The organism is Pseudomonas sp. BT-42-2 (assembly GCF_025847435.2).
Classification (GTDB): Bacteria; Pseudomonadota; Gammaproteobacteria; order Pseudomonadales; family Pseudomonadaceae; genus Aquipseudomonas; species Aquipseudomonas urmiensis.
Window position 1 is genome coordinate 1 of the sequence record NZ_JAOYTM010000004.1, and the last position, 57,671, is coordinate 57,671.

31 protein-coding genes and 1 pseudogene (1 of these 32 running past the window's edge) are annotated in these 57,671 nt (G+C 61.4%); 7 read left to right on the forward strand and 25 right to left on the reverse strand.

The annotated features are described in order from the left end of the window. The 3 genes and pseudogenes from OIU19_RS02500 to OIU19_RS02510 all read right to left on the reverse strand — a co-directional run. Positions 1–3,043, reverse strand: a pseudogene (locus OIU19_RS02500) (hypothetical protein); the annotation flags it as partial. A gap of 4 nt (positions 3,044–3,047) precedes the next feature. Continuing rightward, positions 3,048–8,030, reverse strand: a complete 4,983-nt coding sequence (locus OIU19_RS02505; protein ID WP_264233114.1) for a neuraminidase-like domain-containing protein — start codon at positions 8,028–8,030, stop codon at positions 3,048–3,050. 485 nt (positions 8,031–8,515) lie between these two features. Further along, positions 8,516–8,683, reverse strand: coding sequence for a hypothetical protein (locus tag OIU19_RS02510; protein WP_264233115.1), 168 nt, complete (start codon positions 8,681–8,683; stop codon positions 8,516–8,518). Positions 8,684–8,821: 138 nt separating this feature from the next. On the opposite strand from OIU19_RS02510, the gene OIU19_RS02515 reads away from it, so the two are divergent. From OIU19_RS02515 to glgB, 3 genes are all read left to right on the forward strand, one after another. Next, positions 8,822–10,840: an alpha-1,4-glucan--maltose-1-phosphate maltosyltransferase gene (locus tag OIU19_RS02515; RefSeq protein WP_264233116.1), complete on the forward strand. Its 2,019-nt coding sequence runs from the start codon at positions 8,822–8,824 to the stop codon at positions 10,838–10,840. A gap of 163 nt (positions 10,841–11,003) precedes the next feature. Next, a complete protein-coding gene (treS, locus tag OIU19_RS02520) occupies positions 11,004–14,315 on the forward strand; it encodes a maltose alpha-D-glucosyltransferase (protein WP_264233117.1) in 3,312 nt (1,103 codons plus the stop codon). Further along, complete coding sequence (glgB, locus tag OIU19_RS02525) at positions 14,316–16,526, forward strand: 1,4-alpha-glucan branching protein GlgB (protein WP_264233118.1); 2,211 nt, start codon at positions 14,316–14,318, stop codon at positions 16,524–16,526. Positions 16,527–16,706: 180 nt separating this feature from the next. Here the strand turns inward: glgB and OIU19_RS02530 are convergent, their stop codons facing one another. The 17 genes from OIU19_RS02530 to tssF form a co-directional block, all read right to left on the reverse strand. Continuing rightward, the gene (locus tag OIU19_RS02530; RefSeq protein WP_264233119.1) at positions 16,707–17,783 is read right to left on the reverse strand and encodes an autotransporter outer membrane beta-barrel domain-containing protein; all 1,077 of its coding nucleotides are present in this window, start codon (positions 17,781–17,783) and stop codon (positions 16,707–16,709) included. Between the two features lie 317 nt (positions 17,784–18,100). After that, on the reverse strand, positions 18,101–18,895 hold the full coding sequence (locus OIU19_RS02535; protein WP_264233120.1) for an endonuclease/exonuclease/phosphatase family protein: 795 nt from the start codon (positions 18,893–18,895) through the stop codon (positions 18,101–18,103). Between the two features lie 135 nt (positions 18,896–19,030). Beyond that, complete coding sequence (gene glgX / locus OIU19_RS02540) at positions 19,031–21,184, reverse strand: glycogen debranching protein GlgX (protein ID WP_264233121.1); 2,154 nt, start codon at positions 21,182–21,184, stop codon at positions 19,031–19,033. A gap of 84 nt (positions 21,185–21,268) precedes the next feature. Then, a complete protein-coding gene (locus OIU19_RS02545) occupies positions 21,269–21,556 on the reverse strand; it encodes a DUF2934 domain-containing protein (RefSeq protein ID WP_264233122.1) in 288 nt (95 codons plus the stop codon). Between the two features lie 14 nt (positions 21,557–21,570). Further along, positions 21,571–24,345, reverse strand: a complete 2,775-nt coding sequence (locus OIU19_RS02550; RefSeq protein WP_264233123.1) for a malto-oligosyltrehalose synthase — start codon at positions 24,343–24,345, stop codon at positions 21,571–21,573. Next, positions 24,342–26,411, reverse strand: a complete 2,070-nt coding sequence (gene malQ / locus OIU19_RS02555; protein WP_264233124.1) for a 4-alpha-glucanotransferase — start codon at positions 26,409–26,411, stop codon at positions 24,342–24,344. Before malQ ends, OIU19_RS02550 begins: the two co-directional genes overlap by 4 nt. Continuing rightward, on the reverse strand, positions 26,408–28,150 hold the full coding sequence (gene treZ, locus OIU19_RS02560; RefSeq protein WP_264233125.1) for a malto-oligosyltrehalose trehalohydrolase: 1,743 nt from the start codon (positions 28,148–28,150) through the stop codon (positions 26,408–26,410). The genes malQ and treZ overlap by 4 nt, the downstream gene beginning before the upstream one ends. A gap of 14 nt (positions 28,151–28,164) precedes the next feature. Next, positions 28,165–29,724, reverse strand: coding sequence for a glycogen synthase GlgA (glgA, locus tag OIU19_RS02565; RefSeq protein WP_186554827.1), 1,560 nt, complete (start codon positions 29,722–29,724; stop codon positions 28,165–28,167). A gap of 689 nt (positions 29,725–30,413) precedes the next feature. Then, positions 30,414–30,668, reverse strand: a complete 255-nt coding sequence (locus tag OIU19_RS02570; RefSeq protein ID WP_264233126.1) for a hypothetical protein — start codon at positions 30,666–30,668, stop codon at positions 30,414–30,416. Between the two features lie 175 nt (positions 30,669–30,843). Next, positions 30,844–31,389, reverse strand: a complete 546-nt coding sequence (locus tag OIU19_RS02575) for a DUF4304 domain-containing protein (protein ID WP_264233127.1) — start codon at positions 31,387–31,389, stop codon at positions 30,844–30,846. Between the two features lie 662 nt (positions 31,390–32,051). Beyond that, positions 32,052–32,567 (reverse strand): Imm15 family immunity protein, encoded by a 516-nt coding sequence (locus tag OIU19_RS02580; RefSeq protein ID WP_264233128.1) that lies wholly within the window; start codon positions 32,565–32,567, stop codon positions 32,052–32,054. Between the two features lie 292 nt (positions 32,568–32,859). Next, a complete protein-coding gene (locus tag OIU19_RS02585; RefSeq protein ID WP_264233129.1) occupies positions 32,860–33,477 on the reverse strand; it encodes a hypothetical protein in 618 nt (205 codons plus the stop codon). A gap of 14 nt (positions 33,478–33,491) precedes the next feature. Next, a complete protein-coding gene (locus tag OIU19_RS02590; RefSeq protein ID WP_264233130.1) occupies positions 33,492–38,174 on the reverse strand; it encodes an RHS repeat-associated core domain-containing protein in 4,683 nt (1,560 codons plus the stop codon). Continuing rightward, on the reverse strand, positions 38,164–40,914 hold the full coding sequence (locus OIU19_RS02595; protein WP_264233131.1) for a type VI secretion system Vgr family protein: 2,751 nt from the start codon (positions 40,912–40,914) through the stop codon (positions 38,164–38,166). The genes OIU19_RS02590 and OIU19_RS02595 overlap by 11 nt, the downstream gene beginning before the upstream one ends. A 166-nt stretch (positions 40,915–41,080) precedes the next feature. Then, positions 41,081–41,344, reverse strand: a complete 264-nt coding sequence (locus OIU19_RS02600) for a PAAR domain-containing protein (RefSeq protein ID WP_186557246.1) — start codon at positions 41,342–41,344, stop codon at positions 41,081–41,083. Positions 41,345–41,373: 29 nt separating this feature from the next. Further along, positions 41,374–42,180, reverse strand: a complete 807-nt coding sequence (icmH, locus tag OIU19_RS02605) for a type IVB secretion system protein IcmH/DotU (RefSeq protein WP_186557245.1) — start codon at positions 42,178–42,180, stop codon at positions 41,374–41,376. Positions 42,181–42,194: 14 nt separating this feature from the next. After that, positions 42,195–43,967, reverse strand: coding sequence for a type VI secretion system baseplate subunit TssF (gene tssF, locus OIU19_RS02610; protein WP_264233132.1), 1,773 nt, complete (start codon positions 43,965–43,967; stop codon positions 42,195–42,197). Between the two features lie 319 nt (positions 43,968–44,286). Between tssF and tssM the strand changes: the two genes are divergently transcribed. After that, complete coding sequence (gene tssM, locus OIU19_RS02615) at positions 44,287–47,952, forward strand: type VI secretion system membrane subunit TssM (protein ID WP_264233133.1); 3,666 nt, start codon at positions 44,287–44,289, stop codon at positions 47,950–47,952. Positions 47,953–47,958: 6 nt separating this feature from the next. Here the strand turns inward: tssM and OIU19_RS02620 are convergent, their stop codons facing one another. The 5 genes from OIU19_RS02620 to OIU19_RS02640 all read right to left on the reverse strand — a co-directional run bounded on the left by OIU19_RS02620 (position 47,959) and on the right by OIU19_RS02640 (position 52,990). After that, complete coding sequence (locus OIU19_RS02620) at positions 47,959–48,798, reverse strand: alpha/beta hydrolase (protein WP_264233134.1); 840 nt, start codon at positions 48,796–48,798, stop codon at positions 47,959–47,961. An 11-nt stretch (positions 48,799–48,809) separates the two neighbouring features. Beyond that, complete coding sequence (locus tag OIU19_RS02625; RefSeq protein ID WP_264233135.1) at positions 48,810–51,173, reverse strand: TonB-dependent siderophore receptor; 2,364 nt, start codon at positions 51,171–51,173, stop codon at positions 48,810–48,812. Positions 51,174–51,239: 66 nt separating this feature from the next. Beyond that, complete coding sequence (locus OIU19_RS02630; protein WP_264233136.1) at positions 51,240–52,166, reverse strand: DUF4880 domain-containing protein; 927 nt, start codon at positions 52,164–52,166, stop codon at positions 51,240–51,242. Beyond that, positions 52,163–52,681 carry a sigma-70 family RNA polymerase sigma factor gene (locus OIU19_RS02635; protein ID WP_264233137.1) on the reverse strand — a complete coding sequence of 173 codons (519 nt, stop codon included), beginning with the start codon at positions 52,679–52,681 and terminating at the stop codon, positions 52,163–52,165. Before OIU19_RS02635 ends, OIU19_RS02630 begins: the two co-directional genes overlap by 4 nt. 141 nt (positions 52,682–52,822) lie before the next feature. Beyond that, complete coding sequence (locus OIU19_RS02640) at positions 52,823–52,990, reverse strand: DUF6026 family protein (RefSeq protein ID WP_264233138.1); 168 nt, start codon at positions 52,988–52,990, stop codon at positions 52,823–52,825. Between the two features lie 199 nt (positions 52,991–53,189). Between OIU19_RS02640 and gnd the strand changes: the two genes are divergently transcribed. The 3 genes from gnd to OIU19_RS02655 all read left to right on the forward strand — a co-directional run. Next, the gene (gnd, locus tag OIU19_RS02645) at positions 53,190–54,173 is read left to right on the forward strand and encodes a phosphogluconate dehydrogenase (NAD(+)-dependent, decarboxylating) (RefSeq protein WP_264233139.1); all 984 of its coding nucleotides are present in this window, start codon (positions 53,190–53,192) and stop codon (positions 54,171–54,173) included. Continuing rightward, positions 54,170–55,672 carry a glucose-6-phosphate dehydrogenase gene (gene zwf / locus OIU19_RS02650; RefSeq protein WP_264233140.1) on the forward strand — a complete coding sequence of 501 codons (1,503 nt, stop codon included), beginning with the start codon at positions 54,170–54,172 and terminating at the stop codon, positions 55,670–55,672. Before gnd ends, zwf begins: the two co-directional genes overlap by 4 nt. A gap of 494 nt (positions 55,673–56,166) precedes the next feature. After that, positions 56,167–57,671: the 5' portion of a glycoside hydrolase family 15 protein gene (locus tag OIU19_RS02655; protein ID WP_264233141.1), read on the forward strand. It continues 292 nt past the right edge of the window; the window shows 1,505 of its 1,797 coding nt (coding positions 1–1,505); its start codon is at positions 56,167–56,169; its stop codon lies off the right edge, out of view.

Sequence of the window (57,671 nt, forward strand, 5' to 3'; positions counted from 1 at the left end):
GAGCCTCCTGAGCCGCACGCTCAGCCTCGGCCACAGCGTCATCCATATCCTCCAACGTTGTAGCCTGTTCGGCTTTTTCCCTGGCGGCCTTGGCTTTTTTGGCTGCGGTCTGGGCTTCGGTGAGTGCCGCAGTGGCTTTGCTCAACTCGGCGGCGGCTTCGGGGGCTTTGAACACGTCGGCGCTGGCGTCGCTTTGTGCCTGTGCGCTCGACGCTTTGGCGTCTTGCTCGGCTTTTCGGGCCTTGGCCAACTTTTCGGCAGCCTTGCGGGCAGCTGCCGCTTTATCCGCTGCGTCTTTAGCCTCCTGAGCCGCACGCTCAGCCTCGGCCACAGCGTCATCCATATCCTCCAACGTTGTAGCCTGTTCGGCTTTTTCCCTGGCGGCCTTGGCTTTTTTGGCTGCGGTCTGGGCTTCGGTGACTGCCGCAGTGGCTTTGCTCAGCTCGGCGGCGGCTTCTGGGGCTTTGAGCACGTCGGCGCTGGCGTCGATTTTTGCCTGTGCGCTCGACGCGTTGGCTTTTTGCTCGGCTTTTCGAGCCTTGTCCAAACTCCTGTCGGTTTTGCGCTCCACTTCCGTTTTGTTGAATTCGTTTAGTTCTTGCTTGACGGCGTCACAGAAAGCAACATCACCTTGGACGGCGGAGATAATAAGTTTTAAGGTAATATCCTCCAATACGAATTTTCCATGTTCGTTGTATAACCCAGGGTTACAGGCAGCGTCAGTCGGGAAGGTGAGTGTATAACTTGCAATCAATCCTGTGCCTTCAAAGACGTTATAACGTGATTTGTCGGTAAACGTTGGCAGCAGGTCATAGTGCAGTGCAGGTCGGGAGGCTACTGAAATGGCCATGTACTGGTCGACACGCAAATTGGTTTTTATGGCGTCATGTCCCTCCCGCTTACCGGCGTAGAGAAGCGCCAATGCTTCGACGTTTGGCTCCAGCAAGACTGTGCTCGAGGTCTGTCGTAGCATCGCCGACACGGTGTGTAGGCCGATGGCCATTCTGTTGAACTTGGTGAATTCAACATCAAAATCTTCAATGCGTCGCAGATAGTGCCCGGGGAAGTGAGCGTCAAAATGATGAGGGGCTAGTTCGAAATAAATTGTGCCCTTCTCAATGTTTTCTTTGAGTTGAGCCTGGCTCCAGCCCTTTATCTTTCTCAGTGAGACATTCGCGTGGACAATCAGCGGCCGATGACAATCGCGCACGGCAGCCACGTCCATCAGCATCAGGTCGCGCATCAGTGCCTCGCCGGCGAGCATGCCCCGCCAGTTGTCTAGCCAAGCGCCAGGTTTGATCCAAGTGGTCTTGAAATCACCAAGTTCATACTGCAGGCAAGCCTCGGCCATCAGGCACAACGAGAGCGTGGCATCGTAAGCGCTGTTGTAGATCTGCGACAGGCGCTCGATCAGCCAGAGGTAGGTGGTGCGGCTGGGGAATACCGAGGTCATCACCTCGTACTCGGCCTGGTGGGCCTGGCGGGTGGCATTGGTTTCTTGCAGGGCGATGCGGGCGGCTTTGATATGCACCTCCCGTTCGCGCAGTTGATTGTCGAACATCGTGAGTTCGTGGGTGGCCTGATCAACTTCGTACTGCCACTCTTTACGACGCAGTTGGAACGCTAAGTTTTTATCCACGGTATTACTGATGGTCTCGAGTGTTTCAGCGGTTGCTTCGAGCAGATTGGCCAGTGACTCAAAGGTCTCGTTTGGATGGTAGCCTCCATTGGACATGCCAAAAATCGTCGGGATCGCAGCCGCCCCAGAGGCGATTGCATAAGACGGTAATGACACCATGCGTGTTAACCATGATGCTCCCGCTAAACTTATGATCGACTCTTCGAGCCCTTCTACGACACTGTCATCCATCAATTGTCGGTAGTGGCGCAGGCGGTGTTGAACCATTGCTCGGCTTGTCACCACAGTCTCACGCTCGCGCTTGGCCAACTCCAGCGCCTGTTCTTGAAGTTGGTAAGGGAAGTCCAGCAACTTAATCAGGTTGTGCTTGCTGAGCAGCTCAAGCTGCTGGGTCGCTTCGGTCTGGTAGTAGCCCAGCAGGGTCTGCCCCATGCCAATCAGTTGCTGTACCGCCTCCCCGGCGCATTTGCGCACTTCCTCATAACGGCGAGGCGGCACCACCCGGGCTATCCTCGCCTTGCTGCTTTGGTCCTGGTCTGCGTTGCCATGGCCCAAGGCGAGCTGATCGATGACGTCGGGGTCGAGCATGATCGAGGCGGGCTTGCCATCCAGGGTCAGGCCGTGGCGCAGGTTGAACAGGCGATTGCGCAGCAGATTGCGTAGCTCGACCAATTTGTTGTTGAGCGGCGGTGTAAAGGCGCTTGAACGGGCATCGTCCAGCGACGGTGGCTGGGCGGGGGCGCTCGACAGGTTTTCCGGCAGCACACCGATCAGGCGCAGGGCCTTGTCGTAGCACAGCGCCGCCTCGACCAGTGAATCGAGGGTGAGCAGGCGGTACTGGTCGTCACCCTGGCGTTGCCAGTTGCCCACCACGAACAGGTGCAGAGCCTTCTGGTAGCGTTCAGGCTCGGCGTAGGCCAGCAGGTCGGGGTCGTTCGATTGGGCGGCGACAGCATAGCCGACGTCGTCGAGCAGTGCTTGGGTGAGCCAGTACTTCGGTGGGCGATCGCCCTCGGGCACCCAGGTACGGTACGGGTCGAACAGGTAGCGGGTACAGCAGCGCCAGGCCTGGCTGTATTCGCGGTTCTGGCGTTGCAGCCAGGCAAGCAGGAACGGAACGTGGAAGAACAGTTCCCAGAAGTACAGACCGTTGGCACTACGGAAGTCGACGGTGGTACCCGAGCTGCCGGGTTCCAGAGGCGGCTCAGGTAGATGCTGGGCTTTCCACGACAGGGCCTGTTCAACCGACTGGGTGGCCAAGGCTACCAGCTGTTTGCCGAACAAGGTGTTGAGGCGCAAGCTGTCGACTTTAAGTTTGTCCTTTTCATCCGCTTTCGCATTAGCCTCAGTCAGGTCGAGGTAAAGTGCCTGCTGGTCGTTACGCCGGATGAACACGCTAGGCACAGCATCATCTTCTTTGCTGACCAGGGCGTAGACCTCTTCGACAGGCGAGCGGCTCTTCGTCTATCTCTTCATCGAAGACTTCAAGCTTGACCGTGTACTCAGTGATGTCCCGGTTGATCGGGTATTGGCAGAGCATCTGGGACAGGTCATTTTTCAGCAGCTCGTCCTCGAAGACCATGATGTGCGTGGGGTCGAGGTAGAGCAGTATTCTGAGGCAGCTTTCAGGGTGGAAGTGGCGTAGCCGAACAGCAGCTTTTAATAGGTCATCTGGCAAAGTACTGTCTGCCTGCTTGATTTCTTCGGCTTCTTTGTCGATAAAGGCGGTGATGGCGTCGGCCGCCTTGCTGTGAATTGATTTTCGAGCCATGGCGATCGCTTCGCCGTAGGCCAGGCGGCTTTGGTCATTGGTGCCCTCGGTTATCCCGAGCTGTGAGTTGTATTCAGATAGCGTGGTGTAGCGGGTTTTCAATAGCGCTTTTTTTAACGCGTTGAAGAGGGGCAGGTTTGCGCTGGCGAGCGTTTTTAGTTGGCTCAGAACTGGAGTATCGAGTTGTTGTGAGTCTTTGTTGGGTAAGGTCCAGGTTGGATGGGATGCATTGAGGGGCGTGATGGTTAGTCTGGATGATATTTGCGTTAGTTGCGTTTCATTTCCTGTGTTAAATGTGAGGTGGGCATACGTGACGTCTTTGTAGTCCAAACCCTCTGTCATCTCGACTTCATTGATGGACCAGTGTATATGGCTTTTCTTTGTAATGCTTTGAGCGTCCTCTATAGAGAGGATGGCTCTAAATTCTTGTTGCCCAAGATGTTCTCCAAGGTTAATGGTGAGTAGTTCATAGAAATGCATGTAGAACTCGTCTAAAATTTCTCCGAGGAGGATTGCTATTTTTTTAACTGGGTCAGTTTTTCTTGATAGGCGGGTTGCTTTTATGATGCATTCGCGCTGTTTTGTGTTTCCCTCTATTTTGGCGAGTTGGAGTAAAAGAGTTGCGATATTGCCATGGGTCTTATCGTTAAGTGTAAATGGCTCTGAGGTGTGGAGTATAATAGGTAGCCAGGTATTCTGCATCTTTGCCGTCATTTCGATGCGCTTCTGGTTGGGGGGAAATTGCGCTGAAAAATCTATTTCCCCTATAGGTGCAATATTGTATTTATTCGCCAACTTGCTCTCTGGTGCAGTTCTACTCCACGTGTGCTGCTTCTTGGTATCTGTCTTCGGTTTCAGATCAATTAATGGGCCTGTGTACGGATGCTGAACCGTCCGTGGGTCATGGAACAGTGTCAACCAATTAGTCGCCAAATTCTTTTGAATGGTTTTTTCGTCGTTGCCTATGTCGAGTGACCTGTTTTCCAGTAACAATAGGTCCTTCATTACAATGAAAGAGGCGGCATTTTCTTTAGCGTTTGGGGAGGCGTCGAACAATAAAACGGTTAGCCATGGGTCATCCAGGCGATCACCTTCAATATTCACCATTACCATCAGGCCAGGTTTGAAATCTTTAGTTTTCAGGTAATCATTGGGTTTCGGTGTCTCATTGGGTTTCGGTGTGTCTTCGGCCTGCGTGTCATCGCCGGCGATTAAGGTGAATGTTCCATTGCCATCTTTCCCATCCAGGCATATCAATTCATTGGCAGGGGTCCACATACCGTCGGTCTGCTGGTAGCTGAAATAAACCCGTAGCGCGTAGTAGGGGCTAGGTTTACTGTCTTCGCCCATGATCGCGGTGGCGTCGCGTTCCACCCAAACGGCATAGCGACGCCCTGCGATAACGACCGGACGGACCAGATCGATATGCTCACGCGAGTCGTTCTCAAGCAGTTTTTGCTCTGCGGCGTTATCGATAAAAAACTGTTTCTCTTTCGCGTCTTCTTCATCAGCCTTTCCCTGTCCTTTTACGTAAACCAGCGTTTTGGGCAGTGGTGTCACCGCCATCTGCCCGCTGACCGTCAAGGTGATCTTTTCCCACTCGCTCCACGCCAGCATGCTGGGCGCGCGCTGCTTGTCGAGTTGTTTCATATCCAGCGTGCGCCAGTAATACTCGGTAGGCTCCACGTTGGTCTTGCCGATGAAATGGTAGGTATCGGTCAACGGTGAAGTACCGTCGGCATACACCGAAATCGGCTGGATATTGCTGACTGTCTCAAAGCTGCTGAGGTAACCCAGCATCGCTATCTGCACGTCATCCGCCGTGCATTTGCCTTGGGCGAGTGCAGTTTCCAGATCCTTGAACGCGGTGGTCTTGCGCTGGCGACGGGTGGGGTCGATGAAGTTTTGCGGCTCGTTATGCGCGTCCTTGCGCAGCTTCCAGCGTTCGTAGCTGCTGCTGAAGGTTTCCCACTCGTCACGCTCCTCTTCGCTGATCTCGGTGTTGCGGTAGCCGTTTTCCAGGTTCGAGTGAATCTGATGCAGGTAGCGCTGCAGGCTGGCGGTGGCCGAGAGCGTACGGGTGGTTAGTGGTTCATGGGACACCTGAAGGTCGATCAGCAGGTAGTCGGCCAGGGTCTGCGGGCTGCTGATCCAGCCACGCGCGGCTTCCTTGGGCACCCAGTTGACGATCATCCATTGCATCAGCGCGTCGCGCCAGGCCAGGCTCAGTTGTGCGTCGAGCGCTTTGCGCTGTTTGTTGGAGCAGCCTTTGCGCAGGGCGACGGCTGCTTGCTCGAAGGGCGCGTACTCCTTGGCCTTGGGAAGTGTGCCCAGTTCGAGCAGGGTGTCTACCGCCAGGCGGTGCTTGTTCGCCTGTTCCAGCAGGCGCAGTAGCCGATCGAGTTCACTCAACGTCGAGGGCGGCGCGATGCCTGCCAGGGCGCTGAGCGCGCCGCTGGGTTGGTCGAGCAGCCGTTCGAGTTCGCTCCAGGCCTGGTCGACCCGGGAGCCTTCAAGTGGGCCGTTGGTCTGCGTGTCGAACTCGGCCAGGTAGTGCAAGACATGGGGCTCGCCATAGCCCTGTGCCAGGCTGGCCAGCAGCGCCTTGTAGCGACTGAGTTGATAGACGGTGGTGAGGTCGAGGGGGCGCCAGGTGTTCTTCTTCTTGCCCTCCAGGTTGAACCAGCCAGGGTTCAGCGAGACTTGCTGGAGCAGGGCGGCGCTGAGCTTGAACAGCTTCACCACCTCGCTCAGGCGCTGCAGCGTGGACCACTGAAGATAGTCGCTGGCCGTGAAGCAGCTGAGTGGTGTGGCGCCTTGGGCACTTTGCTGGGCAATGGCTTCGATCCTGTCAGCAAGCGCCTTGGCGTCGACCTTGGCCCAACGCAGCAGGGGTTCCACCAGATTGTCGGCGTCAAGGCCAAGCGCAGTGCGCAGTGCCAGGTGCAAGGCGTCGGGGCTCTGAGCAAGGCCGGGTTTGAATGCAGTTTCCCATGCCCTCGAAGTGTACGGGGCTTGTCGACTCAGGACCCTGGCTAATCGCTGGGTATCCAGCCCCTGCTGCTGTACCCACTCCATGGCATGGGCCACGCCGGCGATCACGTCGACGATGTCTGCCTTACCGGCTTCCCCCAGCAGGCTCGGTTTGCCGGCCAGTTGCTGATGGTAGACGGGTTGCTCCTCCATCAATAGCTCGAGCAGGCACAGCCCTTGCTGGGTCGAGGTGCCGAACAGGCGTGCCAGGGCAACGATCCGGTAGCAGGCCGAAACCACCGCCAATGACCGCGTTGGCTTGGCCAGCCCTTGGGCGCTGGTGACCCAGCGGAGGATGACGCGCAAAAAGGCGTTGTCCACGTTCAGTGCCAGGCAGAGCTGTTTTACGGTCAGCCCGTCGCTAGCACTGGTGGCCAGGGGATCGAACTCGCTGTCGTCGAGGCACAATACGGGGGCTGCGGGATTGGCATCGTCACCGTTGGCTGGAGCAAACAACTGGTCGTAGAACGACACCTGGCGGTCAGTGGCGTAGGGCGAGATCGCATCGAGGAATGCGGCATATTGCCAAGGGGTGACCCGGTATTTGTGTTGTAGATGACGGAACATACCCAGGGCGCGCAGGGTGTTTTCGGTCAGGTGGTAGGCGGTCTGCTGGCCCTCGGCACGCAGCGCAGCCATGACCAGGCCATCGCACTCCGCGGCGTTCAGGCCCAGGGCACGCTGCACGCGCAGGATGCGTTGCATGCGGTCCAGGTGCGCGTCCGTGAGGCCGGTGATGACCACGGTCTTCTTCGTCGACGGCTGCGCTGGCTGCGATTCGGTGAGCGATAGTGGCGTCGCGCCATTGTTGATGAATGCCGCGCCATGCACCGCGCTCGATGCCACGGCTGCCGAGCTGACATGGGCGCTGCGGTTCACTGCGGTTTTACCCTCACCGACAGCGTTGACGGCCAACAGCTGGCGCAGCTCGCGACGCGTAAGCCCCAGAGCCTTGGCCATTTTCCGTGTGGTATCGACGGACGTCAGTGCGAGGCTGTCCTGGCCATTTTTGCTCAGCAGCACTGCCTGCAGTTGGGGGGCGAAGCCGTTGCTCAGGGTGGTGGCGGAGCGCTGGGCAGCCTGCGTGAGGTTGTCGAAGGTGAAGCTGGGGTAGGTTGCATGGGCGCTGCTCAACACATCCCAGAGCGGCATGTGTTTGGCTGCCAGCGTGGCCTTGATCGATTCCCAGGCAGCGTGGTAGGGCACGTTGGCGTTATACAGCCCCTTGGCTACCATCGCCTGCAGCGTTTGCTTGGCCGTCAAGGCCTCTTTGGCACGGCTCTCTAGCAGGCCGAGGGCCAGGCGAACCTTGGGCAGGATTTTGCGGCTGTTCTTGTCGTCGAGCGTCAACGCCAGCAGGTCGGGGCGCCGCTTGAGCAGGGTGATCGGCGCGCTGATCTTCGCCCGCACCTCGAATGCCTGGATCAACTCCTTGAGATGCACCAGATAGGCCAGCCGGCTATTGTTGGCCATCAGCGCCCCGGGTGCGCAGCGGGTCTGCTCGTCCGGGAACAGACGCATGTAGGTGGCGGCATCATTTTTTTCGGCGGGGAGGGTGCCAGCGGCTGGTGAGGTGAGTTCGTTCATCGCCTGAATCCTTTGCAAACGAATAGGGGCAGGGGGGGCAGGCACAGTCCCTGCTGTGTGCATGAGGGGATGAGCAGACGCTACGCCTGGGAGGGAACTGGCGCACCTGGCAGAATTACTAGGTGCTGTGAGCTAGGTTTTACTGCTTGAGGAGCAGGGCTTACGGGTAAGCGTTGGCTTTTTCGCGGGCAAGCCCACTCCCACAGGGGCCTGCGCTGGTTTTGCGGTTGTGGTGAGCCTGTGGGAGTGGGGCTGTCTGGCGGGGCGAGGATTGGGCTAGCGGTGTGAGGTACCAGGCGGTTTACTCACGGCGGCGCTCAAGGCAGTGACCAAGGTATCGATCGTGGTGCGGGGGGGGACGCTTGTTCTCGTTCCGCGCGGGTGAGCAACTCATCCATGCTGGGTTCTCCTGTTGTTGTTCGAGAGAACCCATCATCGGAACCTGGCGCGATTGCCGCTACTGGCAGAATTATCAGGCCGTTGGTCTATCCTTTGGCTTTCACCGGCGGCTCCTGGCTCGGCGGGTCACCCACGGTTGGCGGCACGGTCGGCTTGATCGGCAGCTCGTCCGGCTCCTGTTCGGGCACCGGCGGCGGCAAGCTGGGGTCGTCGATGTTCGGATCGGGAGTTTCCGGTGGAATGGGAATGTTCATCGCCTGTCCTCGCTGAGGTGTTCAGAGGGTGTAGAGGCTTTGATCCGGGCCTGCGCCATTCGCTCAATTTTTTTGAACCCCTCCCGCGTCCGACGGCTCTGAACCCTTACCGCCATCGCCAACAGGGAGCACAGTCCGATGTCTCGCAGCGAGCCCTTCGAAAGCGTACCCATGGCCAACGACCACCCCGAACAGGCCATCAGCCTGTCGCAGGCGCTGCTGGCGCCACGTTTGGTGATCGAAAACACAAGCCCGGTGCTCGACGGTGGCACCTTCGCCGCCAAGGCCATCAGCGGCCAGCCGGTGCAAGTCAGCAGCAAGGTCTACAGCGACGGCCACGACCAGTTGATGGTGGTGCTGCACTGGCGCGAGGCCAACAGTCGACACTGGCACGGCGTGCCGATGCAGGCGGCGGGTAACGACCTGTGGCTGGCCGAGTTCACGCCTGTCCAGCTTGGCTTGCACCTGTTCAGTATCGAGGCCTGGATCGATCCGTTCGCCACCTATTGCCATGACCTTGAAAAGAAGTACCACGCCGGGGTCGAGGTCAAACTAGAGCTGGAGGAGGGCAGGTTATTGCTGGGCAAGGGCGCAGAGCGCAGCGAGGGGCTGCTACGCGAAGCGATCGTGGCGCTGCAATCGCGCTTGTCTGAGCTGCCGGCGGACGAGCAGGTCGCCCTGCTGCTGGACGCCGAGACCGCGCGGCTGATGATCGAGGCCGAACACCGCAGCTACCTGACCCGCAGCGCCGAGTTTCCCCTCGATGTCGATCGACCGGCAGCGCAGTTCGCCAGTTGGTACGAGCTGTTCCCGCGTTCGATCACTGATGACCCTGAGCGCCATGGCACCTTCAATGATGTCCACCAGCGCCTGCCGATGATCCGCGACATGGGCTTTGACGTGTTGTATTTCCCGCCCATCCATCCAATTGGCAAGAAGCACCGCAAGGGCCGCAATAATGCCCTGCAAGCCGAACCCAGCGATCCCGGCAGCCCTTACGCCATTGGTAGCCCCGAGGGCGGCCACGATGCCATTCACCCTGAGCTGGGCACCCGCGAGGACTTCCGCCGGCTGGTGGCGGCTGCCGCTGAGCATGGCCTGGAGATCGCCCTTGACTTCGCCATCCAGTGCTCGCAAGACCACCCCTGGCTGATCGAGCACCCCGGCTGGTTCAGCTGGCGTCCCGATGGCAGCATCCGCTATGCAGAGAATCCACCGAAAAAGTACCAGGACATCGTCAACGTCGACTTCTATGCCGCCGAGGCGGTGCCCTCGCTGTGGCTGGCGCTGCGTGACGTGGTGGTCGGCTGGGTCGAGGAGGGCGTGAAGACCTTCCGCGTCGACAACCCGCACACCAAACCGCTGCCGTTCTGGCAATGGCTGATCGCCAATGTGCGCAGCCAGCACCCGGAGGTGATCTTCCTCGCCGAGGCCTTTACCAAGCCTGCGATGATGGCGCGGCTGGGCAAGGTCGGCTACGCGCAGAGCTACACCTATTTCACCTGGCGCAATACCAAGCAGGAGTTGCGCGAGTATTTCGAGGAGCTCAACCAGCCGCCGTGGAGCCAGTGCTACCGGCCGAACTTCTTCGTCAATACCCCGGATATCAACCCATTCTTCCTGCAGAGCTCCGGGCGTGCCGGGTTTCTCATTCGCGCAGCGCTGGCGACCATGGGTTCGGGCCTGTGGGGCATGTATTCAGGCTTTGAGCTGTGCGAAGCCGCGGCGATTCCGGGCAAGGAGGAGTACCTCGATTCGGAGAAGTACGAAATCCGCCCGCGTGATTTCACCGCCCCCGGCAACATCGTCGCCGAGATCGCCCAGCTCAATCGCATTCGCCGGCAGAACCGGGCCTTGCAGACCCATCTGGGGGTGGCGTTCTTCAACTGTTGGAACGACAACATCCTGTATTTCGCCAAACGCACGCCGGAGCGGGACAACTTCATTCTGGTGGCCATCAGCCTCGATCCGCACAACGTGCAGGAGGCGAGCTTCGAGTTGCCGCTGTGGGAGCTGGGGTTGGACGACGATGCCGACACCCTGGGGGAAGATTTGATGAATGGGCATCGCTGGACCTGGCATGGCAAGACCCAGTGGATGCGGATTGATCCTGGTTATCAGCCGTTTGGTATCTGGCGGATCGAGAAAGCCGAGTGACCTTGAGGTTGTGGGGCTGCTTTGCAGCCCATCGCAGGCAAGCCATCGCCTACAAGCACCGCGCGAACCTGTAGGCGCTGGCTTGCCTGCGATGGGGTGCGAAGCAGCCCCAATCCAGCCAACCCCATCTCACGAAATAATCTAGGACAGCAAGGAGTCGCACATGGCCAAGCGTTCCCGCCCAGCAGCCTTCATCGACGATCCGCTCTGGTACAAGGACGCGGTGATCTATCAACTGCACATCAAGTCGTTCTTCGATTCCAACAACGACGGCATCGGTGATTTCGCAGGTTTGATCAGCAAGCTCGACTACATCGCCGAACTGGGTGTCAACACCCTCTGGCTGTTGCCGTTCTACCCCTCGCCACGGCGCGACGATGGCTATGACATCGCCGAGTACAAAGCCGTGCACCCCGACTACGGCAGCATGGCCGACGCCAAGCGCTTCATCGCCGAGGCGCACAAGCGTGGACTGCGAGTGATCACGGAGCTGGTGATCAACCACACCTCCGACCAGCACCCCTGGTTCCAAAAGGCTCGCCACGCCAAGCGCGGCAGCAAGGCGCGGGATTTCTACGTGTGGTCGGACGACGACCAGAAATACGACGGCACGCGGATCATCTTCCTCGACACCGAGAAATCCAACTGGACCTGGGACCCGGTCGCCGGCCAGTACTTCTGGCACCGCTTCTATTCGCACCAGCCGGATCTGAACTTCGACAACCCGCAGGTAATGAAGGCGGTGATCGATGTCATGCGCTATTGGCTCGACATCGGCGTCGACGGCCTGCGCCTGGACGCCATTCCGTACCTGATCGAGCGCGACGGCACCAATAACGAAAACCTGCCCGAGACCCATGGGGTGCTCAAGGCCATTCGCGCCGAGATCGACGCCAACTACCCCGACCGCATGCTGCTGGCCGAGGCCAACCAGTGGCCTGAAGACACCCGGCCGTATTTTGGCGAGGGCGATGGCGACGAGTGCCACATGGCCTTTCACTTCCCGCTGATGCCGCGCATGTACATGGCGCTGGCCATGGAAGACCGCTTCCCGATCACCGACATCCTGCGCCAGACCCCGGAGATCCCCGCCAACTGCCAGTGGGCGATCTTTTTGCGCAACCACGATGAGCTGACCCTGGAGATGGTCACCGACCGCGAGCGCGACTACCTGTGGAACTACTACGCCGAAGACCGCCGCGCGCGGATCAACCTCGGCATCCGCCGGCGCCTGGCGCCGCTGCTGCAGCGCGACCGGCGGCGCATCGAGCTGCTGACCAGCCTGCTGCTGTCGATGCCTGGCACGCCAACCTTGTACTACGGCGATGAGCTGGGCATGGGCGACAACATCTATCTGGGCGATCGCGATGGTGTGCGCACGCCGATGCAGTGGTCACCTGATCGCAACGGTGGCTTCTCCCGCGCCGACCCGCAGCGCCTGGTGCTGCCGCCGATCATGGACCCGCTGTACGGTTACCAGACGGTCAACGTCGAAGCCCAGTCGCACGACCCGCATTCGCTGCTCAACTGGAACCGCCGCCTGCTGGCGGTGCGCAACCAGCAGAAGGCCTTTGGCCGTGGTACGTTGAAGATGCTCACGCCGAGCAACCGGCGCATCCTCGCCTATATTCGCGAGTACACCGACGCCAATGGCAACAGCGAAATCATCCTGTGTGTCGCCAACGTTTCCCGCGCAGCCCAGGCCGCAGAGCTTGAGCTGTCGCAGTACGCCGACAAGGTGCCGGTGGAGATGCTCGGCGGCAGCGCTTTCCCGCCGATTGGCCAACTGCCGTTCCTGCTGACCCTGGCGCCGTATGGCTTCTACTGGTTCTTGCTGGCCAGCCGCGATCGCATGCCCAGCTGGCACGTCGAGCCCACCGAGGGCCTGCCGGAGCTGACCACGCTGGTGCTGCGCAAACGCATGGAAGAGCTGCTCGAAGCGCCTTCGATCGACACCCTGCAAGGCGCGATCCTGCCGCAGTACCTGCCCAAGCGGCGCTGGTTCGCCGGCAAGGAAGGGCCGCTCGATCAAGTACGCCTGAGTTACGGCGTGCGCCTGGCCACGGCGACCACGCCGGTGCTGCTCAGCGAGCTGGAAGTGATTAGCGATGGCGTGGCCAATTACTATCAGCTGCCGTTCGGCTTCCTCCCCGAGGAGCAGATCAACACCGCGCTGCCGCAGCAACTGGCATTGTCGCGGGTGCGCCGTGGCCGCCAGGTCGGGTTGATCACCGATGCGTTCGTGCTGGAGCCGTTCATTCGTGCGGTGCTGCGCAACTGCCAGGACGGCACCCGGCTGCCCAGCAGTGCTGGCGAGCTGCGTTTTGAGAGCACCGACTTGCTGGCGCCGCTTGAGCTCAACGAGGACAGCGAAGTGCGCTATCTGAGCGCCGAGCAGTCCAACAGTTCGGTGGTGATCGCTGATCGGGTGGTGCTCAAGCTGATCCGGCGGGTCAACCCCGGCATTCACCCGGAGCTGGAGATGAGCGCCTACCTGACCGCTGGCGGCTTTGCCAATATCTCGCCGCTGCTGGCCTGGGTCAGCCGGGTCGACGCGCACGATCAGCCGAACCTGCTGATGATCGCCCAGGGCTACCTGAGCAACCAGGGCGATGCCTGGGCCTGGACCCAGAACACCCTGGAGCGGGCGATCCGCGATGAGATGGAGCCCGATAGCGTCGAAGCCGAAGCGCACACCAACGCCTTGGCTGAGCTGAACGGCTTTGCCACCTTGCTCGGCCAGCGCCTGGGTGAAATGCACCTGCTGCTCGCCGCCGCTACTGACGATGCAGCGTTCAAACCCCGCGCCAGTACCAGCGAGGACAGCGTGCGCTGGAGCCAGCAGATCAGCGCCGAACTCAGCCATGCGCTGGACCTGCTGGTGCAGCACCGCGACAGCCTCGATCGCGACAGCCAGGCCTTGGTCGACGATTTGCAGCAGCAACGCGATGGCCTGGCCAAGCACATCGACAACCTCGCCCAGCAGGCCCAAGGGGGCTTGTTGATGCGGGTGCATGGCGACTTGCACCTGGGCCAGGTACTGGTGGTGCAGGGCGATGCCTACCTGATCGACTTCGAAGGCGAACCGGCGCGCCCGCTAGACGAGCGGCGGGCCAAACACAGCCCGTACAAAGATGTCAGCGGCGTGTTGCGATCCTTCGACTATGCTGCTGCGATGATCCTGCGCAGCGCCTCGGCGGTAGACCTCTCCGACGCCGCTCGCCAGGCTCGTCAGCGGGTCGCAAGGCAGTACCTGCACCAGTCGCGCCATGCCTTCGTTCAAGCCTACGGCCTGGCCACCGCCGCCATGCCCCACGCCTGGGAACAGGCCGAGGGCGAGCGCGCCGCATTGGAACTGTTCTGCCTGGAAAAAGCTGCCTACGAGATTACCTATGAAGCCGAGAATCGGCCGACGTGGCTGGCCGTGCCTTTGCATGGCCTGCATGGACTGATCAGCACTTGGGGAGAGTCATGAATGAACGCAACCACGCGTGAAAACGGCGGACTTCGGCAACGGGACATCGACGCCCTGGCCCGCGCCGAGCACGCCGATCCATTTGCCGTGCTCGGCCCGCACCCGGACGGTGCGGGCGGCGTGTTCGTACGCGCCTTTTTGCCCAATGCCTTGAATGCCAAGGTGCTGGCGCGTGACGACGGCCGCGTGCTGGCCGACATGCACCAGGGCAGCCTGCCGGGCTTGTTCACGGCCCATCTCGATCAGGCCCAGCCTTATCAGCTGCAGGTGGCTTGGGCCGGTGGCGAGCAAGTCACCGAAGACCCCTACAGCTTTGGCCCGCAATTGGGCGAGATGGACATGTACCTGTTCGCCGAGGGCAACCACCGCGACCTGTCCGGGCGCTTTGGCGCGCAGCCGACCCAGGTCGACGGCATCGACGGCGTGCTGTTCTCGGTATGGGCGCCGAATGCCAAGCGGGTCTCGGTGGTCGGCGATTTCAACAACTGGGACGGCCGCCGCCACCCCATGCGCCTGCGCCACAACGCCGGGGTGTGGGAGCTGTTCGTGCCGCGCCTGGGCGTGGGCGAGGCCTACAAGTACGAAGTACTCGGCCGCGAGGGTGTGCTGCCACTCAAGGCCGACCCGCTGGCGCGGGCCACCGAACTGCCGCCGAGCACCGCCTCGAAAGTGGCAGGGCCGCTTGCCCATGAGTGGCGCGATCAGCAGTGGATGGAGCAGCGCGCCCAACGTCATGCCTACAACGCGCCGCTGTCGATCTACGAGCTGCACGTCGGCTCCTGGCGCTGCGAGCTGGACGATGGCGGTGAAGTGGCGCGCTTCTACAACTGGCGTGAGCTGGCCGAGCGCCTGGTGCCCTACGTGCAGGAGCTGGGCTTCACCCATATCGAAATGCTGCCGATCATGGAGCATCCGTTTGGTGGCTCCTGGGGCTATCAGCCGCTGTCGCTGTTTGCGCCAACCTCGCGCTATGGCAGCGCCGAAGACTTCGCCGCTTTCATCGATGCCTGCCACCAGGGGGGGATCGGCGTGATCCTCGATTGGGTGCCGGCGCATTTCCCTACCGATGAACATGGCCTGGCGCGATTCGACGGCACCGCGCTGTACGAATACGACAACCCCCTGGAAGGCTTCCACCAGGACTGGAACACGCTGATCTACAACCTGGGTCGCAATGAGGTGCGCGGCTTCATGCTGGCCTCGGCGCTGCACTGGCTCAAGCACTTCCACATCGATGGTTTGCGCGTCGATGCAGTGGCCTCGATGCTCTACCGCGACTATTCACGCAAGGCCGGCGAGTGGGTGCCCAATCGCCATGGCGGGCGGGAAAACCTCGAAGCCATCGATTTCCTGCGCCACCTCAATGGCATCGTCAGCCACGAAGCCCCCGGCGCGCTGATCATCGCTGAAGAGTCGACCGCCTGGCCTGGGGTCAGCCAACCGACCCAGCAGGGCGGCCTGGGCTTTGCCTACAAGTGGAACATGGGCTGGATGCACGACACCCTGCATTACATCCAGAACGATCCGGTGCACCGCGCCCATCATCACAACGAGATGAGCTTCGGCCTGATCTACGCCTATTCCGAGCATTTCATCCTGCCCATCTCCCATGATGAAGTGGTGCACGGCAAGCATTCGCTGATCGACAAGATGCCCGGCGATCGCTGGCAGAAGTTCGCCAACCTACGCGCCTACCTGACCTTCATGTGGACTCACCCCGGCAAGAAGTTGCTGTTCATGGGCTGCGAGTTTGGCCAGTGGCGCGAGTGGAACCATGATCATCAGCTCGATTGGTACTTGCTGCAGTACTCCGAGCACAAAGGCGTGCAGCAGTTGGTCAGCGACCTGAACCGGCTGTATCGCCAGTTGCCGGCGCTGCATGAACAAGACTGCCAGCCCCAGGGCTTCCAGTGGTTGATTGGCGACGATGCGCACAACAGCGTGTTCGCCTGGTTGCGCTGGAGCAGCACCGGCGAGCCGCTGCTGGTGGTGGCCAACTTCACCCCGGTGCCGCGCGAGGGCTATCGGATTGGCGTGCCGTTTGGCGAGCGCTGGGAAGAGTTGCTCAACAGTGATGCGCAGATGTATGCCGGATCCAACGTGGGCAACCTCGGGGCGGTGGCCAGTGAGGCCATGCCCAGCCACGGCCAGCCATTGTCGTTGGCCCTGAACCTGCCGCCGCTTGGCGTCCTGGTCATGAAGCCAGCCTAACCGTGGGAGCGGGCTTGCCCCGCGATAGCATCAGCAGCCTCAATTGGGGGGGCTGATCTGGCGCTATCGCGGGGCAAGCCCGCTCCCACGAGGCGGTGTAGCACATGGTCGTCGGCTTTGAGCCTGCGCCGCTTGGTAACGACACCCACAACCACCCACTCCCACAGGGTGGTGTGGCGGCTACCAGCGCATCTTCACCCCAAGACTGCCAATCAAGCCATTGAGGTCATTGCCATCCATATCGCTGCTGTAATCGGCACTGACGAACAACGCCACATTCGGCGTCATCCGCGCCACCAGGCCCAAGCCCAATTCCACCGTGGTCGAATAGCGTGAGCTGGAGATCTTGTCGACTTGGTCCAGCTGCACCCCATCGGCGTTGCTGAAGTCGTACCAGACGTTGGTCCGCACATAGGGCTCGATCGGCATTCCGCTCACTACATAGCGCCCAGACAATTTGGCACCGACCCGGCCGCTCCAGCTGGGCTGGCTATCGAACGCCTGCAAGGTCGCTTCCTGAACCTGGCTGCCGGGGAAGAACTGCTGGTTGATCAACTGCGCCTGCGGCTCGATCACCCAGCCGCCACCCAGGCCAATCGGGTAACCGCCTTCCAACGAGAAGGTCATCGCGTGGCCGCTGTCATCCAGGCGCTGGCCGCTTTCGCCACGGCCACTGACATCGATGCGGGTGCCCATCGCTACCGCATCCAGGTGCCAGCCCTGGGCATGGCTCATGCTCCAGTACACACCCAGGCTCTCGCCGCTGAGGTTGACGGCGTTACGCTGCTTGTCGCCGAGCAACTGGCGCATGCCGTTGAAGCTGCTTTGCAGGTTGTTATGGCCGACAAATACCCCGGCTCGGTGGACGTTGCCCGAGGTCGATTCGCGCACGAACAGGTCCGGGCCAATCATCAGTTGCTGGCTGGGCGCTTCGAGTTGATTGGGGGGTTGCGCGCCGATGTGGGGCAGGCCGGGGAAGAACTGCGACCATTGGCTGGCGACCAAGTCCGGTGCCGCCTGCCCATGGCGCTGGCTCATGCGCTCGGAAAAGGCGCTGAGGGTATTGAGGCTCAAGCCGCTGGCGCTGACCGGATCCAGCGACAGCTGGGGCATCGCCGGCTGCTGCAGAAGGTTGGCGTAAGGCTCATCCTCTTGCAGATCGAACGCGAAAGTTTCCACCGGGGTTGCCAGGAGCAGCGACGTGGAAACCGCGCACAGAACATGATCGAGGCGCAGGGGGCGCGCAGTTCTTTTCATGGCGGTTCTCCTCTTGTTTTTAAGGTACAGCCCAAGGACCTGGCCTGTTGTCACGAGCTGTACGACAAAACAGAGGGCGACCCAAACCAGCACGCCAGCCTGTTCGAGCGCGCACGAAGGCGCGAGCTAGAGGCCCGGCGCAAATTTTTTACGTCTGGTATTAAGTTCAGCTAAGGAGAGGACAAGGCTTGCGTCAAGAAAACGTGAAGGATCTGTTCGAGGTCTGTAAGTGGAGTTAACTCATTGAATTAATGGACAAACCAATTGCCCATAGCCACGTTCGCTATTTGCCGTTGTGCGGCTATGCCGAATCATTGCTACAGACGCACTTCCACTGCCAGTGGCAGGTGGTCCGACAGGTGCGTCCAAGGCTTGTGGGCGAGAATTTGCGGGGCATGGCTCTGGGCATTGCGCAGGTAGATCCGGTCCAGGCGCAGTAATGGCAAGCGCGCCGGATACGTTCGGGCGAGCAGGCCATGGTGGCGCTCGAACGCTTCATGCAGGTCGCGCGCAAGGCCCAGGGTGCGGTTGCCGCGCAACTTCCAGTCGTTGAAGTCGCCGGCGATGATCACCGGCTCGTCAGCGGGCAGGGCGTCGAGCAGTTTGCGCAGTAGCTGCAATTGCTGCTGGCGGTGGCTCTCGAGTAGCGACAGGTGCACGCAGATGGCATGCACCGGGCGCTGGCCGGGCACATCGAGAATGCAATGCAGCAGGCCGCGGCGCTCGGGGCCGGTGATCGACACGTCGAGGTTGCGGTGCTCCAGGATCGGGTACTTGGACAGCAGGGCGTTGCCGTGGTGGCCATCGGGGTAGACCGCATTGCGGCCGTAGGCGAAGTCACTCCACATGCTGTCGGCGAGAAACTCGTACTGCGAGGTCTGTGGCCAGCCGGGGTAACGCGCAGCGTGGCGGTCGTGGCTGCCGAGCACTTCCTGGAGAAACACGATATCGGCTTGGGTGCTGCGCACCGCCTCGCGTAGCTCCGGCAAGATGAAGCGCCGATTGAAGGCGGTAAAGCCTTTGTGGGTATTGACCGTCAGGACCCGGAGGCGGTCGACGGCCGGGGATTGGCTGACGGAGGCGAAACCTTGACTGCCGGCTTCGAGGTTCACGGGGGCTCCTGTTCCTGGCTGGCTGCTGTTTGGGTTGAGCCAGTGGCGGCCTCATCGCTCCCACAAGGCCCTGCGATGAGGGCGCCACTGACACAACAAACGCTATTGTCTAGGACCGAATCAGCCCGGCTGGGTTCAGTCCTCCTCGCGCTGCAGCACCATCAGCAGCAACGAGCGGCCAGTCGCCTCGAACATCGTTTCGAATGGCAAATGCTGCGGCTTGCGCAACTGCGGACGATCGGTATCGATCAGGCAGCTCCAGTAGTCGCCTTCAGGCACGGCAGGCAGTTTGAACGGCACGGTGTCGTGGTGGGCATTGACGATCAGCAGCATGGTCGCCTCAGACCCTGGCCGGGCTATCCCGCTGACTTGCGCGCGGCCATCTATCAGCATGCCCAGGCAACGCCCGTGCGGGTCTTGCCATTGCTCCACGCTCATCTCGCTGCCATCGGGGGCCAGCCAGGTGACATCCTTGACGCCAATCGCCTCGTTGTAGTCGCCGACCAAAAAGCGTGAACGGCGCAGCACCGGGTAGGTCAGGCGCAAGCGGGTCAGGCGCTTGACGAAGGTCAGCAGCTCGCTGCCTTGCTCGTCCAGGTCCCAGTTGATCCAGCCGATCTCACTGTCCTGGCAGTAGGCGTTGTTGTTGCCATGCTGGGTGCGGCTGAACTCGTCGCCGGCAACGATCATCGGCGTGCCTTGGGCCAGCAGCAGGGTGGCGAAGAAGTTGCGCATCTGGCGCATGCGCAGGGCGTTGATTTCAGGGTCGTCGGTCGGCCCTTCGGCGCCGCAGTTCCATGACAGGTTATTGTCGGTGCCGTCCTGATTGTTCTCGTCGTTGTCTTCGTTGTGCTTATCGTTGTACGAGACCAGGTCACGCAGGGTGAAGCCGTCGTGGGCGGTGACGAAGTTGACCGAGGCATAGGGGCGCCGGCCGCGGTTGTTGAACATGTCGCCTGAGGCCGTCATGCGTGAGGCGAAGTCGGCCAATTGGCCCTCGTCACCCTTCCAGAAGCTGCGCACGGTGTCGCGGAAGCGATCGTTCCATTCGGCCCAGCCGGGGGCGAAGTTGCCCACCTGATAGCCGCCTGGGCCGCAGTCCCAGGGTTCGGCGATCAACTTGACCTGGCTCAGCAGTGGGTCTTGGCGGCAGGCGACGAGGAAGCTGTGCCGCTCGTTGTAGCCATCGTGGTAGCGGCCCAGGATGGTTGCCAGGTCGAAGCGAAAGCCATCCACGCGCATCTCGCCGGCCCAGTAGCGTAGCGAATCGGTGACCAGTTGCAGCACGCAAGGGTGGCTCAGGTCGAGGGTGTTGCCGGTGCCGGAGTCGTTGATGTAGTAGCGCTTGTCATCGGGCATCAGGCGGTAGTACGAGGCGTTGTCGATGCCGCGCATCGACAGGGTCGGGCCTTGCTCGTTGCCTTCGGCGGTGTGGTTGTAGACCACATCGAGGATCACCTCCAGGCCTGCGTCGTGCAGGTGGGCGACCATCTCCTTGAACTCGGCGATCTTGCCGCTGGCCAGGTACTTGGGGTGCGGCGCGAAGAAGGCGATGCTGTTGTAGCCCCAGTAGTTGTTCAGGCCTTTGTCGAGTAAATGCTGGTCGTTGACGAAGGCGTGGATCGGCAGCAGTTCGATGGAGGACACGCCCAGATCCTTGATGTGCTTGAGCAGCTCATCGTTGGCAAGGCCGGCAAAGGTGCCGCGCAACGCCTCGGGCACCGCCGGGTGGCGCATGCTGATACCGCGGGTGTGCGCCTCGTAGAGGATGGTGCGTTCCCACGGCACCTGCACCCGATGGTCGCGGCCCCAGGTGAAGGCCGGGTCGATGACCTTGCATTTAGGCACGAAGGGCGCGCTGTCACGCTCATCGAACGACAAATCGCCGTCGGGATGGCCAATGGTGTAGCCGAACAGCGCCTCGGACCATTTCAGGGTGCCGACCAGTTGTTTGGCGTAGGGATCGATCAGTAGCTTGTTGTGGTTGAAGCGATGGCCATTCTCCGGCTCGTAGGGGCCGTAGACGCGATAGCCGTAGACCAGGCCTGGGTGGGCGTCGGGCAGATAGCCGTGGTAGATCTCATCGGTGTATTCCGGCAGCTCGATGCGTTCGAGCTCATGCTCGCCAGTGGAGTCGAACAAGCACAGCTCGACTTTGGTGGCATTGGCCGAGAACAGGGCGAAGTTGACTCCCAGGCCGTCCCAGGTGGCGCCGAGCGGGAACGGCATGCCTTCACGAATGCGCGATGGGGCGACAGAGCGGGTTTTCTTCGGGGTGCGGGGGCTCATGGCAGTCCTCGTTGGCCAGGGGGAGGGGGGGGGCAGGGGCGCGCAGCGGCCCCTGTATTGCTGGGCTAAGGCGTCTGGATAGACTCACCCTGCACTAGGCTTTTTCACCGCCCGGGGCTTCTTCTCGGCCACCGGCTTGGCGGCCGTGCTGCTGGCCACCTTGGGCTTGGCCGCAGCCTTGGGTTCTGCCGCTACCTTAGGCTTGGCTGCAGCCGGCTTCTTGCGCGGCGCAGCCTTGGGCGCCAGGGCTTCAGCTTCGGCAAGCTTGCGCGCCATCTCCCAATGGCGCTCCTCTTGCCCGGCAGGCTTGCCCTCGGACTCCCAGATCTCATAGGCAAATTGGCGAATACGCTTTTCATCGACACTCATCATGACGCTCCTGATGCTCAAGATTGTTGTATCAACAGATTGACCGGACATTCAGCCAGCACAGCGCTCAACATCAGCTCTCTAGAAGGGCTGACCGCGCGGCTGGCGAAAAGTCCAGTCCAATTGGCAGGTGACGAGGCAAACGGCAGAATCAGCCGGGTGTCGTCCCAGTTCTGTGCCGGGATCAACGGTGTTGGGCTAGTGCCCAGTAACGCGTAGGTCAAACGTGGCACCACCACAATCGCGCGCTCACCGTCGCCCAGGCGGGCAAACGCCAGTACCTTGTCGGCATGCCGGCCCTGCACGGCCAGCGGCAGGTAGTCACCCCGGCGAAATAACGCTGGGTGGGCCTGACGGCAGTCGAGGACCTGGGCGATCAGCGCCTGCTTGATCCGCCCATCGCGCCAGTGTTCGAGCAGCGCTGCCAGCGGTGTGCTGTCGTCCAGGCTGGCTCGCCTCACAGCGTAGTCCACTGGGCGGCGGTTGTCCGGGTCGACCAGGCTCAGGTCCCAGTACTCATTACCCTGGTACAGATCGGGCACCCCCGGCGAAGTCATCCGCAGCAGGCACTGCACCAGCCCATTGAGCGCGCCGGCGCAGGCAATCGACTGCGCAGCGTCTGCCAGTGAATTGCGCAGTTGCTCATTCTCGCGCTCAAGCAGCAGGCCATCGATATAGGCCGCGCACGCTGCTTCATAGGCCTCGTTAGGCGCGCTCCAGGCGCTGCGCAATTTGGCTTCGCGCAGGGCCTTCTGCTGCCACTGGCGAATCCGTTCGGCGTAGCGGCCAAGGGCGGCTTGATCGTGCCGGTCAAGCTGCAGCGGCCAGCTGCCCAGCAGCGTCTGCAACAGCATCATTTCATCAGCCGGGCTCGGCGCCGGGCCATCTTCCAGCGCCTTGCGCAGCGGCGCGGCCAACTCGCGCCAATGCTCGACCCGGCTGGCCAGCCAAGGCCCACGTTCGCTGAGCACCGCCAGGCGCGCGCGGCAGTCTTCGCCGCGCTTGTGGTCATGGGTGGCGGTGGCCAGCAGGTTGTCGGGGAAGTCGCGCAGGCGGCGCTCGGCCTCGGTGTGAAACGCCTCGGGCGCGGCGCTGAAGCGCTCGGCCTCAAAGCCCACATCATTGCGCGAGAGCAATCGGGCCGAGCGGTAGAAGGCAGTGTCTTCCACAGCCTTGGCCGCACTCGGCGCGGTCAGCTGCTGGAAGCGCACGCAGGCATGGCGCAGGTGCTTGCGTGGCCGGCCTGGCGGCAAGCGGCGCCAGGGTTGGCCGCCGAGCCACAGCTGCAGTTGGTCGAGCAACGGCCAGTCGGCTTCGCTCAAGGTTTGCCGGGCGCCGCTCAGGGCCTGCTGGAAAAACGCTTCGTCTTCAGCGGGGCGGCCGATGGCGTTGATATAGGTGCGGTATACCGGGTAATGCTCAACCAAGGCCTGGAGTGCCCGGCGAATCGCACCCAGGGTCAGGTCACGAGTCATCAGGTCGTCGCGCGCCACTTGCAGCAGCGCCTGGGCCACCGACTCGCAGTCGCCGGCCAGGCTGGCGTTGAGCACCAGATGGCGCGCCTGGCGGACTTCTTCAGGGAAGTCAGGGCGCTCGCTGACGCTGCGCCACAATTCAGTCAGCGGCTCTTCACCAGTGGGGTCGTGCTGGAGCAGCGACACCTGGTTCATGAACTCATAGCCGGTGGTGCCGTCGGTCAGCCAGTCCTGATGCAGGTGCTCATCGACGCCGAGGATCTTCTCCACGTAGATCGGGAAGTGCTCAAGCGCAGCGTTCAGCGGGCGCGTGGCCAACAGGCTGTCGACGCGCCGGCGCAACTTGCGACAGTAACCGCGTGGATCGGCCAGGCCGTCGATATGGTCGATGCGCAGGCCATCGACCAAACCGCGCTCGATCAGCTCGAACAGCTTGGCATGGGTCGCTTCGAACACCAGCGCGCGCTCGACCCGCAGGCCGCCCAGCTCGTTGATGTCGAAAAAGCGCCGCCAGTTGATATCGTCCGCCGCCGTGCGCCAGCTGGCCAGGCGGTAGGTCTGGCGTTCGAGCAGCTGATGCAGGCGCTTGAAGCCCGCTTCGGTGCGGCTGTCGAAGGCGGCCAGGGCCTCATCCAGGCTAGCGCCTTGGTTGACCAGGCGAGCCAGTTCGGCGTGCAGGGGCGCGGCAGCGGTCACTGGCGCGGGCGACTCATGCAGGCTGTGGAAGCGTTGGGCCAGCTCGCGCAACTGCGGGTGCTGGCTGTGCCCCAGGATGCGCGGGTAGTCCAGCGGGCAAATGGGGAAGCGATGGTCGTAATGAGCGACCTCCAGTACCCCTTGATCGGCGTCGAAGGTCAGCGGGATGTCGCCCTGTTGCAAGGCCACGCCATAGTCTGTGCCGAGAAACGGCAACAGCAATTGGCCGGCCAGCAGCGGGTCGCTGGAGTGCCATTGAATGTCGAAGAACTCGGCATAGGGGCTGCGTCGCCCCCAGGCCAGCAGGCTCTGCCACCAAGGGTTGTCGGCGCCGCCCACGGCCATGTGGTTGGACACCGTGTCGAGGATCAGCCCCATGCTGTGCTGACGCAATGCACCGACCAAGCGCAGCAGCGCGGCTTCGCCGCCCAGCTCCGGGTTGACCCGGGTCGGGTCGACCACATCGTAGCCATGCCGCGAGCCGGCGCGGGCCTTGAGGATCGGTGAGGCGTAGAGGTGGCTGATGCCCAAACGGGCGAAGTACGGCACCAGCGGCACCGCGTCATCCAGGGTGAAGTCGCTGTGAAATTGCAGCCGCACGGTGGCGGTCAAGGGTTTCATCGGTCACGCTCCCAGGCTTGTTCTCGGGCCTGGGCCAGCAGCTCCAGGCGCCGTGCGGCGTCTTCATCGTCGAGCAGGTCGCGTACCGGCAGGGCGAAACGGCGACGCCAATTGGGGTGGCCTTCGGTGGTGCCGGGCAGGTTGGCTTGCTCGTCGCTGCCCAGCAGGTCCTCCAGCGGGATCAGCACCAGCGGCGCGCGGGTATGGCCGACGTAGCGGATGGCCGCATCGATCAGCTCGTCATCGGATTTGAGCGGGCCATAGTTGGCTTCCAGCAGGCGGCGCAGCCCCTCGCGCTCCTTTTGCCGGTCATGGCGCCAGTGCAGTTCGGCAGGCGCATCGATCAAGTGCAGGCGGTGATACCAGTCGATATCGCGGCTTTGCAGCCAACCGGCCAGCGGCGCCAGGTCGTGGGTGCCGGTGGTGGCCAGGGCGTTGTCGGGCCAGTCGAGAATGGGCTTGAAATGGCCGGTCGAGGTCTGCTCGAAGGGCAGCACGCGCATGCCCAGTATGGCCTTGTCGGCGAGCACTTCGCGCAGGCCTTCTGGCACCGTGCCGAGGTCCTCGCCAAGGATCACCGCCTGGTGGCGCACCGACTCGAGGGTCAGCAAACGCAGCAGATCATCCAGGGGGAAATTGAGGTAGGCGCCCTCGCTGGGCTTGGCACCACGGGGGATCAACCACAGCCGGCGCAGGCCCATCACATGGTCGATGCGCAGGCCCCCGGCATGGGCCAGATTGGCGCGCAGCATTTCGATGAAGGCGCGGTAGCCGTTGCGCTTGAGCCCTTCAGGTGAGAACGCGCTGATGCCCCAGTCCTGGCCGGAGCGGTTGAGGATATCTGGCGGGGCGCCGACCGTCAGCTCAGATAGCAGCTCGTCCTGGCGGCTCCAGCCTTGGCTGCCAGCACCATCGGCACCCACCGCCAGGTCGGCGATCAGCCCGACTGCCATGCCGTTGCCGCGCGCTGCTTCCTGGGCGCGTTGCAGGCCGCGCTCAGTCAGCCATTGGCAGAACGCGTGATACTCCACCCAGGATGGATGGGCGCTGGCGAAGGCTTCCACCTCGGGGTGATATGGGTCGTGCCAGGCGGCCGGCCAGTTGCGCCAGTCGGCACCCAGGCCGCGCTCCATGGCTTCGGCTTGCAGCACCTCGAAGCGGCAATGATGCTCCAGGGCTTGGCCACCGGCTTGGCGAAAACTGTCGAAGTCTTCGCGCAGCGGGTGATTGCCCTGGCTGAAATCCTTGTACAGCGCCTTGAGCAGACGCTGTTGGGCGTCGGCAGCGCGTGGCCAGTCGACCAACGACTGGCGCTCGAGCTCATCGAGCGTGGGTTGCAGCTCGCAGGCCTCGATGGCCAGGCGCACGGTGCGCTCGCCGAGCAGCGCCGCGGGGCTGGCGTAGAGGCTGTTGAGCAGCAGCCGGCTGGACGGGGAGTAGGGGCTGTAGTGGCGCTGGTCGGCGCCAGACAACGCGTGGATCGGGCTGATCGCCAAGGCATCGGCGCCACGCTCGGCCGCACTGCGGGCCAATTGCTCCAGGGCCAGGCAGTCGCCATAGCCGCCGTCACCCGGGCGGCGCAGGCTGTACAGCTGCACCGACAGGCCCCAGCAACGCGGCGGTGGCTCTTGAACGGCATCGTGCAAGGCATGGCAACGCAGGGGCGCTACCGCCACGCTGAAGCTGCGGCCATCGATATCCAGCTGGTGATAGCCGATGGGCAGCTTGCCAGGCAGTTGCGCCTGTTCGTCGAGGTTCAGCTCCACAGGGTCGCCGTTTTCCAGCACACAACGCACCGGGCTGCCGGCAGAAAAGTAACGCGCCAGCGGCAACGGTTGGTCGATATCGACGGTCAGTAGCGGCGGCAGGTGCTCGCTGTCTTCGGCTTGATCCAGGCTTTGCAGGCTGGCCGCGATGGCCGCGTCATCGGTTGCCGGGTGGCCAAGCCCGGCGAGGACTTGGCGCAGTACCGGGTCGCTGACCTGCTGCGGGCGGTTGTTGGCATCGATCCAGTCACGGGCCACTCCCACACGGGCGGCCAGACGGTGCAACGGCAATTCGCTCATGTAGGCTCCAGGGCAGGGGCAAGCAGGCTGACCACGCAACTGTGCGCGGCCAGGGTGGAATCGGGGTGGGCGTTATCGCTGCTGTCGAACAGACGCTGCGCGGCAGGCGGCAGCTTGACCGGCTGCGGCGTAGCGCCCAGGTTGAGGTCGATGCGCAGCTGCTGGCCATTGCCCAGGCGCCAGCGCGCGCTGAGCGCCTTGTCGCCGAGCACCTCGGCACCAAGTGCCTGGCTACCGGGCAAATGCGGCGAGACGTGCAAGCGGCGTAGTTCGAGCAATTGCTGATACAGGCCGTGCCAGCCAGCCAGGACCTCCTGGCGCTGGAGCCGAGAGGCCTGGAAGGTGTCGGCGGCATTTGGGTCGGGGATCTGCTCGCGCTGGTCGGGGTCGGCGAACGCGGCAAAATGGGCGAACTCGCCGCGCCGGCCTTCACGCACCGCGTCGGCCAACTCGTCGTGAAAATCAGTGAAGAACAGGAAAGGTTTGCAGCTGCCGTCGTCGTCACCCATGAACAGCAGCGGGATCATCGGCGACAGCAACAACAGCCCAGTGGCGGCGCGCAGCGCCTGCGGTGAGCAGAGCCGGGTGAGGCGCTCGCCCAAGGCGCGGTTGCCGATCTGGTCGTGGTTCTGCAAAAACAGCACGAACTTGCTCGGCTGCAAATGCGCACTGGGTTCGCCGCGAGGGGTGCCGTGGCGATTGGGCTGGCCCTGGAACACGAACCCTTCGCTCAGGCAGCGGGCGAGTTTTTCGATGGGGCGGTCTTGGTAATCTTGGTAGTAGCCTTCGGTTTCGCCAGTCAGCAGGACGTGCAAGGCGTTATGGCCGTCGTCGTTCCACTGGGCGTCGAAGCCTTGTTCGAGCAGGCTTGCCTGGTTGTGTTCGTTTTCCAGCACCAGCCACACGTGGCGACCGGGCTCGACTGCAGCGCGCACTCTGTGCGCCAGTTCAATCAAGAAATCAGGTTGGTCGATGGCATGTACGGCATCCAGGCGCAGGCCATCGACGCGATAGTCACACAGCCACATCAGCGCGTTCTGAATGAAGTACTCGCGCACTTCAGGGCGGCGAAAGTCGATGGCTGCGCCCCACGGCGTCTGCCGATCTTGGCGAAAGAACGGGCTGGCGTATTCATGCAGGAAATTGCCATCGGGGCCGAAGTGGTTGTAGACCACATCGACCATCACCATCAGCCCAAGCCCATGCGCCTGATCGACGAGGGCACACAACTGCTGCGGGCTGCCATAACTGTGCTGGGGGGCAAACGGCAGCACGCCGTCATAGCCCCAGTTGCGCTCTCCGGGAAACTGCCCCAGCGGCATCAGCTCGATCGCCGTGATACCCAACTCGGCCAGGCGTGGCAATTGCCCTGCAACCCCGGCATAGCCGTCGGCCAAGCCCACGTGCAGCTCCTGGATCACCGCCTCGTGCCAGGGCCGGCCTTGCCAGGGGTGCAGCCACGGATAACGGGCCAGGTCGACCACCTGGCTCGGGCCATGCACCCCTTCGGGCTGATAGCGCGAAGCCGGGTCGGCGACTTCCAGCTCATCATTGATGCGGTAGCGATAGCGGCTGCCTGCCTGGGCCGGGGCAATGCCGCTGAACCAGCCATCGCCTTCGGCCTGCAAGGCAATCGCCGGTTGTTGGTCCAACTGCAAGCTCACGTTGCGCGCATCCGGCGCCCAAAGGGCGAAGCGCGCCGACGTGGCGTCCAGTAAATGTGCGCCATGCCTGTGCATCTTCGACACCTCGATCAGTAGCGGCTGAACTGAACCTGCTTGACCAGCTCTTCATACAGGTGCGCATAGGGCTCGACCGCCTGGCACCAGTTGAACGGCTGGGTCATCGACAGGCAACGCATGGCGTGCAGCAAGTCCTTCTTGGCATAGATATAGAAAGCCCGGCTTAGCGCCTCGCGGTAGCTGTCCACGGTCGACTCGTCGAACAGAAAACCCGTCACGCCATTTTCAATGGTGTCGGCCAGCCCGCCGGTATTACGCGCCACCGGCAGCGAGCCGAAGCGCTGCGCATACATTTGGCTCAAGCCGCAGGGCTCGTAGCGCGACGGCATCAGCAGAAAATCGCTGCCGGCGAACATGCGCCGGGCATCGGTCTCGTTGAAGCCGATGCGCACGCCGATCCGCCCTGGGTGACGCAAGGCCAGCTCACGCATGGCCTGTTCTTCTTCCGGCTCGCCACGGCCGATGATCGCGATCTGCCCACCTTGCTCGACGATGAAATCGGCCACACCCAGGGTCAGGTCCAGCCCTTTTTGGTAGACCAGGCGCGAGACCACGGCGAACAGCGGGCCTTCGGAGGGCTCCAACTCGAACAGCTTGCGCACTTCCTCGGCGTTACGCGCCTTGCCGTCCCAGTCGTTGATACTGAAGTTGTGCTGCAGGTGGCGGTCGGTGGCCGAGTCCCAGCTTTCGTCGATGCCATTGGGGATGCCGCTGAGCAGCCCTTGATAGGCCTTGCTGGCGAGAAAACCATCCAGCCCACAGCCAAATTCTGGCGTGGTGATTTCCTTGGCGTAGGTGGCACTCACGGTGGTGATGTGGCTGGAGTAGGCCAGGCCCGCCTTGAGGAACGACAACTTGCCGTAAAACTCCATGCCCTCTTGCTGCATGGCGTGGTCAGGGATCGCCAGCTCCGGGCTGCAGCCACGGCTGTAGACACCCTGGTACGCCAGGTTGTGAATGGTGAACAGTGTCGGCGTGCTCAGCCCGCGCCAGTGCATATAGGCCGGTGCCAAGCCTGCTGGCCAGTCATGGGCGTGGACCAGGTCCGGCTTCCAGTGCGCCATGCCTTCACCGGCCGCGATCTCGGCGGCAGCCAGGCCCAGGCGGGCGAAGCGGATATGATTGTCGGGCCAGTCGCGGCCATTGTTGGCGCCATAGGGAGTGCCCTCGCGCTGGTACAGCTCGGGGCAGATCAGTACATAGATGACCAAGCCGTCGGCCAAGTCCATCCGGCCCAGCTTGCAGGGCGGCAAGGCGGCGTGGCCACCCAGTTCGCCAACGATATGGATCGGATTGTCACTGTCTACTACCTGCGGATAGCCTGGGATCAGCACGCGGACATCGTGCAGATGGGCCAGCGCCCGCGGCAGTGCAGAGGAGACGTCGCCCAACCCGCCGGTCTTGACCAGGTCAGCGATTTCCGAGGTGACGAACAGCACTTTGCGCTTGTTCGGATTGTGTTGGCGCTGGGCGCCCGGTGCCTTGGCTGTCGTGGCGAAATCCGGCTGGAGCGGCTCGCGGTTGTCCGGGTTGAATGAATCTACGTGAGGCTCGACAGCGGCACTGATCATACTTCTCTCCGTCCCTATTGGCCGGGTGGCAGGCACCCGTTGCGTTATTTCGTGTTGGTTCTCTCTAGTGCGAATCTTGGTAGTGCAGTCCTTGCCCCGAGGTCGTGCGCGCACGCACTGCGCGATCAGCATTCCTGCCGATGGCGGTGAGACTGATTGGGGTGGATGGCCGAGGCTGGGGAGGTCCCGTTGCGCTGGCCTACTTAGTTCCTGACCCACCGCTGTTTAGGAAAGTTCGACTTTTTTTAGCTCGGTTTTTTCTGAGCAAATGGCGGGCCGAAACCAGAGTGTAGGAGAGCCGGGGATAAAAATGTGACCCGTTGGTCACTTACGTTATGAGCCGAGATAGACGCAAACGTTGGCGTCTGTTGCAGGATGTGAATGGAGTGGGAGAGGGGTATTTTTAATTGGCACAACGGTGGGGCGGTGGTGGTTTTCAGTTGCGCTATGGTGAGGCGTGAAAGCGGTGACGCACCATTTTGGGGCGTTGCTTGCGGTGTCATAGCCCTGTTCTTGGCCCACAGCGTCATGCCCCTCATAGCGCTGGCGGCAATTTTGTAGGAGCGGGCTTGCCCGCGATGAGGCCGGCACAGTGCTTCAGCCGGGCCGACGTCCTAACGAGCATTGACAAAGCGAAACCCTTCACTGCGCTTTGACTTGACCGGCGACAGCAGGCGCAAGGATTTTTTTCATGTGATGGGTATGACGTAGGGGGTGAGCATTTCTATGATCTCTTCTTTTGTGTAAGTGAATTCATCTCCGGCATCCATGCTTCGTAGGTCTCTGATGATTTCGCAAAATTTCTCGTCGTCGTAAAGATATATTTTATCATCCAGCCATAGTAGATATACAAATAGAGCCATCTGGTCTGGGAGATAGGTGCTTGCGTGTAAGTGCTCTAGAATTTCTCTGGCGATTCTCGATTTGTTTTTTTCTTCGCTCATTTGTTTGGCAGTCCGTAGTTGTTGCTTTGCGGTTATGCGTGGTTAAGCTATGTAAAACATTCGCTTAGGTTAGGGCGGCCATTTGACGTTGTTATCGATCGCTAGACTTAAGTGGCTGAGCAGAAATAAGTCAAAGTCGTGCGTTGTTCTGAGGAATTCGGTGGCCAAGCTTGCTTCAAACCTCCTTCAGTATCATTGCGTTGAGCTTCTTTTGATCTCTTAGGGATTTTATAGTGCTGCGAGCATGGTTTTTGTGCATAAAGCTTAAAGGTTTAATTAGATTCTCAGTTAAAACATGGGTGATGCGTTTGAGGTCGTTCTGCTTGATCAGTGAATCTAATGTTTCCTGTAGATTCTGTGAAGCTCCAGGGAGGTCGTCAAGTCTGAAGTCAACATGAACTACAGTGGTGGGGTTCTTTACCTTAAAAGCTCCATTTAAGTCTAGTGCGCTAAGTGGGGTGCTTAATAGTTCTTTATAGATAATTCCAATATTTATATAGAATGTGTTGTTGTATACTGATTTTTGATAATTTATTAGTAAGTAATAGCCGGTTTCCTCAATGAAGCGAGTGGCTCCATCCCCATGGAAGCCAAGATGCAATGCGATCGAATCGAAAATCGTATTCGTTGTTAAACGTTTGGTGATGTGTGCTTCCAGTTTCAGTTTAGGGAAGTCTGCATAAATATCCGCGCCGTTCCGTTGAACGGCATGCGGTTGCACCCGATGGCTTAATTGATTAAGTTTGCCTGCGCAGAATTGTGCACAGGTTGCACAGTCTTTGTGATGAAAATTAGTATCCCTATTGTATTGGCTGTTAGATCATTTTGATTGAGATTTAGCCCATTTGAGGGTTTGTTTGATTGCTCGACTTAAATTTCGGAGTTGAATTATTAAACAGAGTTCGTCAAAGCCCTCAATGTCGTTGTGGATCACTGAGTATCCCTTTGCGGTCTGTGAAATTACTATTCGTAAAATGTTTCCGGTATCGGTGTTGCGCACCGAAAATATCGGGTTTGCATCCCGTAGACGCGTTCCGTCAACGCAGATGTCTATATAATGTGGTGTTATAAATTTTTCTGATTGCATTGCTTCGTTTGCTAATGAATTCTTGAAGGTGGTAATCAGGTACTCTTCAAGTCGGTCGTATGTTTCGGGGTTGCTTAAGTAGTCTTTTATCATTGATGTGTGAGCTAATGCTCGTCCTGTGATTAAAGAGTCACTCGGTTTGGTGAGCTCTATTTATTAGGGGGGTGTTGTGCAGGGCTGCATCTACGTTTCATGATATATTTCCTTTAGTCAATATAAAGTCATTGATTTCGGCTTTCTCTGAGTGGAATTATAAGTCAATGTGGAGTGACTGTCCGGGCTACACTGTTAGGTGTTTAAGGTTGTTTTGGTATGGCAAATATTCGGATCAGTTCTTCCTTGCACGCCTCGTCAAACCATCGGCTTTCAATAAAAACAAATTGCTCTAAAAGATTGCAAGATTTAAACGTGCTTTTAATGTGTAGCATTTCTGTTGAATCATTTGGTGGCTGTTTTTTCAGCAGGGTGTCATAGAGCTTCTGGCCTGGTTCGTCAGGGTAGAAAAATAAGTGGGGTCTGAGTGCAGGGCCGTATTCACGCTCATCAAAATCTACGTATGTGATTGCAAGCAGTCCGTATTTGATGTTCTTAGAGCGGCCAATCAAGCGAATTGTATTGAGGAGACAATAGGCAAGCCCTAGTAAGAATTCAGATGCATCGTCCTGTTTGAGCATTTTTTGCAGCTTTGCAAGCCTGCTGTCTCTCGATATTAATGGGATCTCTTCAAAGCTATCGATTTCGCAAAAAAATATTTCGAGATTTCTGTATGCCTCTTTGGCAATTATTTTTTCGTAGAATCGTATCAGGTTCATTTTTATACTCCATCGGCTTAAAGGGGGCAGGTATTTGGAGTGCTTTGCATTTTTATGTGTAGGTACAAATAGTTAAGCCGTCTATGTGGTAAATGAGTTCCGCTGATGCAACTCGCCTATCTCGATTTATAGTACTGCGGTTTGGGTGCGGTTATAAAAGGCTGGGTTGTGCAGGTGCTGTTCTAGTCAGCAAGTAGGGGTGAACCTGATCAATATGAGCTTGAATTCTTCTATGTTTATTTTCTTTATGGGCATGGTGAGTTATACATGTCGCCTTCAAATTTTTGGTGTTCTATGTTTTGGTTGCATCGATGCTCCTAATTGTACTTGTCAGCCGATGGATTGCTGGCGTGCGACGGAGTGGTGAAGAAGTTGTGTGAGTGGTGGCGCTGTAGGGGTTCATTGTTTTTTTAATTTGATTGAGCGAGATATTTTTAAGCTTATCTTGTGTGTTTGTAATGCTTTCTATTGTCGTTGCAAGGTATGCGCCTTTGCTGGTCCATTGGCTGAATCTGCATATGGTGTTGTGATTAAATATGATCGCTCCATCTTTGAGGTCGTGAGTGAGGTAAAGTTCTATATTTTTGATTATGCCGTTGCCCTTGATGTTCTTGTTATGTTTTTTGATTAGAGTGGTGACTCGTATTGCTGGTTCGATTTGCAATCCAACAAACATTAGTTTGTCTAGGTAGTAGTAAATTTTATTTTGGATGCTTATTGTTTTATTTTTATAGTCGGTTTTTAGCTCTTTTTCGTAAAAATGAAGGTCATTTTTTGAGCCCACTAATAAATAGTTGGATTCGTTCAGTGCTGCCTTGGAGAAGCTCGGTAGGTCTATGATGCCAGGGTTGTCCAGTGAGGCTCCATCTAGGTAGGTGCTGAATATCTCGTTGAGCGGGGCTACAGGCATTTTAATTCTCTCTGTCAGCGACTTGGGTTGGTTTTTAAATCATGATGTCGTTGTAGAATTACGCGGATTTGTTTCAGTTCTGGAGCACGATGTGAATTAGGATTCGCATTAAGTCCTGCCTCTGCTGACTTTGCCAGTTGTTCAACTTTTCTTGGGTCGTCAAGGAAGTTTGTCACACATTTGCAAGCCTTTTCCCACTGTGAGTTAGTAAGCTTTCTGGTTGCAGGATCAATTGGTTTGAATTCTATGTTTGAGCCTGATTGACTGGGCTTCAGCTCTATATGGCCACCGGACGATTTTGGTAAACCTGGGCCAAACACATTGACATGAACACCTCGACCTAATACATCACCACCTGCAGTATTGGATTTTACTTGGTAGTTAGACAGTCCTAGAGAGTCTATCCATCCAATTGGATTCGGCGCATATTGATAAAGATTCAACCCCCCGGCATACCCAATTGGATCCGCCGAAACAAACCGCCCCACCTGCGGATCATAGTACCGGTACCGGTTGTAATGCAGTCCGGTCTCCACATCCAGGTACTGCCCCTGAAACCGTAGCGCAGTGTCGAGTTTCCTGCGCTGCGCCGCCTCGCTCAGCCTCACCTGGGCTTGCCCCCAGGCGTGGTAGTCCGCCCGCCAGACCATCTCGCCGTGCTGATCGGTCAGCTCCAGCGGGGTTCCTAGGTGGTCGCATTGGTACCAGTCCAGCGCTTTGAAGGCCGGTGCCTGTGGCTGGTGTTGCCAGACCGGATCCTGATCGATGTCATACGGCCCGTCATAACTGGGCTCGGGCAGCAGGGCGATTTGTTGCTCGTACGAGGCCTGCACCAGCGGCACGAAGGTGCCTGGTTCGTAGAGATAGTGGGTGGTGCGTTCGCCGCGCGGGTGGTAGGTGCTTTCAAACGCCAGGTGGTCGCCGTCCCAGCCATAGATGCTGCTCTTGCAGCCGTAGCGCTCATCGAGGTCCAGGCGTTGCTTACGGTTCCACAGCGGGCCGGCCTGCGCGCGGTCTTGGTACTTGGCGGCCGATTGCTTGTAGAGGCGCCGGCCGAGGGCGTCGTAGCCGTAGTTGACCTTGAGCCGGGCATCTTCGTAGCCCACCAGGCGGTCGTACAGGTCCCAGGTGAAGCGGCCGTGCTGGCCGTCCAGCCAGCGCTCGCTGAGGTTGCCGCGGGGGTCGTAGCGGTAGTGGTTGCCCAGGTACTGGTGCAGCAGGTTGTCCATCTGCCGGCTGCGTCTGAGGCCGTTGGCCTGGGGCGCTTCGCTGGGGTCGAGCAGGTTGCTGGCGGGGTCGAAGGCGAAGGTTTCCGCGCCTAGCCGGCTGTGTGCGCCGAGCAGGCGGTTGAGCGGGTCGTAGCGGTAGCTGAGCGTGCCGCGGTTGCTGTCGTCGATGGTGGTCAGTTGGCCGGCGGGGTCGTAGTGGTGCTGGCGCTTGCGCAGGTAGTCGTTGCTGCCGGGCCGGGTGAGGCTTTGTGTGTGCAGGTAGCCGTTGGCCGTCCATTGTTGGCGTTGCTGCAGGCCGTTGCCTTGCACGCGGCCGATTTCCCGGTGCAGGGCGTCGCGCTGGTAGCTGAGCAGCTCGGCGTCATCGAGCTTGATCGCCAGCAGGTGGCCGCTGCCGTAGGTCAGCCAGCTGACCCGGTGGCCATCCGGGCGGGTGGTGGCACAGCGTTGGTTGAGGGCGTCGTACTCGTGCTGCCAGATGGCCACGCTGGGGGTGTCGAGAAAGCGGTAGTACTGGTGCTCGCGGGTGAGGTTGCCGGCCCGGTCGTAGAACCACTGCAGCTTGCTCTGGCTGTTCTCGGCCATGAGCAGCTGGCCGTTGCCGTCGTAGTGGAAGGCTTCGCTTTGCCAGTGCTGGCCATGGCGGTGGCCGGCGTGGCGTTGGCTGAGGCGGCCGAGCGGGTCGAAGGCGAACTCGATGATCCGGTCTTCGTCCAGCTGCTGGGCGAGCACGCCGCTTTCGGCGTGGTAATGGTAGCTGCGGCGTTTACCGTCGAAGCCGGTCTCGCTCAGCAGGCGGCCCATGCTGTCGTAGCTGAAGCGGGCGCTGCTGTGGTTTTCGTTGCGCAGCTCGAGCAGGCGGCCGAGGCGGTCCCAGCGGTAGTCGAGGGTGTGCCCCTGGGCGTCGGTGCGCGTGGCGATCAGGCCGGCGACGTTGTAGGCCCAGCAGGTGCGCCGCTGCAGCGCGTCGGTATGGCTGAGCAAGCGGCCTTCGGCGTCGCGCTCGAACTGCTCGACGCTTTGGTCGGGGTGGGTGAGGCGGGCCAGTTGGCCGGCTTCGTAGGCGTACTCGGTGACTTGGCCGAGGGCGTCGGTGTAGCGGATCAGCTGGCCGCAGGGGTCGTAGTGCCAGTGGCGGGTGTGGCCGGAGCAGTCGGTGTATTGGCTGAGCAGGCCGTCGGCGGTGTAGGCGAGGGTTTTTTCGTTGCCATTGGCATCGACTACGGCGATGGGCAGGTTGTCGCTGTTGTAGCGGTACTGGGTGGTGTTCTCCAGCGGGTCGATGGTTTCGATGAGGTTGCCGCGCTGGTCGTAGTCCCGCCGCCACAGGCCGCCTTCGGCGTCGCGGGTCTTGAGCAACTGGTCGTGGTCGTCGTAGGCGTAGTGCACGCAGCTGCCGTCGGCGCGGGTATGTTGCAGCAGGTTGCTGCGGTCGTCGTAGGCGAAGAGGTCGGTGCTGCCATCGGCGTGCACATGGCGCACCACGTTCTTGGCCGCATCGCGGAACAACCACTCTTCGCTGCCGTCGGGGTACACGATCCGATAGGTGTAGCCAAGAATGTCGCAGTAATGCCAAGTCTCGTGCCCCAGGGCATCGGTGACGTAGGTGAGGCGGATGTTCGGGTCCCACTCCAGGCGGGTGTCGAAGCTGCCGTCGTCGGCCCATTCGCGCACGGCCTTGGCCTGCGGCCCGGTGCCTTGCCATTGCAGGTTGATGCCGCGCCCGGTGCGATCGCTGTAACGAGTGATCAGGTGATCCTGATACTGGTAGCTCCAGGCTGCCTGATGCTCATCCTGGGCCTGGAGCAGATCGCCGTGCTCGTCGTAGCGATAGGCGGCCAGCTGGCGTTGTGGCTGGCCGTTGCGCACCTGCCACAGCGCACTGATCCGACCTTGCTCGTCAAGCTCGGTGGCCAGATGCTGGTGCTGCACCTCGTTCTGGTAGGTCAGCAGGTCTGACAGCACCTGCCTGCCCGCCACCTGATGCTCGTAGTGCAGGGCAATCCGAGCGCCGCCGCGAAGGGTGATGGTGCTCAGGCGGAATTGTTGACCGACCCGCTGGAAGTGCTCGTGGCGCTCATAGCCGCGGGCGAGGATCAGCATGTCTTGGGCGCTGCGAATGAGCGTCATGCCCTCGATGGGGTCATGGTGAAACTTGCCGGGTTTGGGCAGCGGATAGGCATGGCTGCGGCCATCGGCAGCGTGGTAGCTCACGCCCTTGGCCGTGATGTCCAGGCGTACGCTGAAGGGGCTGATCCAGCGGGCACCGAGCTCAGCCTGGTCATAGGCGTCGAGGTTGGAGCAGTAGGTGCGCGTCCAGGTAATCGGAAACGGCCCAGGCAGGCTGAAGTCGGTATGAGACAGCGACTCGGTGCCCAGTGCGTAGCTGATGCTGTTTTGTGTACCGCCGCAGGTGCGATTTTTGCTGCAGTTGGGGTTGGCCCGGGTTGGCGCCTGGCTGCCGATGCGTTCGACGCTGCCTTTGTTGCCCTGGTGCCGGGCGACGGCGCCATTGGCGGTGATGTTGGCCTGACGCGTGCGACCACCGCGTCGACGCAGTACGGCGCTATGCAGGCTGTCGAGCAGCCAGCCGATACTGTGTTGCAGGGTCGGGTTGGCCAAGGCGTGAAGGTTGCTGCGAATGGTTTCAGCGGCCCATGTGAGGAGCTTGATATGCGGTGTGACCAGTGGCAGCAGCACGCCGGAGGCTAGCGCACCGACGCTGTTGCTGAGGTGGGTTAGGCTGAGCTCTGCTGCGCTGGCGCCGACCTTGGCCAGCTTGACGCTGTGATCAGCCAGGTAGCTGAAGAGCGACACCGTGGTGGTGGGATCGCGGAGCATCAGGCGGCTGGCGTTGGTTTTTAGTTGCTGGCTTGCCGCGCGGGTGTCGAGGGTGCCGGTGGCGAATCGGTGGAGCATGTCGGCCATCGTCATCAGGGCCGTATGCCCGGTATTGCCGGCGTGGGTCAGAATCGCGGGGAGCTCCTCCTTGCCCCGTTCAATGAAGGTTTCGATCTCGCCTTTGAGCGACTCGTTGACGTGATCGATGATGATGGTGATTACCGAGTCGGCAATGTTGCCGGCGGGGTTGTGGCGCAGTTTCTGCCGGGTGAGGAAGATCACCGGGCGCAGGGTCATGCGGGCGGCCGCCATGGTCGGTGGCAAGGGCACCACGCCGATCAGGTTGACCCCCAGGCTGAGCCAGTCCGGCACGTTGCGCGATTGGGTCTTGAGCAGATGAATGATGTCGCCGATGGCATCGACCAGGGCGATGATGTTGCCGACAGCGGGGACGAAGCTGGCGAAGTCCTTGATCTTGCTCAGCGACAGGCTTTCATGGATCCCTTGCAGCCAGTTGTTGATGGTGGCCAGGCCCTTGCCGATGTCCTCTTCGACCAGGGTATTGAGGGGGGCGATGGCGTCCTGGGCTTCACGAACGGCTTGGGTTTCATCGCGCTCAGCTGACATGCTGGGTCACCTCGCTGGCCGATGGCGTCAAGGCCCGTGAGAGCATGGTTTTGCTGGGGGTAAATCTATGGGCGGAGTGGTTTAGGAGCTGGTTGGCCAGGTCCGATGCTGGCTGCGTCAGAGCCGGAACAGGGACGCTGCCGGTGAGCGTTTGCGCCACCATCTGGTTGAGCTGAGTACTGATGGTGTTCGCTGCCGCCTCGTTTGTGGCTGGCCAATGTTGCTCGCCAAAGTAACTAGCGGGCACCCAGGGGTCGGCCGGGTCTTTGCCGAAGTCAACTTTGGTTGGACCTTGACTCAGGCCTGCGACAAGCGCGTGTCCCTTGCCATCGAGCGTGCCGCTGAACACCTTTCCTAGGGCGTCTTCGACGCTGTAGCTGCTGTTGCTTAGTGCCTCGCGACTGGCGTAGTGGCTGAACAATTGCAAATTCCCTTTGCCCGTCGTGAGTTCCTCAGGAAACGCCGCCGCCTCACTCTTCGCGCCCTGGTACACGAAGTCGCTGGCATGGGCGCTATACACCCCACTGGTGGCGTGGCTGATGCCGCCAGCGTTGTAGGTGCTGCTGCTGCCGGCGGCCTGGATCACCAGCTCTTCCTTGGCACTGAGGGTGATGCGCTCGGCCGTGACGCTGACCTTGAGCTTGGCTAGCAGGTTGATGTTGTCTTTCAGGGCGCGGATATCGATGTCGCCGGAGGCGGCGACCAGGCGCCAACCAAGGCTCTGCACGAAGCTGCGCATCCCCCGGCTGGCACTGACCAGCAGGCGCTTGCCGATGGCCAGGCTGGTGTGGCCGCCACTGCTCAAGGCCAGGTGTTCGCCGCTGGCAATGTGGGTGGACCCAGGCGTTGAGGTGGCGATGCCGGCCGGGCTGGCCATGACCAGTTGCGGGGTGCCCAGTTCGGTGCGGGCACCACTGCCTTTGATGGCCTGATGCTGGTCGTGCAGGGCCTTGGCGACGTCATCCTGATCGCCTGCCTCTTGGGCCAGGTGATCACGTGCGAGGGCGTAGAACGTTTCGTGGTACTGCTGGGCAACGCCCAGGCGTTCGGCGGTTTCGGCCAGGTCGGTCTGGTGCTCGCAGGCATTGCGCCGGGGCTCGGTGGTCAATAGCAATCCGGCGCCGGCGCGTACCACGCCGTGGCCATCGCTGCGTAGCTCGAAACCCTCGCCGCGTGGTTGACCGCCCAGGGGGCGAGGGTGGGTCAGATAGCCCAGGTGCAGGGCCGAGGCCTGGTGGTCGCTCATCAGCGTGGCACTGATTTGCCCTTCGGTGTCGTCCAGGCGCAGCTCGTTGTGGCGTTGGCCTTTGTGCTCCTTGCTGCGGATCGGGCTCAGCGCCTTGAAGTCGGGCAACTTGTACGGCGGCCGGTTGACCGCATGGTAGCTGCGGCCAATCACCAGCGGCTGGTCGCCATCGCCATCGAGAAAGGCCACCACCACTTCCTGACCCACCCGTGGAATCGCCATATGGCCCCAACCGGCGCCAGCCCACTGCTGAGCCACCCGCACCCAACAGGAGCTATGGCCATCCTCGCGACCTTGGCGGTCCCAAGGAAACTGCAAGCGCACCCGACCGTGCTCGTCGCAGAAGATCTCCTCGTTGCTCGGGCCAACCACATGGGCAATCTGTGGCCCGTCGATGCGCGGCTTGGCCAGCAGCGGCGCTTTCCAGTCGACGCTGTCGGGGATCAGCTCAGCGGTGAAGCTGTAGCGGGTGCCGACTTCGGCACCTGCCGCTTCTTCCTCCAGGCTGGTGTGTTGCACGCCTTCATGCCGCATGCTCACCGCGCGCCAGCCACTGTTCAGGCTCTCGCGTGGATGGCCGGTGAGGGTGAAGGCAAGGCCGGGGACAATCCGCGCATCGTCGCCAATGACCGTGGCTGTGCGCGCATCACGGCGCAGCGCCTTGAGGCGGGTCTGGGTGAAGGGCAGGCCGGCTTCATCACGCTTGTAGCGCCCGGGTGCGTCATAGCGTTCATAGCGTGGGTGCTGTTGTTCGAGGCCTTGGGCCTGGACGCTGTGCTGCTGGTCGTAGCGGGGGTGTTTGAAGCTGTAGTCGCGCTGGGTCTGGCTGCTGCTGCGCAGCTGCTCGCGGTAGCTGAAGCGGCGCAGTGCCGGCTGCGGCTGGTCGCCGCCGGGGTTAGGCTGATAGAGCACTGGCGCGCCTTCGATGGCGCCGAGGGTCATGATTCGGTCGGTGTAGATCAATGCATGCGCGCTGGCACTGTGCCGGAAGACCGACAGCAGGCCTTCTTCGGCGGCCAGGCGTTGATAGAAGTCCAGGTCCAGCTCGCCCACTTGGACGCAGTACTCGCGCGGTTGATGGGGGCACGTCAGGCGTTGCTCGGCACTGAGCCGGTAGCGCGACTGCAATTGCTCATCGAGGATCTGCGTCACGCTGCGGTGCTGGAACACTTGCCAGTCCGAGCGCAGCTGGGCGCTGGCCAGTTGCGGAACGACTTCGGCGCTGTAGCGGGTGCGCCGCTGACCGCTGCTGCCTTGCTCGAAGCGGCTGATGATGCCGTGCACATGGCGCACTGCTTCGCCGTGGCTCCACACGGTCAGGCAGGCGGGCAGGTCGAGCAGTTGCGCAAAATCGATATCGGGGTCGTCGCTGACCAGTTCGATCTGCAACGAAAAGCACTCGGAGATCGCTTCGCTAAGCGTGAAGCTGACGACATCGAAGGCGATGTCGTTCGCGCAACTGAAGGTAAAGCGCACATCCTGCTGTGTGGGCATTCGGGCTTCCTGCATCGCCGATCCATGGGCCAGGATGAACCCCGCAGGGGCAGGGCATCCGTTTGGGCTCGATGGTGCAAGGAAGCGCTTCTCGGTCAAAAGCAGACCGGTCTGATGCGAGCGTGGGAAATTTCTCTAAATGCGGCTATCGCGACGGCTGCCGCGACTAGCGGTGCACGCTGGCCTGGCTGTTACTGGCGATTAGCGAGGCGCCGCAGGCGGTTTTCATGCCGTCCAGGGCGACCGGCGTGCCATTGACCGAATAGGTGGGGCTACCTTCGATGATGGGAAAGCTGCCCTTGCACAAGGGGCAGGCCACCAGGTTGCCTTTGCCCGCCATTGGCCGGCCATTGAGATGGGTGTGGGGGATCGATTCGATCACGCTGCCGCCGTGATCGGTCTTGTCGCCCAGGCGCACTATCGCTTTCATGGGGCACTCTCCTACGCAGTGAAGTGGGTTTATCGGACCAGGATGTCACTCAAGGCCTGCAAGACTTCTTGGGTGCTGCGCTGCAACCGCCAGGACAACACCCCGTACACCGCCGTGCAGACGCCGCAGAGCACCACCCAAGGTGTCCACCAGGGCCATTGCCGGTTCATGCGGTAATGGCGTGGGGCGAGGTTGTCCAGCGGCTTGGTCAGCTGTTCAGGCAGCGGTCCGCGCAGCGCTCGCAGGGTGTGCTGCAGGCGGCTGATCAAGGCTTGCAGGGTGTTGCTGCCATCGGCCTGGATGGCGTACTGGCCCTTGTAGCCAAGGCACAGACAGAGGTACATGAACAGCAGGACATCGGCGTACTTGCTCGGCTCGAGCAGCATGCGGTCGAGCAAGGCAAAGAACTTGGCGCCACCCCAGGTTTCGTTGTGCAGGCAGCTGAGCATCGGATCACTGCCCCAGACCGACTGCTGGCCCCACGGGGTGGTCAGGACCGCCTCATCGACGAATACGCACAGGCAATAGCTGAAGGCCGAGAGGGTGGTTGGGTCATAGTGGAGCTGGCCAAGCTCTTGCAGGATGGCGGTTATCTGTAGCTTGACGTCGCCATGCAACTGGGCGATGTCGTCGAAGCTATGGCTGTGGCGCAGCCGTATCACCAGCCCAAGCAGGGGCATGCTGGCATCGGTCAGCGGGTTGTAGCTGCTGCCGCGCAGCTCGAAATCGATGCGGTCGATGACGTGGCTGCGAGCGCGTCGGCCGCCGTGCCAGCCGGTGTTCGCCTGCTCGATGTGTTCGAAGCGGTTGCTCGGCGCTGCCGGTGGAGATTGCATCAGTTGCCTCCTTTTCAGAGCGTGACTTGTCGGCCAACACGGGCCGGCCAGCTGTAGTGCTCATTGCTACGGGTGTTGATGATGTCCAGCTTGTGGAACGACTGTGGGCTGGCGTAAAGCGTGAAGAAGTACGACAGCACGCTGCCGAACAGGTACAGCTCGCCGTCGCTGTCGAACGGGCTTGGATCGACGCGCAGCGTAGTGTTCAGGCCGCGCACGGGTACACCTTTGAACAGCCAGTCCAGCGGCCGGGTGTCGGCCTGTTCGATGGCTTGCAGGCGGGCGCGGGTGGCGCGCTGTTTGGGCAGGTCGGTGAGGCCGGCAAAGTCGTAGCTAGCCAGCACTGCGCGCAAGCCTTCGGCGCAGTTCAGCGACAGGCTGTTGAGCGACAGGTTCGACAGCAATTGCCAGTGCAGCTGGCCATCCAGGAGCGGCGGCAGGCTTTGGGTCGGGCGGGTGATATTGCTGAAGTTGGCAAAAGCCGGGGTGGATTGGCTGGGGCGATCGATCTCACCGATGCCCAGCTGGCTGGGCAGTTGGCCGTGGGTGCAGGTCATTTCAATGCTGAGGACTTCGCGGTTGCCGCGCCAGGCTTTGCCGTCACGCTGGAGCAAGCGCAGGATTCGCTGGCTTTGATCCTTGCTCGGGATGAGCTCGACGACTTCCTGGTAGTAGGGGCGGGCCTCCTGCTCAGCCAGTGCCGCGGGGTGGTCGAGGCTTTCGAATGGCTGTAGATCGTACAGCCACTGTTTTTTTGTTTGGCCCTGGTCATTTTCGTAGCGGCATGCGCGAACCCGGTCGACGCAAAATACCTCGCCTCGGGTCTGGTTTACCCCGGGCGGCTGCAACAGCATCGAGCTGTCCTGGCCGTCGAGGGGGGTGGCTTCGACGGTATGTTGGAATTGATTGATCGCGGGTGTGCAGTACAGGGCCAGATCTTCTAGGCGCAGATCACAGCCTGCGGGTAAGGGTTTATGGAATGTAAATTGGAAACTGACCTGCTCAGTTGGGTAATCCGGTAGATAGGCAGCCAGCTCATTTAATGTGAATGCCCAGAAGCGCTGCAGGAAATGAAAGTACTCCTGCAGTAGGCGATAGCCATCCAGCTCTGCCCGAGGGCTGGGTAATAGTGCCTCCTCTGGCGTAAAGCCTGGGAAGTCGATGATGTTCGGCGGCAGGCTGAGGATCTTGTCATCGATGACGATACTGATGCGCCGCAAGTGCTGGCTAAGCCAAAGATAGAGCGTTTGTGCAGCGATCGGCTCACCGATCAGTTGCACGGTGAAGTTGTCGCAGCCTGAACGCTTGAGCGCCAGCTCAGTCAGTGATTGCAACTCGATGCGTAGGATTGAACTGTCAGGCCGGTGTTCGGTAGTGACGGCTGTTAGTTGCAGAGGGTGGATCGCCACCTGCGTGCAGGTGCGAAACTCACATGACACGCCCTCAACCTGGGATGAGAACAATCGAGTGCCCTTGGCGATGGGTTGACGTTCGCTGATGGCCTTGGCGATAGGTTCGAATCGCACCAAGGTCAGGCTAGGCACAGGCCGCAGGTAATTGGGCCAGAGCATCTGCAGCAGTGGGTGGGTGGTTTCTGGCAGGTCGTCATCGAGCTTGCGCCGCAACTGAGTGGTGAGGAACGCGAAGCCTTCGAAGAGCCGCTCGATGCTTTCGTCGCCTGATTCGTTATCCAGAAACTGGGCGAGCCTGGGGTCGTCCTGAGCGAAGTCATGCGCCAGCGCGCGAAGAAAAGCCAGCTCGGATTGATAGTCGCTTTTGAAAGTCATGGGCGTGCTCGTTGCGGCGGCTTGATAAATGGCAAGTTCAATGGGTATGCATGGTGGAACTAAGTTTTTACATTGCTTGGTAACTTGTAGGAAATTTCTTACTTGTGTATTGGCTGGCACTTAAATAGCGCTCGATGCTACTCGCCCATTTACGCTATGGCTGTTATCAATATGTAAGGGAATATGTTTTGTTGTCGTTGCTTGTCAAGGTTTTTTATCTGCTGTTACTGTGCGTTGGTTTTTCGATAGAACGCATGGCGTCGCTAATTAAATGACGCGGCGGTGGGTTGTCAGTGTGAAGTAGAGGACGCGTCTAATAATGAATCGGGGCAAGGACGTTCTGTTGCGCGGTTGGGCAAAGTTCCAGCCTCATCTCGCGCTGCTCACCGTGTGGCTGCTGGCTGCGCTGGTCGTGGCACTGCTGGTTGCGATCTGGTGGCTAGGGCCGGACTGGAACTGGGGTGAGCGGCAACCACTGGCGCCCCTGGCAATGCGGGTAGCCGCCAGCACGCTGGTGTTGGCGATGCCATTGTCGCTCTGGGCCGTGTGGCTGTTTTGGCGCAATCGGCAACTGCTGGGTGAGCGCCAACAGCGTACCGAGCGCCTTGAAGACCCTTGCCTGGTTCATCTGCAGGCCCAGACGCGCGCGCTCGATGCCAGCATGGCGACCTTGCGTAGCCACAGTCATGAGCGTGGCTACCTGTACCGTATGCCGTGGTACCTGGTGCTGGGTGAGCAACATGCCGGCAAGTCCAGCTTCATCGAGCGCTCCAGTCAGAACTTCGCCCTGAGCCGGGTAACGCGACAAGCGCAGCCGAGCGACCCTGACCTGGCCTATCCGATCGACTGGTGGATGGGCGAGCAGGCGGTGATAATCGACCCGCCGGGCGAGTTAATCAGCCAACCCGAGCGCCAGGTTGCCGCGCCAGCGCTTGCTAGTGTCGCTGGCGACGATGATGAGCACCTATCCGTGGGGCCACCGCCTTCGGGTGTGCTGCACGAGCAGTCTGGGCTGGGCCTGCCGGCGCAAGCCGAAAAGCGTCTGTGGCAGCATTTGCTCGGCTGGCTGGCGCGCAATCGCAGTCGTCAGCCGCTCAATGGCATCGTGTTGCTGGTCGATGTGGTGGCGTTGCTGGAAGGTACGCCCGAGCAGCGTCGTGCCCTGGCGTTCGTGCTCCGGGCGCGGTTGTTCGAGCTCAGTGCAGAATTGGGCGTGCGCCTGCCGTTGTATGTGGTGTTGAGCAAATTTGACTTGCTCGAAGGCTTCGAAGAGCTGTTCGCCGGTCTGCCCGCTGCGCAGCGTGAGGAGATTTTCGGTTTTACCTTCAGCCTCGATGCCGTGCATGCGTTCGACACTTGGTTGGAGGAGTTGGCCAAGGCCTATGCGCAGATGGTCACGCTGCTCAACGAGCGGGTGCTGCAGGCCATGGGTGAGCCGCGCGCGCAGCAGGAACGTGAAATGCTGCTGTGCCTGACGCGCCAGGTCAGCGGCTTGCAGCCGCTGCTGCTGAGTTTTCTGCGCGATGTGCTCGGCAGTGATCGCTACAGCACACCGGCCTTGGTGCGTGGGCTATACCTGTCGTCGGTGTACCAGCAAGGGGTGCTGTCCAACGTCTTTCTGAGCAAGGCCGCGCGCACGTATGGTTTTGTCGAGTTGGCTAACGCGGCCAAGCCGCAAGGTCGCTCGGTGGTGTATTTTGCGCAGCACCTGTTGCAGCGGGTTATCTACCCCGAAGCAGGCCTGGCCGGTGATAACAGGAAGGTGGCGCTGCGCAAGCGCCGTCACTTGCTGGCAGGCTCGATCGCCGCTGGCGTGCTAGGGCTGTGCTTGACCGCAGCCTGGGCCAATTACTACTTGGACAACCGCGCCAAGACCGACCAAGTCCTGGCCAGAAGCCAGCTGTTCAGTCAGCTCGACGATGAGCAGAACCTTGACCCTACCGGACGCAACTTGCTCGCCTCGCTCGACGAAATCCACGGCGCATTGGCGGTCTATGGCAATTACCGTGAGGCGTGGCCGCTGGCTAACCTGGGGCTGTACCAAGGGCGTGCTATCGGGCCGATGGTCGATCACGCCTACCTGAATGTGTTATCGCGGCGTTTTCTCCCGGCCTTGGCCAAGGGTGTGCTTGAGACGATTCGCCAAGCCGCCCCCGGCAGCGACGAGCAGTTGGCAGCGCTGCGTGTCTATCGGATGCTCGAAGAGCGCAACAACCGTCGTGCGCAGGTGGTGCAGGAGTGGATGGCCAAGCGCTGGCAGCAGGCTTACCCTGGCGAGCGCGCGGTGCAGACGGCGTTGATGCGCCACCTTGAATACGGCTTGAACTACGCCGACGCTGACTTGCCAGCCAACGACCCGCTGATCAGCGAGGCGCAGCAACAATTGCGCAAGTTGCCCCTGGAGCAGCGGTTGTACCTGATGCTCAAGCAGGATGCCCAAGAGCACTTGCATGGCGCGTTCGACCTGCGCAACCAGGTGGGGCCAGCCTTCGATCTTGTCTTCCAGCTGCCGCAAGCTGGCGACAGCGATGGCGACGACGCCCTGATTGTACCGGCCTTGATGACGGCCAATGGCTTCAAGCAGTTTTTCGAACCGCGTAGCAAAGCCGTCACTGAGCTGGCGATGATCGATCAATGGGTGCTCGGTGAGCGGGCTGCGCTCGATTACTCAGAGCATGATCGGCAGGCCTTGCTTAGCCGCCTGCAAGCGCTGTACAGCGCCGATTACATCGATACCTGGCGACGAGCGCTCAGTCAGCTGAGTGTCCAGCCGTTTGCCGATCTGAGCCAGGCCTTGACCGTGCTGGAGCAGATCACTGGGCCGGCAGCGCCCATGCGCCGTCTGCTCGAAGCGGTTCGCCAGCAGTCGGTCATCTACCCTCAAGTCGCGGTGGCGCCTGGCAATGACGAGCAGGGCGCTGCTCAACACGCTGCGGCGCAGCTCCAGGCCCAGGGCATCCGGCGCGCCTTCAATGGCTTGTCTGGGATGCTGGCTGGAGAGGGCGACAAACCTAGCTACTACGACGAAACGATCAAGGCGATCAGCGCCATGCAGGACTACGCCAAGTCAGTGCAGGACAGCCCCAACCGCGGCAAGGCGGCGCTGGCCCTGGTGACATCACGCTTTACCCAGACTGAGCCCGACCCGATTGCCAATGTGCAGCGCATCGCCAGCGGCCTGCCCGAGCCGCTCAATCAGCAAGTTCGCGACCTGGCCGAGCACACTGCACAAGTGCTGACGGTGGCGGCCCTGCGTGAGCTGGAGAAACGTTGGCAGGTGGATGTCTACAGCTTCTTCCAGGCGCGCCTGGCGGGTCGCTATCCGTTCCGGGGGCGTGCCGAGGATGCAGCACTGGAAGACTTCGAGGCGTTCTTTGGCCCCAAAGGGCGCTTGCAGACGTTCCAGGCGCAGTATCTGGACGTCTTCCTCAAGGACATACCCGACGCGCTGCACGGCGGCGAGCAGCGCAATCAATTGGTCCGGCGGGAGGTGATCGAGCAGCTAGCGGCGGCTGAGCGCATCCGCGAAACCTTCTTCGACGCCAGCGGCAATCTCAGTGTGCAGTTCAACATCGAACCCTTGGGCTTGAGCCCAAACCAGCGCACCAGCCTGTTGGACCTGGACGGGCAGACGGTTTCCTACACCCATGGGCCCCCGTTCATCAGTGGGGTGATCTGGCCGAACAAAGGTAGCCCGATGCGCAGCAACCTGACCCTGCTCAGGCGCAACGGCACTACCAGCAGCCTGGAGTACCGCGGCCCCTGGGCGATGTTTCGCCTGCTCAGCCGCGGCGCGCTCAATGGCCGCACTGCGACCAGTGTCGACCTGAGCTTCCGGACCGGGGATGGCATGATGCGTTACAAGCTGAGTTCGGAAAAAACCTTCAACCCGATCACCCAGCAGCCGTTCAAGGGGTTCTCCCTGCCACGGGCTCTGCTGCAGCCAAGCGTGGTGGAGCAGCAGGCGGCTGCCTGGGTGCAGTAGCGACAGTCAAAAACGCCGGGTACTGAGCAACTCATCCAGCACCCTGGCTGCGACACGGAACGGCATCGACATGTGATCCTCGCCCGGCTCGACCTTAAAATCACTGCGCAGCCCGTACTGCGAGAGCTGCTCGAGCCTCAGTTGCAGCGAGCGCGCATCCTGGATCTCTTGTGGCATCTCGCGCTCGCCCATCAGCAAGCTCAGGCTGCTATGGGTCAGGTCGATCTGCCCGGCCTGGGCGCGCTGGGTGAAGGTGCGCTCGTGCGCCATCAGGTAGCGATCGCGCCACCACAGGCTGGGGCTCACCGCCACCACGTGCTGGAAAAGCTGCGGCCGGGTGAACAGGGTGTACACGCCGAACATCCCGCCAAACGAATGCCCGACCAGGCTACGTTGATCCTGGTCGACCTTGAAGCGTGCGTTGACCTTGGGCATCAGGCGCTGTTCGATAAAGTCGAGAAACAGATCCTGGCCGCCCTGGGGCGGCACGTTGCGTTCAGGCGGTTGCGGTGGCGACAGGTCGAAGGCGCGGCGCTCGAAGTCCAGCGGCGTGTCGCTGGGGTAGCCAATGGCGACCAGGATCGCGCCGCGCAACCTGTCCTGCGCGCGTTTGGCGGCGTGGAAGGCGGGGAAGTAGGCATTGCCGTCCAACAGGTAGATCACCGGATACCCCCCCGTCCAGGGCACATCGCCCCCGGGCAGGCTGATCATGATGCGGTACTCGCGGCCTTCGGCGCTTGTCATCGTCCACTGCTCGCTGCCGTCCAGGCTGACCGGATCTGCCTGGGCCAGCGACAGGCTGGCCAACAGCAATGTACCTATGAATAGAAACAGTCTGGCAAACATGCGTGTGCTCCTTACCAGCGATAGCTGAGGCTGGTGACCAGGCTGCGCGCTTCACCGCGGTAGCAGTAGCCCTGCTGGCAATTGATGTAGCGCTTGTCGAACAGGTTGCGCGCGTTGAACGCCAGGCGTACGCCGTCCAGGCCGCCGCCGAAGTCGTAGTGCACACCAGCATCGACCAGGGTGTAGCCTTCGTTCTTCACGGTGTTCTGCGCATCGCCATAGTTGCTGGCGGTGTAACGCGCACCGCCCCCCACGCCGAAGCCCAGCGGCAGGCGGTAGTCGAGCCACAACGAGGCCAGGTGACGTGGCACGTTCAGCGGTTCTTTACCCTCGTTGCCGTCGGTGCTCTTGGTCACTTCAGCGTCGTTGAAGCTGTAGCTGGCGGTCATCTTCAAGCGCTCGGTGAGGTCGGACACCGCCTCCAGCTCAAGACCACGCGAGACTTGCTCGCCGGTGGCGATGCTGCGGGTGGGGTCGGACAGGTCGCGGTTGAGCACGTTCTGCTGGGTCAAGTGATAGAGCGAGGCGGTGAGCATGGTCGAACTGCCCGGTGGTTGGTACTTCACGCCCACTTCGTACTGCTCGCCCTCGGTCGCCTTGTACGGGCTGCCATCGGGCTGGCTGCTGCTTTGCGGCAGGAACGAGGTGGCGTAGCTGGCGTAGGGCGCCACGCCGTTGTCGAACAGATAGAGCACGCCGAGCGAGCCTGTGGTGGCCGAGTCGTTGTCGTTGCGGTTGGCGCTGTTGTCGGCGACCAGGTTGTTGCTGCGGCGCACGTTGACCCAGTCGCGGCGCAGGCCGGCCGACAGGCGCCAGCGATCGATTTCGATCTGGTCTTGCAGGTACAGGCCGCTGCGGTGCTCCAGGCCATCCTCGTCGGCCAGCGCATCGCTCGGGCGCGCCACCGGTTGGTGATAGTTGGGAGCGAAGCGGTCAATCGACGGCGCCGGCCCCATGGCATAGAACAGCTTGGTGTCGACCAGGGCGTAATCCCAGCCGCTGACCAGGGTGTGCCGCCAGTCGCCGGTGGCGAAGTGGCTGACCAGGCGGGTGTCGGTCGACAACGAGCTCAGCTGTTCGTAGACCCCCACCGCGTAGCGGTCGAGCACCGTGCCGCGCTCCTGGTACGGCTGCAGGTACTGGTTGGTGGTATCGACCTGGCCGTAGCGCAGGTTCTGCTGGAAGGTGAAGGTATCGTTGAAGACGTGCTCGAACTCGTAGCCCAGGGTCCACTGGCGCTGTTCGAGTTTGTCGAAGTACTCATCGCCCTGCCAGAAGTTGGTCAGGTGATCGCCCTGCTGATAGAGCATCGGCGAGGCGGCGGTTTCCCGCTCTTGGTATTGCGCCAGCACGGTGAGGCGGGTGTCGGGGTCGATCTGCCAGGTCAGCGAGGGCGCGATCAGGCGTACGTCGTTGTTCAGCTGCTCGATGTAGTTTTCCGCGTCGCGATAGACACCGACCACGCGAAACAGCAGGTCACCTTGCTCATCCAGGCGCCCGCCGATATCGAACTGACCCTGTTGGTGGTTGTAGTTGCCCGACTGGATCTGCACTTCGTTCTTGGCCAGCAGGCTCGGGCGCTTGCTCACCCGGTTGACCATGCCGCCTGGGCTGATCTGGCCGTAGAGCACCGATGAGGGGCCCTTGAGCACTTCGATGCGCTCAAGGTTGTAGGCCTCGGTCTGGTACAGCGACAGCCAGCCACTGCCCGGTTGGCGCAGGCCGTCGAGGAAGTCGGCGGCGATGGTGGTCTCAAAGCCGCGCACGCTGATCATGTCAAAGCGCGGGTCCAACCCAGAGCTGCCGACCCGCACGCCAGCGGTATAGGCCACGGCGTCTTCGACCCGGTCGACCTTGCGGTCGGCAATCTGCTCGGCAGTTACCACGCTGATGCTTTGCGCGGTTTCCAGGATCGGGCGGTCGGTCTTGGTGGCGCTGCTGGCATTGCTGGCGAAGTAGCCTTCGACTGGGGCAAAGGCGCTCTGCGTGCCTTTAGCGTCGATAGTGGTCGGCTCCAGTTGCACCCCCAAATCGCTCGGCGCGGGCAGCACCACGTAGCCAGCGGCGGTCTTGTGCGCGGCCAGGCCGCTGCCGCTGAGCAGATGGTTCAGGCCATCCTCCAATGAGCCGCCGCCCGCCAGGCCTGGGCTGTTCAACCCACGGACAGCCTCTGGGGAAAACGACAAGGTGATGCCCGCACGCTCGGCAAAGCTGCTCAGGGCTTGATCCAGCGGCCCGGCAGCAATGCTCGGGGCGCTCTGCGCTTGGGCCAGGGCGGAACCTGCGAACAGGCTCAGCGCCAGGCAGATGGCACGTGGCAGGGGGCGGCTGGGGAAGGGCGCTAGGGGTTTGGGGGAGCGGCGGGCGGGCAACATGAAAAGGGTCCGTTCAGGAAGTGATCATCCCTAACCGGATGAGGCGCGAAAGTCCGACAGGTTTTTCTAAGCCTGGACAACCCGTACCCACCAGCGGCTGCGCTCGACGATGCGCACCGGCAACAGGTGGGTGATGTTGCGCAGCATCAGCGCCGGTTCATCCAGGCGGAACACCCCGGACAAGCGCAGATCCGCCACCGCCGCATCGCAGCCTAACCAGCCGTGACGGTAGCGGCTGGCTTCGGCGAGCAAATCGCCCAGGCGGATATCGCTGACCATCAGCAAGCCTCGGCTCCAGGCGAACGGGTCGAGTGGCCCTGGCGCCAAGGCACGCATGCCCTGGGCGTCGATGGCCAGGCCGGTGCCGGCTTGTACGCTTCGCATGCCGCTGCTGGCACGCACCCGCACTTCACCGCGTTCGACGTGCAGTTCGCTGTAGCCTTGCTGTTCGCGCAGTACCGCCCGTGCCTGCTTGCCGTCACACAGTGCATAGCGGCAATGGGCGCGCCAATCGGCGCCGTCGAGCAAGACTTCGCCGGCCCGCAACGTCAGCGCATGGCCGTGCACATCGACTGCGCTGTTGGTGTTGAGCATCACCTGCAGGTCACTGGCCAGTGCCAGCTGACGGCGTTCGCCGGTGGCCGTGGCGAAATCGCTACGCCAGCCCGGTGGCGCCTTGCTCACCAGTAGGGTGCTGGCGCCCAGCGCCGCGCCGACGCCGAGCAGCTTGAGCATGCGTCGTCGGCCCAGGTCAGTCTCGGCGCGGCGTAGCAGTGCGTTGGTCTGGGCGGCATCGGGTAATTGGCTGGCATTGAAATGCCCGCTCAACTGACGCATGCGCTGCCAGGCCAGTTCATGACGGCCGTCGCGCAGGCGCCAGGCCTGGAGCTGGGCGAGCAGCTCGTGGCTGTCGGGATGCTCGCGCAGGCGCATTTGCCATTCGATGGCCTTGCACACAATGGCTTCGGGTATGCGCTCGGCGCTGGCGCTCATGGCGCCTCCTCGAAACACACCCGATAACAATGCAGCAAGGCAGTGGCGACGTGACGCTCGGCAGTGCGGCTGGAGATGGCCAGTTGTTCGGCGACCTGGGCGTGGCTCAGGCCGCCCAGTTGATAGAGCAAGAAGGCTTCGCGCACTGCAGGCTTGAGCCCGTCGAGCATCTGCGCGATGCGTTCCAGGCACAGCAGCGCCTCGTGGCGTACTTCAGGCGAGGGGTAGTGGGCCTCTGGCACCAGGGCCAGCGCTTGCAGGTAGGCGCGCTCCAGCGCATCGCGGCGCCAGTGGTCGATCACCAGGCCGCGGGCGATGCGCGCCAGCAGTGCTTTCGGCGCACGGTCGCTGATCGGCTGGTTGCGCACCAGCAGGCGCACGAAGGTGTCCTGGGCCAGGTCCGCCGCTTGCTGCGAGCAGCCCAGTGAACGGCGCAGCCAGCCGTGTAGCCACCCGCGGTGGGTGCCGTACAAGACCTCGAGCGGGATGATCGAATCCGTTTCAGGCAGCGACATGGAACGCCCCGGGGCAGACAATAGAAGAGGGAATCACGAAAGCGCGCACCATAAACGCGAATCGTTCCCAGTTCAACTGTTTTTACAGGGCAGGGGAGGCAACGTGGGAGCCGGGTCAGCTCCCACTGGAGGAGGGGTCAATCAGACGCTGAGAGCTTTACCTTCACTGCGGCTCTGCTCGAGCAGCAGGCTCAACTGCGCAACCTGGCGCTGCAATTGGTCACGCTCTTCCTTCAGACGGCGCAGTTCATCACGACGTACGGAGACATAAAGGGTCTGGACGGGAGTAGCTGGCATCAAGGTACCCATTGCACACCTCGCAATTGGCTAGTGACATTTGTAAGCGTAGACGCTCGCGCGGCGCGCATTCTGAATTCTTTCTGCGGCCTTGGGAACTTTTTTGTTTATCGTTGTCACGCCGTTCGTCGCTGAACCCTCGGGCGAAGTGCTGGACTAATCTGAAAATCTGAACCGCCTTGTCATCCATTTCTTAGGGGAGCGTCAGCACATGCAACTGGGAATCGTCGGGCTGGGCCGCATGGGCGGCAATATCGCAAGACGGCTGATGCGTGCAGGGCATCGTACCGTGGTCCATGACCGCAACCGCGAAGCGGTCATTACCTTGGAGGCCGAGGGCGCCCAAGGTGCGCACGACCTCGGCGCGCTGATCCAGAAACTCAAGGCGCCGCGCGCGGTATGGGTGATGCTGCCGGCCGGCGAGCCCACCGAGCAGACCATTGCCCAATTGGCCGAGTTGCTCGAGCCGGGCGATGCGATCATCGACGGCGGCAATACCTTCTACAAGGACGATATGCGCCGCGCTGCCGAGCTGGCCAAGCGCGGCCTGCATTACCTGGACGTTGGCACCTCCGGTGGCGTCTGGGGCCTGGAGCGCGGTTATTGCATGATGATTGGTGGCGAGCAAGCGGTGTTCGAGCGCCTTGAACCGCTGTTCAAAACCCTTGCTCCGGGGGTCGGCGATATCCCGCGTACCCAGGGCCGCAGCGGTGAGCATGAGCGCGCCGAGCATGGCTATATCCACGCAGGCCCCCCCGGTGCCGGGCACTACGTGAAGATGATCCACAACGGCATCGAATACGGCCTGATGCAGGCCTATGCCGAAGGTTTCGACCTGCTGCGCAGCAAAGGCGGCCCTGAGTTGCCCGAAGCCCAGCGCTTTGACTTGAACGTAGCCGAGATCGCCGAAGTGTGGCGCCGTGGCAGCGTGGTCACCTCTTGGCTGCTGGACCTGACTGCCGATGCCCTGGTCGCTGACCCTGCGTTGTCTGAGTTCAGCGGTTCGGTGTCCGACAGCGGGGAAGGGCGCTGGACCATCGACGCCGCGGTCGAGCAAGCCGTGCCGGTGCCGGTGCTGTCCAGTGCACTGTTCGCGCGTTTCCGCTCGCGTCAGCAACAGGGCACCTTCGGCGATAAAGTGCTCTCGGCCATGCGCCTGGGCTTTGGTGGCCACGTCGAGAAGAAACGCGGATGAGCCAACAGAAGATCCCCGCCGCGCCGCCCTGCACGCTGTTCTTGTTTGGCGCCAATGGCGACTTGGTCAAGCGCTTGCTGACGCCAGCGCTGTACAACCTGAGCCGCGATGGTCTGCTCGATCGCAACCTGCGCATCGTCGGGGTCGATCACAACGCCGCCACCGCCACGCAGTTCGCCGAGCGCTTGCATAGTTTCATGGTCGAGCGCGACAAGGGCGAAGGGGCCGCCACGTGCCTGGATGACAAGGTCTGGGCTCGCCTGGCCAAGCGCATGGACTACCAGACGGGCGATTTTCTCGACCCAGCTACCTACCAGGCGCTGGCCAAACGCATCGACAAGACAAGCCACGGCAACGCGATTTTCTACCTTGCCACCTCGCCACGTTTCTTCCCGGAAGTGGCCCAGCGCTTGGGCGCTGCCGGCCTGCTCGACGAATCGGCGGGTGGCTTTCGCCGGGTGGTGGTGGAAAAGCCGTTTGGCACCGACCTGGCCAGCGCCGAGGCGCTTAACGCCTGCCTGCTGAAAGTGATGAGCGAGCGGCAGATCTACCGCATCGACCATTACCTGGGCAAAGAGACGGTGCAGAACATCCTCGTCAGCCGTTTCTCCAACGGCCTGTTCGAGTCGTTCTGGAACAACCACTACATCGACCATGTGCAGATTACTGCCGCCGAAACCGTCGGCGTCGAGACCCGCGGCGCCTTCTACGACAATACCGGGGCGTTGCGCGACATGGTCCCCAACCATTTGTTCCAGCTGCTGGCGATGGTCGCCATGGAGCCGCCGGCAGCGTTCGGCGCAGATGCCGTGCGCGGCGAGAAGGCCAAGGTGATCGGCGCCATCCGCCCATGGTCGCAGAAAATGGCCCTGAAAAACTCCGTGCGCGGTCAGTACAGCGCCGGCAAGCAAGGTCGCAAGCGGGTGCCGGGCTATCGCCAAGAGGCTAACGTCAGCAAGGACAGCCAGACTGAAACCTACGTTGCCCTCAAGGTGATGATCGACAACTGGCGCTGGGCCGGTGTGCCGTTCTATCTGCGTACCGGCAAGCGCATGAGCGTGCGCGACACCGAAATCGCCATCTGCTTCAAGCCCGCGCCGTATGCGCAGTTTCGGGAGTCGGAGCTGGAGCGGCCCAAGCCCAACTACTTGAAGATCCAGATTCAGCCCAACGAAGGGATGTGGTTCGACTTGCAGGCCAAGCGCCCTGGGCCGGAGTTGGTGATGGAGAATGTCGAGTTGGGTTTTGCCTACAAGGACTTCTTCAAGATGACCCCGGCCACTGGTTACGAAACCTTGATCTACGACTGCCTGACCGGCGATCAGACCTTGTTCCAGCGCGCGGACAATATCGAGAACGGCTGGCGTGCGGTGCAGCCGTTTTTGGATGCCTGGGCCAGCGAAAGCGAAGTGCACCCGTACCCTGCAGGTGAAAATGGCCCTGATGCCGGTAACGAGCTGCTCAGCCGCGACAAGCGCGAGTGGCATACCCTGGGCTGATGGCTGGGCATCGGTGTCGCCCTCTTCGCGGGCAAGCCCGCTCCCACAGGGATAGCGCTGCTTTCAGGATCGGCGCCGTACCTGTGCGGGCTTGCCCGCGAAGAGGGCGGAACGTTCATTGCCCTACTGGCAGACCAAGCTGCCCAGGCACGACGCCGTCATCCAGTCAGCGCGCCCCCTGTGGGAGCGGGCTTGCCCGCGAAGAGGGCGGAACGTTCATTGCCCTACTGGCAGACCAAGCCGCCTGGGCACTACGCCGTCATCCAGTCAGCGCGACCCCTGTGGGAGCGGGCTTGCCCGCGAAGAGGGCGGAACGTTCATTGCCCTACTGGCAGACCAAGCCGCCTGGGCACTACGCCGTCATCCAGTCAGCGCGCCCCCTGTGGGAGCGGGCTTGCCCGCGAAGAGGCCGGAACTTTCACCACCCTACTGGCAGACCAACCTAGAGACCTCGAACAACCCAGATCAAGCATCAAGACCCGCAAGGAGCCCCCATGCCAGCACCGATCGAAGACTACGCCCTGCTGGGCAACTGCCGCAGCGCCGCGCTCGTCAGCCGCGATGGCTCGCTGGACTGGCTGTGCCTGCCGCGCTTCGACGCCCCTGCGGTGTTCGCCGCGCTGCTGGGCAACGAAGAAAACGGCCGCTGGCGCCTGGCTCCCTGCGATCCGGTCGAGCACTCCAGCCGTCGCTACCTGGGCGATACTCTGGTGCTGGAAACCACCTACAGCACCGCCAGCGGTCGCGCCCGGGTGCTCGATTTCATGCCCTTGGACGAAAGCAACGCGCTGATCCGCATCGTCGAAGGCCTCGCCGGCGAAATCAATTTCGAAATGGACCTGGTCCTGCGTTTCGATTACGGCCGCAGTGTGCCCTGGGTAGAAAAACTCGACCCGCTGACCTTGAGCGCCGTCGCCGGCCCCAACCGACTGATCCTGTGCAGCACCGTCACCACCCACGCCCGCGACCACCACACCGTCGCCCGCTTGCGCGTGTGCGCCGGCGAACGGCACAGCTTCAGCCTGCGCCACCAGCCTTCGCACCTGCCGGTGCAGCCCGGATGCGACATCGACAACGCTCTTGAACACACCCTCACCGGATGGCAAACATTCGCTGACCGTTGCCCGGACATCGGCCCCCACACCGCTCAGGTGCGCCGCTCGCTGCTGACCCTCAAGGCCATGACCTACGCGCCTACTGGCGGCATCGTCGCTGCCGTGACCACCTCGCTACCCGAGCGCATCGCTGGCGAGCGCAATTGGGACTATCGCTACTGCTGGCTACGCGACGCCACCATGACCTTGCTCGCTTTCATGAACCTGGGCTACTTCGACGAAGCCCAGGCCTGGCGCGAATGGTTGCTGCGCTCGGTAGCCGGCAACCCCGAGCAGATGCAGATCATGTATGGCCTGGCCGGGGAGCGCGATCTGCAGGAATACACCCTGCCGTGGCTGCCCGGCTACGAGCACTCCCAGCCGGTGCGCGTGGGCAATGCGGCGTCACAGCAGCGCCAGTTGGATATCTACGGCGAAGTGGCCGACGCCATGACCCAGGCGATCAAAGGCGGCTTGCCGCGCCATCCACGCAGCGCCGCGATTGCCCGCCTGATCCTGCCGTACGTGGAGCGTATCTGGCGCGAGCCCGATGAAGGCATCTGGGAAGTGCGCGGCGGGCCGCAGCATTTCGTGCATTCCAAGGTCATGGCCTGGGTGGCATTCGATCGTGCTGCGGGGCTGGCCGACACCACCGAGGAGGACCGCGAACGCGGCCGGCATTATCGCCAGGTGGCCGATGAGATCCATCGCGACGTCTGCGCGCGCGGGCTGGATGGCAAGGGTGAGTTCTTCGTGCAGGCGTACGGCTCCAGCGAGCTGGATGCCAGTCTGCTGCAAATCGCCCTGACCGGTTTTTTACCGGCGGACGACCCCCGCTTTCTGCGCACGCTTGAGCAGATCGAAAAACGCCTGCTGAGAAACGAGCTGTTGCTGCGCTATGACAG

Excerpts from the sequence above, each read along its gene's own strand:
- OIU19_RS02595 (WP_264233131.1), bottom strand. The coding sequence starts at position 40,914 with ATGCCCACACAGCAGGATGTGCGCTTTACCTTCAGTTGCGCGAACGAC.
- OIU19_RS02570 (WP_264233126.1), bottom strand. The coding sequence starts at position 30,668 with ATGAGCGAAGAAAAAAACAAATCGAGAATCGCCAGAGAAATTCTAGAG.
- glgA (WP_186554827.1), bottom strand. The coding sequence starts at position 29,724 with ATGATCAGTGCCGCTGTCGAGCCTCACGTAGATTCATTCAACCCGGAC.
- OIU19_RS02590 (WP_264233130.1), bottom strand. The coding sequence starts at position 38,174 with ATGTCAGCTGAGCGCGATGAAACCCAAGCCGTTCGTGAAGCCCAGGAC.
- OIU19_RS02545 (WP_264233122.1), bottom strand. The coding sequence starts at position 21,556 with ATGATGAGTGTCGATGAAAAGCGTATTCGCCAATTTGCCTATGAGATC.
- OIU19_RS02630 (WP_264233136.1), bottom strand. The coding sequence starts at position 52,166 with ATGAGCGCCAGCGCCGAGCGCATACCCGAAGCCATTGTGTGCAAGGCC.
- OIU19_RS02505 (WP_264233114.1), bottom strand. The coding sequence starts at position 8,030 with ATGAACGAACTCACCTCACCAGCCGCTGGCACCCTCCCCGCCGAAAAA.
- OIU19_RS02620 (WP_264233134.1), bottom strand. The coding sequence starts at position 48,798 with ATGTTTGCCAGACTGTTTCTATTCATAGGTACATTGCTGTTGGCCAGC.
- OIU19_RS02530 (WP_264233119.1), bottom strand. The coding sequence starts at position 17,783 with ATGAAAAGAACTGCGCGCCCCCTGCGCCTCGATCATGTTCTGTGCGCG.
- zwf (WP_264233140.1), top strand. The coding sequence starts at position 54,170 with ATGAGCCAACAGAAGATCCCCGCCGCGCCGCCCTGCACGCTGTTCTTG.
- OIU19_RS02515 (WP_264233116.1), top strand. The coding sequence starts at position 8,822 with ATGTCTCGCAGCGAGCCCTTCGAAAGCGTACCCATGGCCAACGACCAC.
- treZ (WP_264233125.1), bottom strand. The coding sequence starts at position 28,150 with ATGCACAGGCATGGCGCACATTTACTGGACGCCACGTCGGCGCGCTTC.
- OIU19_RS02600 (WP_186557246.1), bottom strand. The coding sequence starts at position 41,344 with ATGAAAGCGATAGTGCGCCTGGGCGACAAGACCGATCACGGCGGCAGC.
- OIU19_RS02625 (WP_264233135.1), bottom strand. The coding sequence starts at position 51,173 with ATGTTGCCCGCCCGCCGCTCCCCCAAACCCCTAGCGCCCTTCCCCAGC.
- OIU19_RS02635 (WP_264233137.1), bottom strand. The coding sequence starts at position 52,681 with ATGTCGCTGCCTGAAACGGATTCGATCATCCCGCTCGAGGTCTTGTAC.
- treS (WP_264233117.1), top strand. The coding sequence starts at position 11,004 with ATGGCCAAGCGTTCCCGCCCAGCAGCCTTCATCGACGATCCGCTCTGG.
- glgB (WP_264233118.1), top strand. The coding sequence starts at position 14,316 with ATGAACGCAACCACGCGTGAAAACGGCGGACTTCGGCAACGGGACATC.
- tssF (WP_264233132.1), bottom strand. The coding sequence starts at position 43,967 with ATGACTTTCAAAAGCGACTATCAATCCGAGCTGGCTTTTCTTCGCGCG.
- OIU19_RS02580 (WP_264233128.1), bottom strand. The coding sequence starts at position 32,567 with ATGAACCTGATACGATTCTACGAAAAAATAATTGCCAAAGAGGCATAC.
- tssM (WP_264233133.1), top strand. The coding sequence starts at position 44,287 with ATGAATCGGGGCAAGGACGTTCTGTTGCGCGGTTGGGCAAAGTTCCAG.
- glgX (WP_264233121.1), bottom strand. The coding sequence starts at position 21,184 with ATGAGCCCCCGCACCCCGAAGAAAACCCGCTCTGTCGCCCCATCGCGC.
- OIU19_RS02510 (WP_264233115.1), bottom strand. The coding sequence starts at position 8,683 with ATGAACATTCCCATTCCACCGGAAACTCCCGATCCGAACATCGACGAC.
- OIU19_RS02640 (WP_264233138.1), bottom strand. The coding sequence starts at position 52,990 with ATGGGTACCTTGATGCCAGCTACTCCCGTCCAGACCCTTTATGTCTCC.
- icmH (WP_186557245.1), bottom strand. The coding sequence starts at position 42,180 with ATGCAATCTCCACCGGCAGCGCCGAGCAACCGCTTCGAACACATCGAG.
- gnd (WP_264233139.1), top strand. The coding sequence starts at position 53,190 with ATGCAACTGGGAATCGTCGGGCTGGGCCGCATGGGCGGCAATATCGCA.
- OIU19_RS02585 (WP_264233129.1), bottom strand. The coding sequence starts at position 33,477 with ATGCCTGTAGCCCCGCTCAACGAGATATTCAGCACCTACCTAGATGGA.
- malQ (WP_264233124.1), bottom strand. The coding sequence starts at position 26,411 with ATGAGCGAATTGCCGTTGCACCGTCTGGCCGCCCGTGTGGGAGTGGCC.
- OIU19_RS02550 (WP_264233123.1), bottom strand. The coding sequence starts at position 24,345 with ATGAAACCCTTGACCGCCACCGTGCGGCTGCAATTTCACAGCGACTTC.